The organism is Micromonospora sp. NPDC003944 (assembly GCF_053605225.1).
This window is the reverse complement of sequence record NZ_JBSGIV010000003.1, coordinates 1-55504: the sequence shown is the minus strand read 5'-3', so window position 1 is coordinate 55504 and position 55504 is coordinate 1. Positions and strand designations below refer to the sequence as shown.

The 55504-nt window shown below is 71.7% G+C and carries 55 protein-coding genes and 1 pseudogene (1 of these 56 cut by a window edge); 23 read left to right on the top strand and 33 right to left on the bottom strand.

Annotation, left to right across the window (positions count from 1 at the left end; genetic code table 11):
• From eccB to ACWER9_RS02335, 8 genes are all read left to right on the top strand, one after another.
• Positions 1-1147, top strand: partial view of a type VII secretion protein EccB gene (eccB, locus tag ACWER9_RS02370; protein ID WP_452300082.1) — the 3' portion only. The gene continues 494 nt to the left of window position 1, outside the view; 1147 of the gene's 1641 nt are visible here — the last part of the coding sequence; the start codon falls outside the window, past its left edge; the stop codon is at positions 1145-1147.
• A gap of 46 nt (positions 1148-1193) precedes the next feature.
• Positions 1194-1604 (top strand): hypothetical protein, encoded by a 411-nt coding sequence (locus ACWER9_RS02365; RefSeq protein ID WP_452300081.1) that lies wholly within the window; start codon positions 1194-1196, stop codon positions 1602-1604.
• Entirely contained in the window at positions 1597-2883 is a 1287-nt protein-coding gene (locus ACWER9_RS02360; RefSeq protein WP_452300080.1) for a WXG100 family type VII secretion target, read from the top strand. Before ACWER9_RS02365 ends, ACWER9_RS02360 begins: the two co-directional genes overlap by 8 nt.
• A gap of 153 nt (positions 2884-3036) precedes the next feature.
• On the top strand, positions 3037-3396 hold the full coding sequence (locus ACWER9_RS02355) for a hypothetical protein (protein WP_452300079.1): 360 nt from the start codon (positions 3037-3039) through the stop codon (positions 3394-3396).
• Between the two features lie 153 nt (positions 3397-3549).
• A complete protein-coding gene (locus tag ACWER9_RS02350) occupies positions 3550-4368 on the top strand; it encodes a hypothetical protein (protein ID WP_452300078.1) in 819 nt (272 codons plus the stop codon).
• A gap of 33 nt (positions 4369-4401) precedes the next feature.
• Complete coding sequence (locus ACWER9_RS02345) at positions 4402-4743, top strand: hypothetical protein (RefSeq protein ID WP_452300077.1); 342 nt, start codon at positions 4402-4404, stop codon at positions 4741-4743.
• Positions 4744-4774: 31 nt separating this feature from the next.
• Positions 4775-5182, top strand: coding sequence for a pyridoxamine 5'-phosphate oxidase family protein (locus tag ACWER9_RS02340; protein ID WP_452300076.1), 408 nt, complete (start codon positions 4775-4777; stop codon positions 5180-5182).
• A 214-nt stretch (positions 5183-5396) separates the two neighbouring features.
• Positions 5397-6041: a C39 family peptidase gene (locus ACWER9_RS02335; protein WP_452300075.1), complete on the top strand. Its 645-nt coding sequence runs from the start codon at positions 5397-5399 to the stop codon at positions 6039-6041.
• Positions 6042-6050: 9 nt separating this feature from the next.
• Here the strand turns inward: ACWER9_RS02335 and ACWER9_RS02330 are convergent, their stop codons facing one another.
• Positions 6051-7433 carry an FUSC family protein gene (locus tag ACWER9_RS02330; RefSeq protein WP_452300074.1) on the bottom strand — a complete coding sequence of 461 codons (1383 nt, stop codon included), beginning with the start codon at positions 7431-7433 and terminating at the stop codon, positions 6051-6053.
• 104 nt (positions 7434-7537) lie between these two features.
• Here ACWER9_RS02330 and ACWER9_RS02325 point away from each other — a divergent pair, with 104 nt between their 5' ends.
• On the top strand, positions 7538-8143 hold the full coding sequence (locus ACWER9_RS02325) for a hemerythrin domain-containing protein (protein ID WP_452300073.1): 606 nt from the start codon (positions 7538-7540) through the stop codon (positions 8141-8143).
• A gap of 70 nt (positions 8144-8213) precedes the next feature.
• On the opposite strand, the gene ACWER9_RS02320 is transcribed toward ACWER9_RS02325, so the two are convergent.
• Positions 8214-8384 (bottom strand): antitoxin, encoded by a 171-nt coding sequence (locus tag ACWER9_RS02320; RefSeq protein WP_452300182.1) that lies wholly within the window; start codon positions 8382-8384, stop codon positions 8214-8216.
• A 213-nt stretch (positions 8385-8597) separates the two neighbouring features.
• On the opposite strand from ACWER9_RS02320, the gene ACWER9_RS02315 reads away from it, so the two are divergent.
• Positions 8598-9698, top strand: coding sequence for an AI-2E family transporter (locus tag ACWER9_RS02315; RefSeq protein WP_452300072.1), 1101 nt, complete (start codon positions 8598-8600; stop codon positions 9696-9698).
• Here ACWER9_RS02315 and ACWER9_RS02310 read toward each other — a convergent pair whose 3' ends face one another.
• Positions 9699-10352, bottom strand: coding sequence for a dienelactone hydrolase family protein (locus ACWER9_RS02310; RefSeq protein WP_452300071.1), 654 nt, complete (start codon positions 10350-10352; stop codon positions 9699-9701).
• Positions 10353-10538: 186 nt separating this feature from the next.
• Between ACWER9_RS02310 and ACWER9_RS02305 the strand changes: the two genes are divergently transcribed.
• Entirely contained in the window at positions 10539-10733 is a 195-nt protein-coding gene (locus ACWER9_RS02305; RefSeq protein ID WP_357355872.1) for a hypothetical protein, read from the top strand.
• 44 nt (positions 10734-10777) lie between these two features.
• On the opposite strand, the gene ACWER9_RS02300 is transcribed toward ACWER9_RS02305, so the two are convergent.
• The 10 genes and pseudogenes from ACWER9_RS02300 to ACWER9_RS02255 all read right to left on the bottom strand — a co-directional run bounded on the left by ACWER9_RS02300 (position 10778) and on the right by ACWER9_RS02255 (position 24369).
• Complete coding sequence (locus tag ACWER9_RS02300) at positions 10778-13150, bottom strand: glycoside hydrolase family 65 protein (RefSeq protein WP_452300070.1); 2373 nt, start codon at positions 13148-13150, stop codon at positions 10778-10780.
• Complete coding sequence (locus ACWER9_RS02295) at positions 13147-13950, bottom strand: HAD family hydrolase (RefSeq protein WP_452300069.1); 804 nt, start codon at positions 13948-13950, stop codon at positions 13147-13149. The genes ACWER9_RS02300 and ACWER9_RS02295 overlap by 4 nt, the downstream gene beginning before the upstream one ends.
• Positions 13951-14009: 59 nt before the next feature.
• Positions 14010-14474: a DUF4442 domain-containing protein gene (locus ACWER9_RS02290; RefSeq protein ID WP_452300068.1), complete on the bottom strand. Its 465-nt coding sequence runs from the start codon at positions 14472-14474 to the stop codon at positions 14010-14012.
• Between the two features lie 62 nt (positions 14475-14536).
• Positions 14537-15553, bottom strand: a complete 1017-nt coding sequence (locus ACWER9_RS02285; protein ID WP_452300067.1) for a hypothetical protein — start codon at positions 15551-15553, stop codon at positions 14537-14539.
• Positions 15554-15647: 94 nt separating this feature from the next.
• Positions 15648-16946: an ABC transporter ATP-binding protein gene (locus ACWER9_RS02280; RefSeq protein ID WP_452300066.1), complete on the bottom strand. Its 1299-nt coding sequence runs from the start codon at positions 16944-16946 to the stop codon at positions 15648-15650.
• Positions 16947-17070: 124 nt separating this feature from the next.
• Entirely contained in the window at positions 17071-19278 is a 2208-nt protein-coding gene (locus ACWER9_RS02275) for a bifunctional glycosyltransferase family 2 protein/CDP-glycerol:glycerophosphate glycerophosphotransferase (protein ID WP_452300065.1), read from the bottom strand.
• 15 nt (positions 19279-19293) lie between these two features.
• A complete protein-coding gene (locus tag ACWER9_RS02270; protein WP_452300064.1) occupies positions 19294-21354 on the bottom strand; it encodes a DUF5941 domain-containing protein in 2061 nt (686 codons plus the stop codon).
• A pseudogene (locus ACWER9_RS02265) lies at positions 21351-21956 on the bottom strand (ABC transporter ATP-binding protein); the annotation flags it as partial. The gene ACWER9_RS02270 and the pseudogene ACWER9_RS02265, both read right to left, overlap by 4 nt.
• 142 nt (positions 21957-22098) lie before the next feature.
• Positions 22099-22926 carry an ABC transporter permease gene (locus tag ACWER9_RS02260; protein ID WP_452300063.1) on the bottom strand — a complete coding sequence of 276 codons (828 nt, stop codon included), beginning with the start codon at positions 22924-22926 and terminating at the stop codon, positions 22099-22101.
• A 72-nt stretch (positions 22927-22998) separates the two neighbouring features.
• Complete coding sequence (locus ACWER9_RS02255) at positions 22999-24369, bottom strand: L-serine ammonia-lyase (protein ID WP_452300062.1); 1371 nt, start codon at positions 24367-24369, stop codon at positions 22999-23001.
• 653 nt (positions 24370-25022) lie between these two features.
• Between ACWER9_RS02255 and ACWER9_RS02250 the strand changes: the two genes are divergently transcribed.
• A complete protein-coding gene (locus ACWER9_RS02250; protein WP_452300061.1) occupies positions 25023-25232 on the top strand; it encodes a PspC domain-containing protein in 210 nt (69 codons plus the stop codon).
• Between the two features lie 124 nt (positions 25233-25356).
• On the opposite strand, the gene ACWER9_RS02245 is transcribed toward ACWER9_RS02250, so the two are convergent.
• The 7 genes from ACWER9_RS02245 to pdxH all read right to left on the bottom strand — a co-directional run bounded on the left by ACWER9_RS02245 (position 25357) and on the right by pdxH (position 31461).
• Positions 25357-26184 carry a DUF4230 domain-containing protein gene (locus tag ACWER9_RS02245; protein ID WP_452300060.1) on the bottom strand — a complete coding sequence of 276 codons (828 nt, stop codon included), beginning with the start codon at positions 26182-26184 and terminating at the stop codon, positions 25357-25359.
• A 99-nt stretch (positions 26185-26283) separates the two neighbouring features.
• Complete coding sequence (locus ACWER9_RS02240) at positions 26284-27447, bottom strand: acyl-CoA dehydrogenase family protein (protein ID WP_452300059.1); 1164 nt, start codon at positions 27445-27447, stop codon at positions 26284-26286.
• Positions 27448-27491: 44 nt separating this feature from the next.
• On the bottom strand, positions 27492-27797 hold the full coding sequence (locus ACWER9_RS02235; RefSeq protein ID WP_030329612.1) for a type II toxin-antitoxin system VapB family antitoxin: 306 nt from the start codon (positions 27795-27797) through the stop codon (positions 27492-27494).
• A gap of 189 nt (positions 27798-27986) precedes the next feature.
• Entirely contained in the window at positions 27987-28589 is a 603-nt protein-coding gene (locus ACWER9_RS02230) for a nitroreductase family protein (RefSeq protein ID WP_452300058.1), read from the bottom strand.
• Positions 28589-29518 (bottom strand): aldose 1-epimerase family protein, encoded by a 930-nt coding sequence (locus ACWER9_RS02225; protein ID WP_452300057.1) that lies wholly within the window; start codon positions 29516-29518, stop codon positions 28589-28591. Before ACWER9_RS02225 ends, ACWER9_RS02230 begins: the two co-directional genes overlap by 1 nt.
• An 18-nt stretch (positions 29519-29536) precedes the next feature.
• Positions 29537-30835, bottom strand: coding sequence for an MFS transporter (locus tag ACWER9_RS02220; protein WP_452300056.1), 1299 nt, complete (start codon positions 30833-30835; stop codon positions 29537-29539).
• Entirely contained in the window at positions 30832-31461 is a 630-nt protein-coding gene (pdxH, locus tag ACWER9_RS02215; RefSeq protein ID WP_452300181.1) for a pyridoxamine 5'-phosphate oxidase, read from the bottom strand. Before pdxH ends, ACWER9_RS02220 begins: the two co-directional genes overlap by 4 nt.
• 279 nt (positions 31462-31740) lie before the next feature.
• On the opposite strand from pdxH, the gene ACWER9_RS02210 reads away from it, so the two are divergent.
• From ACWER9_RS02210 to sepH, 3 genes are all read left to right on the top strand, one after another.
• Positions 31741-32847 carry a citrate synthase 2 gene (locus tag ACWER9_RS02210; protein ID WP_452300055.1) on the top strand — a complete coding sequence of 369 codons (1107 nt, stop codon included), beginning with the start codon at positions 31741-31743 and terminating at the stop codon, positions 32845-32847.
• Between the two features lie 252 nt (positions 32848-33099).
• Positions 33100-34227 carry a phosphoserine transaminase gene (gene serC, locus ACWER9_RS02205; RefSeq protein WP_357355844.1) on the top strand — a complete coding sequence of 376 codons (1128 nt, stop codon included), beginning with the start codon at positions 33100-33102 and terminating at the stop codon, positions 34225-34227.
• Between the two features lie 185 nt (positions 34228-34412).
• Positions 34413-35492, top strand: coding sequence for a septation protein SepH (gene sepH / locus ACWER9_RS02200; protein ID WP_196920761.1), 1080 nt, complete (start codon positions 34413-34415; stop codon positions 35490-35492).
• Positions 35493-35521: 29 nt separating this feature from the next.
• Here sepH and ACWER9_RS02195 read toward each other — a convergent pair whose 3' ends face one another.
• Together ACWER9_RS02195 and ACWER9_RS02190 are read right to left on the bottom strand one after the other, a co-directional pair.
• Positions 35522-36337 carry an alpha/beta fold hydrolase gene (locus ACWER9_RS02195; protein WP_452300054.1) on the bottom strand — a complete coding sequence of 272 codons (816 nt, stop codon included), beginning with the start codon at positions 36335-36337 and terminating at the stop codon, positions 35522-35524.
• A gap of 15 nt (positions 36338-36352) precedes the next feature.
• On the bottom strand, positions 36353-37018 hold the full coding sequence (locus ACWER9_RS02190; RefSeq protein WP_452300053.1) for a DUF4097 family beta strand repeat-containing protein: 666 nt from the start codon (positions 37016-37018) through the stop codon (positions 36353-36355).
• 240 nt (positions 37019-37258) lie between these two features.
• On the opposite strand from ACWER9_RS02190, the gene ACWER9_RS02185 reads away from it, so the two are divergent.
• Entirely contained in the window at positions 37259-38008 is a 750-nt protein-coding gene (locus ACWER9_RS02185; protein WP_452300052.1) for a helix-turn-helix domain-containing protein, read from the top strand.
• Between the two features lie 13 nt (positions 38009-38021).
• Here the strand turns inward: ACWER9_RS02185 and ACWER9_RS02180 are convergent, their stop codons facing one another.
• From ACWER9_RS02180 to ACWER9_RS02165, 4 genes are all read right to left on the bottom strand, one after another.
• Positions 38022-38531: a hypothetical protein gene (locus ACWER9_RS02180; RefSeq protein ID WP_452300051.1), complete on the bottom strand. Its 510-nt coding sequence runs from the start codon at positions 38529-38531 to the stop codon at positions 38022-38024.
• Between the two features lie 96 nt (positions 38532-38627).
• The gene (locus tag ACWER9_RS02175) at positions 38628-39911 is read right to left on the bottom strand and encodes an MFS transporter (RefSeq protein ID WP_452300050.1); all 1284 of its coding nucleotides are present in this window, start codon (positions 39909-39911) and stop codon (positions 38628-38630) included.
• 72 nt (positions 39912-39983) lie between these two features.
• Entirely contained in the window at positions 39984-40433 is a 450-nt protein-coding gene (locus ACWER9_RS02170; protein ID WP_452300049.1) for a MarR family winged helix-turn-helix transcriptional regulator, read from the bottom strand.
• Between the two features lie 114 nt (positions 40434-40547).
• Entirely contained in the window at positions 40548-42026 is a 1479-nt protein-coding gene (locus tag ACWER9_RS02165; RefSeq protein WP_452300048.1) for an NCS2 family permease, read from the bottom strand.
• Between the two features lie 88 nt (positions 42027-42114).
• On the opposite strand from ACWER9_RS02165, the gene ACWER9_RS02160 reads away from it, so the two are divergent.
• On the top strand, positions 42115-42360 hold the full coding sequence (locus tag ACWER9_RS02160; RefSeq protein WP_452300047.1) for a DUF2530 domain-containing protein: 246 nt from the start codon (positions 42115-42117) through the stop codon (positions 42358-42360).
• A gap of 24 nt (positions 42361-42384) precedes the next feature.
• Here ACWER9_RS02160 and ACWER9_RS02155 read toward each other — a convergent pair whose 3' ends face one another.
• Positions 42385-43314: a DUF3027 domain-containing protein gene (locus ACWER9_RS02155; RefSeq protein WP_452300046.1), complete on the bottom strand. Its 930-nt coding sequence runs from the start codon at positions 43312-43314 to the stop codon at positions 42385-42387.
• Here ACWER9_RS02155 and ACWER9_RS02150 point away from each other — a divergent pair.
• Together ACWER9_RS02150 and ACWER9_RS02145 are read left to right on the top strand one after the other, a co-directional pair.
• Complete coding sequence (locus ACWER9_RS02150) at positions 43313-44914, top strand: MFS transporter (RefSeq protein ID WP_452300045.1); 1602 nt, start codon at positions 43313-43315, stop codon at positions 44912-44914. The two genes, ACWER9_RS02155 and ACWER9_RS02150, sit on opposite strands and share 2 nt — an antisense overlap.
• On the top strand, positions 44911-45561 hold the full coding sequence (locus ACWER9_RS02145) for a futalosine hydrolase (RefSeq protein WP_452300044.1): 651 nt from the start codon (positions 44911-44913) through the stop codon (positions 45559-45561). Before ACWER9_RS02150 ends, ACWER9_RS02145 begins: the two co-directional genes overlap by 4 nt.
• A 28-nt stretch (positions 45562-45589) precedes the next feature.
• Here ACWER9_RS02145 and ACWER9_RS02140 read toward each other — a convergent pair whose 3' ends face one another.
• Positions 45590-46459 carry a GNAT family N-acetyltransferase gene (locus ACWER9_RS02140; protein ID WP_452300043.1) on the bottom strand — a complete coding sequence of 290 codons (870 nt, stop codon included), beginning with the start codon at positions 46457-46459 and terminating at the stop codon, positions 45590-45592.
• A gap of 356 nt (positions 46460-46815) precedes the next feature.
• Here ACWER9_RS02140 and ACWER9_RS02135 point away from each other — a divergent pair, with 356 nt between their 5' ends.
• On the top strand, positions 46816-47664 hold the full coding sequence (locus tag ACWER9_RS02135) for a 1,4-dihydroxy-6-naphthoate synthase (RefSeq protein ID WP_112677681.1): 849 nt from the start codon (positions 46816-46818) through the stop codon (positions 47662-47664).
• Here the strand turns inward: ACWER9_RS02135 and ACWER9_RS02130 are convergent.
• A complete protein-coding gene (locus tag ACWER9_RS02130; protein WP_088986676.1) occupies positions 47625-48011 on the bottom strand; it encodes a cold-shock protein in 387 nt (128 codons plus the stop codon). The two genes, ACWER9_RS02135 and ACWER9_RS02130, sit on opposite strands and share 40 nt — an antisense overlap.
• Positions 48012-48038: 27 nt before the next feature.
• The gene (locus tag ACWER9_RS02125) at positions 48039-48662 is read right to left on the bottom strand and encodes an HAD family hydrolase (protein WP_452300042.1); all 624 of its coding nucleotides are present in this window, start codon (positions 48660-48662) and stop codon (positions 48039-48041) included.
• 83 nt (positions 48663-48745) lie between these two features.
• On the opposite strand from ACWER9_RS02125, the gene ACWER9_RS02120 reads away from it, so the two are divergent.
• A complete protein-coding gene (locus ACWER9_RS02120) occupies positions 48746-51229 on the top strand; it encodes a helicase-associated domain-containing protein (RefSeq protein ID WP_452300041.1) in 2484 nt (827 codons plus the stop codon).
• Positions 51230-51259: 30 nt separating this feature from the next.
• Here ACWER9_RS02120 and ACWER9_RS02115 read toward each other — a convergent pair whose 3' ends face one another.
• Both ACWER9_RS02115 and ACWER9_RS02110 read right to left on the bottom strand, forming a co-directional pair.
• Positions 51260-51496 (bottom strand): hypothetical protein, encoded by a 237-nt coding sequence (locus ACWER9_RS02115; RefSeq protein ID WP_357709610.1) that lies wholly within the window; start codon positions 51494-51496, stop codon positions 51260-51262.
• Between the two features lie 97 nt (positions 51497-51593).
• The gene (locus ACWER9_RS02110; protein ID WP_452300040.1) at positions 51594-52475 is read right to left on the bottom strand and encodes a L,D-transpeptidase family protein; all 882 of its coding nucleotides are present in this window, start codon (positions 52473-52475) and stop codon (positions 51594-51596) included.
• 172 nt (positions 52476-52647) lie between these two features.
• Here ACWER9_RS02110 and ACWER9_RS02105 point away from each other — a divergent pair, with 172 nt between their 5' ends.
• Positions 52648-54327 (top strand): DNA repair helicase XPB, encoded by a 1680-nt coding sequence (locus ACWER9_RS02105; RefSeq protein ID WP_452300039.1) that lies wholly within the window; start codon positions 52648-52650, stop codon positions 54325-54327.
• Between the two features lie 112 nt (positions 54328-54439).
• Here ACWER9_RS02105 and ACWER9_RS02100 read toward each other — a convergent pair whose 3' ends face one another.
• The gene (locus ACWER9_RS02100) at positions 54440-55012 is read right to left on the bottom strand and encodes a TetR/AcrR family transcriptional regulator (RefSeq protein WP_452300038.1); all 573 of its coding nucleotides are present in this window, start codon (positions 55010-55012) and stop codon (positions 54440-54442) included.
• An 88-nt stretch (positions 55013-55100) separates the two neighbouring features.
• Here ACWER9_RS02100 and ACWER9_RS02095 point away from each other — a divergent pair, with 88 nt between their 5' ends.
• Positions 55101-55472 carry a DUF4267 domain-containing protein gene (locus tag ACWER9_RS02095; RefSeq protein ID WP_452300037.1) on the top strand — a complete coding sequence of 124 codons (372 nt, stop codon included), beginning with the start codon at positions 55101-55103 and terminating at the stop codon, positions 55470-55472.
• Positions 55473-55504 lie beyond the last annotated feature (32 nt).

The window sequence follows — 55504 nt, the reverse complement described above, 5'->3', positions numbered from 1 at the left end:
GGTGATCGACCGTGCGCTGCCCGGCGGTAAGCCGCTTGGCGACCAGGGCGTGCTGGTCTCGGTGGACGACCAGCGGTACCTGATCACCAACAACGCCCGGCTCCAACTGCTCGACCCGTCCCGCACGATCACGGCGCTGCGGATGGCCGGCACCGAGCGACTCCAGATCGGCCAGCAGCTGCTCAACGCCGTGCCGGCCGGGCCACCGTTGCGCCGGCCGTCGCTTACCGGTGAGGGCGAGCCCAGCAGCCGCAGGGTGGCGGGGCAGTCGTACGACGTGGGTTCGGTGTTCAAGGCCGCCGGGCGGCACTACGTGCTGACCCGCGACGCTCTCGTGTCGATAAGTGAGATCACCGCGTTGCTGCTGATCAGCAACGGTGGTCGGATCACCGACATCACCCCGAACCAGGCCAGCGAGGCGTTCGAGGAGCGGCGGATCGAGGAGGCGGGGATGCCGCCGACGATGCCCACCCTCTACGCGGCGCGGCCCGGCCAGACCACGCTCTGCGCGACGTACCGGAAGGGCACCGCGGGCGGCCCACCGACCACCACCCTGGAGGTCTTCGACCGGGTGCCGACCGAGTTGACCGACAGCGATCCGGGTCTGGTACCGGTACGCCAGACCCGGCGCGACGCCGTACGCACCGCCGAGGCGGTGCTCCTGCCCGGTGGCAAGGGTGTCATCGCGCAGGCCTCGCCCGGTGCCGGAACCAGCGGGTCCGGCGCCGCTGGGTCGACGATCTACCTGATCAGCCCGCAGGGCATCAGGTATCCGCTCGCCTCGGCGGCCACGCTCGACGTGCTCGGCTACGGCGGGGTCACGCCGCTGGCGGTGCCCGGCTCCCTGCTCGCGCTCATTCCGACCGGGCCGACCCTGGACCGCGAGGACGCGTTCGCCGTCTTCGCCCAGGACGGGCCGGCCCCGGCCGTACCCCCGTCTGTCGCGCCGAGGTCGACCTCCCCGTCGGCGGCACCGCCCTCGGGATCGCCGTCACCGTCGGGCTCTTCGTCGCCGTCGGGCTCGTCGTCACCGTCGGGCTCGTCGTCACCGTCGGGCTCGACACCGTCGGCTCCGGCGAGTGGCGCCGCGCCGAACGGCGGGGCCGGCGGCGGGGGTTCGACGGAATCGACGGACGCCGACGGCTGAGCAGCCTCGGCGGGTCGCCCGGAGTCGCACTGGTGGACTAACCTGAATGTCGCTGACGGTTGTCAACCAGAACGACGGGGATGTTGCCATGGCCGGGCGTACGGAAGTCGACCTGTTGTCCCTTGAGGACTTCCACGAGCACCTGGCGTCGCGGTTGAGTCAGGCCGAGTCGGTGCTGCGCAAGCTCAACACCGAGATGCAGTGCCGTCCTCCGGCGCTGGGCTCGTTCCTCGACGCCACCGACAACGCGCGTCGCTACAGCGAGGTGCACCAGTCCTATGTCGACCAGGCCGAACGCATCCGGCAGGCGGTGCTCGCGGCCCAGCAGGCGACGAGCACGATCCTCGGCAACTACCGCACCGCCGAGGCACGTAACGCGGCCAACGCCGGCGATGTCACCGCCGCGCTGACCCCGGTCGACCGGGCGTTGCAGCCGAAGGAGGACGGGCGTGTCTGAATACACCCAGCGCTACCAGGGCCAGAGCCACCAGCAGCTGTATGACGGCCTGATGGCGGGCAAGCCCGAGCAGATCGAGGGCGTGGCCACCCAGTGGGCCGAGCTCAAGGGCATCCTCGACGGCCTCGGCCGCGAGCTGAGCGGCGACCTGGAGAAGCTCGGCAACACCTGGACGGGTTCGGCAGGTCGGGAGTTCCACCGGCGGCTCAGCCTGATCGTCGCCCACAGCGACGCGCTGGGCGAGGGGATGGCCGGCATCAAGCAGGGGTTGACCATGATGGCCGACCATCTGCGCGCCGCCCACAAGCAGGCCGAGAGCCCCGAGGAGACCGACGACAACGACAAGGCGATCTCCGGTGCGATCAAGGGTGGCGCCACCTTCGGTTTGACCGGTCTGATCGTCGGCGGCATCGCGGGCCACCAGCAGGACAAGGCCGAGCAGGAGAAGGCCCACCAGCGGATGGTCAACCTGGTGGCCGACCTGGCCAGCAGTTACGACCTCTCCGCCTACGACCGCGTGGTCGACCCACCCCCGCCAGATCCGGATACTCCGACCACCGCCCGCAAGGATCCGACGACGCCGCAGAGTGTCTCGGCCATCGCCAAGGTGAGCAGCGGCCCCGGGACCGGCACTGACACCGGGCAGACCGGCGACAAGACGATCTCCACACCGGACCGCGTCGCCGAGCTGCCCGGCGGCGATTCCGATCCGGGCCAGGTCGGCTCGGGCACCGGCGGCAACACGGCCGTCGTCACCGGCCCGATCGGTGCCGGAAACGGGAGCGGCACGTCTCTCGCCGGGGCGGACCCACTTCTCGGCGGCGCGCTGCTCGGCGGGGGTGCCGTCGGGCTGATCGGCCTGTCCGGGCCGGCCGGCGCACCCGCCGGGGCGAGCACCGGCCCCGGCCTGCTCTACGGAACACAGGGCGGGGCGCCGGCCGGTGGCGTGTTGCGCAGCGGCGCGCTCGCGGGTTCGGGCAGCGCGGCTCCCACCTCGCCACGCCCGACCGGCGGTGCTGCGGCCCCGACGGAGACCCGCGCCGCAAACGGGGTCGGGCGCAGCTTCGACGGCCAGCGCGGTGGGGGCGGCGGCCGGGCCGCGGTGACGGGTGGCAACGCCCGGCCGGGTTCCGGCAACGGTCGTCCCGGCGTGCTCGGTGGGCAGGGTCGAGCGCCTGACGACGACTCCGACGAGCGGCTGACCTGGTTGACCGAGGACGAGATGGTGTGGCAGGGCGACGACAAGGCCGCGCCGCCGGTGCTCGGCACCGGCAGCTGACCACGTCCGCCGCCGGCAGGTTCGCAGCACCGGCGGCGCCACCGTTTCCGGGGCCCGGCCGATGGCGTCCACAGTGCGCATGGTGGTAGCGGTCACGCCAGCGCGGCCCGTCGCCGTGCTGCGGTCCGCCAGGACTGGCGATAGGTTGGTCGGGTGTCCTCCGCAGCGTCTGCCCGCCCAGCCCGGTGGGCTGTGCTGCGGTCACTGCGCGAGCTGACCCGTCTGGCGATCACCGCCCTGGTGCTCGCGGTCGGCCTCGGTGCCGCTCTCGCCGCGACCCCACCGCCGGCCCCCACGCAGCTGCGGCCCAGTGCCGTGAGCAGCCGGGTGGCGAGTGTCCACCCCGACGCCGGCCCGGCCATCGAGCGGGCCGCCCAGCCCGCGCCCGCCCCGCCGGCCGACACGCTCGACAGCGCGACGGCGACCGGTCCGGTTGCTGCGGCCCCGGTGCACGTCCCGGCCATCGATCCCGGTCGTGACACTCCAGCGCGACGTGGCCCGCCCGCCCGCTGAGCCAGGCCCGGCCATCCCCGGCACCCCATCCCGGCTGATCCCGCTCGGCACCTGAAGTCGCCGTCGACGGGACGACCCCTGACCGGGCCGACCGGTGCCGCCGCGCCCTCCTGCCGCCCGTCGATACCCGCATTCGACCGCGAGGTGCTGATCATGGATACCGTCCTCTCCGCCGTCCTGCCCGACCTCTCCCGGGCCGCCGTCATCTGGCTGAGCCTTCTGGCGGTGGTCGCAGTCGCCGTCGCCGCCCTGCTGCTGCGGCCCGGCCGGTTCCGCTTCGACCCGGGGGCCCGGATTCGCCGCGCGGCGATGCCGAGCCACCTCGAACAGGCGCAGGAGGAGAGGGAGCAGAGCCGTTACGCGCAGGAGGTCGCGGTGGCGGCGGAGCGGGCCACCACCACCGCGCAGCGCCGCCGGGTGGAGTGGGTGGCCGCGCAGGAGGCGGTCGAGGCGGCCTGGCTGGCGTACGAAGCCGCCGAGGCCGGCGTACGGCGGCTCGACGCGGCGGCCGCGATGCCCCTGCCGCACACCGTCCGGACGCCCGCCGAGTACGCGGACCGCGAGCGCTACCTGCACCGGGCGGCGTTGGATGCGTACTGGCGGCGGGAGTTGTCGGTGGAGCAGCTCAGCGACGTCTTCGCGCACCGCGACGGGTGGGACCCGCGGCTGCACCCGGTCGAGCAGGAGTTGGTGCTCCAGCGGGCGATCCGGGACAACCTGGCGGCCAGGCACGCCGCAGCTCGCGAGCGGGAGCAAGCCACCTGGCGGGCAGCGGAGGTGGCGGTGGCCGCGGCCCGCAGTCTGCGCGAGGAGGCGCACGCGGCGACCGGCCGACGGGTCGCCGAGTCGGCATCGGTGCTGCCGCTGAGCGAGGTTGCCCGACCGTCGGTCGCGCAGACCCGGGAGAACGTCGAGCAGACCCGGGAGAACACGGTGACCGCTCGCGGTCGGGCGACCGTGCCCGCGTTCTGAGCCGCGCGGCGTCGCGTGGGTTAGCGTGACGGCATGTCCCGACAGGCGTGGGTCCTCGTGGTGATCGCCAGCATCCTGGCGCTCGCCACACTTGCCGGTGCCGTGGTGCTCGCGGTGCGCGTGGTGCGTACGCGGCGGCTGTTGAATGGGCTCGGCGCGGGCGGCAAGGTCGCCTTCTACGGGGCGCTGATCTACACGATCTTCCCGGTCGACGTGCTGCCGGACCCGATCTACCTGGATGACATGGGAGTCCTGGCCGCCGCGTTGATCTACCTGACCCGGCTGGTGCACCAACGTCGGGCGGCGGGCCGCCAGCTGCCCGGTCAGCCGGACGCCCCGCCGGACCGGGACCGGGTACGCCGCCGCGTGCCATGATCAGGATCGGTTCGGCGGACAGGGGACGGGCATGGCGGGCGATCATCGGTTGAGCGTGCACGATGAGCGTGTTGTCGCCTTCTGCGCGGAACGACACCTCGCGACGCTTACCACCCTGCGGGCGGACGGCACCCCGCACGTCGTACCGGTCGGGGTGACTCTCGACCCGACTGCCGGGCTGGCGCGGGTCATCACCTCCGGCGCCTCCCACAAGGCCCGTCAGGTGGCGGCGGCCGGCGCGGCGGGCGCCCCGGTGGCGGTGTGCCACGTGGATGGCCGCCGCTGGTTGACGATCGAGGGTCGCGCGGTGCTGCGATCGGACCAGGCAGCGGTGGCGGAGGCGGAGCGGCGGTACGCCGAGCGGTATCGGACGCCACGTCCGAATCCGGACCGCGTGGTCATCGAGATCACCGTGACCAGGCTGCTCGGGAGCCTCTGAGCCGACCGCACGTCCCCGTTGACCGGCTCGGGGTCGGGGGGTGCCGCAGTGCCCTCGGCCTGCGGAATTCTTCGCGGAGCAGAGCGGTTACGTCCTCGGTACGCCCAGGGCCGAGACCACGGATGGTCGGCCCCTCGTGTTGCGCCGAGCGCCATTCCCGGTGCTGCCGCCCTCCGCCGGTCGGAGGCGCCAACCCCCGAACGGAGACTCGACCATGAACCCGATCGTCCAGAAGAGTGGTCTGTCCGTCGTCGGCCTGCTGGTCGCCGGCGGTTGTGCCCTCGGACCGGCGGTGGCCGCGCAGGCCGCCCCGGCGCCCGCCGCCCCGGCCCCGTCGAGCCAGACCGACCGGCACGCCGAGCGGATTCTCGGCGTCGACTACCAGGCCCAGCCGAACTTCTACTACTGCGGCCCGGCCGCGACCAGGATCGCGTTGTCCGCCCAGGGCAAGGCGCTCACCCAGGACGAGGTGGCCCGGCTGCTGGGCACCACCGAGGCGGGCACCCCCTCGGCCCTGGACACCACCCGGGTCCTCAACGAGCTGACCGGGGGCAAGTACAAGACCACCGAGATCCGTGACTCGGTGGCCCGCCCCGACCAGGTCGAGCAGCTGCGCCGCGACGTGCTTGCCGCGGTCGACGCCGGCCGACCGGTGGTGGCCAACATCAAGGGCACGACTGTGGACACCGACGGCAACCCGCACTCGTACGAGGGCGGCCACTACCTGACCCTTGTCGGCTACCGCGACGGTGGCGACACGATCCGGGTCGCCGACCCGGCCGACCCGGCGTTGGGCGAGTACTGGATGAGCCTGCCCAAGGTCGCCAACTGGATCGCCGAGCGCGGTTACTCCTCCTGATCAGCACGGTCACCGGGCCGGCCTCTCCCGTGCGGGGAGGCCGGCCCGCCCGTCGTCACGGGTCCGGGCGGCGAGGTGGGCGCGTCGGCGGGCGCGGGCGGCCCGCGTCGGCCGGGCCCGGTGCAGTTGTCGCCGGATCGGCGGGTGGATCTCCGCCTCGCCGGCGCCGGCCGCCCGGCGCACGATCCGGTTGGCGTCGTCGGGTTCACTACCGGATGCCCGCAACAGGTCACTTGCCGCGGTGCGCAGTCCGGTGACGAGGGATTCGCCGAACGAGTGGACACCGCTCACGGAGGCCCGCCCGGCCAACTCGGCGCACTCCTGGACCAACCGGCGGGTGCGCCGGGGATCGTCGCCGACCTTGCACTCCGTACGCATCTCCGCCACCGCCTGACCCAGCCGGGCCATCGCGTCCGGTAGCTCCGGCGGAATCGGCTCGTCGTACTGCAGAGCGGTTGTCGACCAGCGGGCCATTGCACGGGTATCCAGCAGCAACCGCTCCAGGTGCCCCGCGCTGCGGGCGTAACGGTGGTACTGCTGGCGGCGATGCCAGCGCACCGGGGCGATCGTCACCACCTCCTCGGCGCCGCTGAGCGCGTCGTGCAGCCGGCCCAGGTCGTCCTCGGTACTGCGGAGTCGCTCCAGGACGTTCATGGTCCGGGCGCCGTCGCGCTCGCGCATCGCCTGCGCCAGTTCGGCGAGCTGCTCGCAGAGGATCGCGAAGATCGGTGCCGCGGCCCGGTCCAGCACCCGCATCGGGTTGATCGGCAACAGCAGCGCGACCACCACCAGGCCGACCACCCCACCGACGAGCGCGTCGAAGATCCGGGGCACCTCCAGGCCCCGTTGCATCGGAGCCAGCGTGGCGATCAGCACGGCGGTACCGCCGGCCTGACCGACGAGGGGACCACCCTTGCCGGCTACCAGCAACGCGGAGGCGATGGCCAGCGCGACCACCACGCCGGTCTGCCACGGGCCCGAGCCGAGCAGGAAACGCAGCGTGTCACCGATGACGATGCCCAGAGCCACACCGCCAAGCAGCTCGAACGTGCGCCGGGCCCGTTGCCCGATGGCGGTGGCGATCGTACCGACGGCGGCGGCGGGAGCGAAGACGTGCGCTCCGGGACCGAGCAGGTTCTGGGCGAGCAGGGCGGCGATCGCCGCAGCCAGCCCGGCCTGGATGGAGATCACCAGGGTGACCTCCCACTGCCGGGCCCGGATCCGACCGGCCTGCCCACCACGGTGCCGCACCCTGCGGACCGCCCGCTCGGCGGTCTCGTCGAGCCGCGACTGATCGCGGTCGGCGGATGGGCGGTCGTCGGCCATGGCGGCGGTTACCCCGGCGACGGCGGGGCATTCGTCGCGCCTCGCCACCACCGCCACCGCAGCCACCAGCGGCCCCGTCGAACACATCGTCAACCGTGTGTTTGTGCAGCCCCGTGGGGGTACCAGTGCCACACACCTCCACCGATCCGCAACCGGTAAGGGGCCGTGACATGAGCAATCCACCTACCGTCGACGACCATGATGTCGTCGACATCCTGCTGTCCGACCACCGTGAGATCGAGTCAGTCCTCGTCGAGTTGGCGACCCGCCAGGGCGACCCTGAGCATCGGCGGCGTCTCGCCGACGTGGTGATCGCCGAACTCGTCCGGCACTCGGTGGCCGAGGAGGCGTACGTGTATCCGATCGCCCGCAAGGTGCTGCCCGACGGCGACGAGATCGCCGACCGGGAGATCGCGGAGCACGCCGACGCCGAGCGGACCATGAAGGAGTTGGAGTCGGCCGACCCGGCCGACCCCCGCTTCGACGAGCTGCTCGCTCAGCTGACCAGCACCGTCCGGCACCACGTGACGGAGGAGGAGAAGGAACTCTTTCCCCGGCTACGCGCGGCGACGGCCCGGGAGGAGCTGGTCGAGATCGCTGCCAGGGTGACGGCGATCAAGAAGTTCGGGCCGACCCGGCCACATCCGGGGAACCCGGAGCACCCGCCGGCGAACCGACTGCTCGCCCCGGGGATCGGTCTGGTCGACCGGCTGCGCGACGCGTTGAGCGGGCGACCCACCTCGATCGACGAGCTGCACCACAAGCACCAGCGCTGAGCCGCGCCCCGCCCAGGCCTGGCGCTCCCGGGTCGCCGACCGCTCGGCGGCCCGGGAGAAGGCGTGGCGGTCAGCGGACCTGGTCGCCCTCACCGGTACGCGCCTGGGCCTGGTCCACGCCCTTGTCGATCTGGTCGCCGTACTTACCGCCGGTGCGCTTGTCGGCCATCTCGCCGGCCTTCTCCGCACCCTGGTCGACCTGCTTGTCATGCTTGTCCGCGAAGTCCTTGGCCCTGTCCATGAAGTCACCCACGGCGTTCCTCCTCAGTCCGGTCCGCCCCCTTCGCGTTCCCTCGGCCCGACAGCGCAAACGCCGTCGTTCCGGCTGCGGCTCGCAAACGTCCACCCGCGCCACGTCGGCGGGCGTACGATCCGCGCGGGCGTCGGCCGCCGATTCGGGTGTCGGGGCACGACCGACCGGGTACCGACCTCGTCGAGATCGAGGAGGACCGACATGGCCGCAGAGGCACCCGGACCGACAGGCGGCCCCGGGCCGCGCCAGACCTGGGCGGCGCTGCCGTGGCTGGTCCGAACCGCGGTGTTGTGGAGCGCCTGTCTGGTGGTGATCGCCGCAGGGCTCTACCTGCTGGGCAGGATCGCCGTCCTGTTGGCGCCGCTGGCCATCGCGCTGGCCGCCACCATCTTCCTCGCCGCCCTGCTCGACCCGGTCCTGCTCCTGCTGCGCCGGTTGCGCCTCCCGGCGGCGCTTGCCGCGCTCTGCACCGTACTGCTGCTGCTCGGCATCCTGGTCGGCGTCGGCGCCCTGGTGTGGAACCTGACCGCCAGCCAGTTCGACCAGCTCAGCCAGGAGCTGACGCAGGGGGTCGAACGCAGCCGGGACTTCGTGACGTCCACGCTGCCGGTCACCGAGGCACAGCTGGAGCGGCTCGTCGACCAGGCCCGGGAGGGGCTCAGCGGCAGCTCTCCGGACCCGGTGGCCGGCGCCCGGACCGCCACCGAGGTGTTCGGCTCCGCGCTGCTGGCTCTGGTGCTGCTCTTCTTCCTGCTCAAGGATGGCCGGTCGATGTGGCACTGGGTGCTGTCCCGGGTGTCCGGCCCGAACCAGCAGGTGATGGCCGAGGCCGGCCGAAACGGTTGGCAGACGTTGGGGGCGTACAGCCGGGGCACCATGTTCATCGCCGCCATCGACGCGCTGGGCATCGGGTTGGCCCTCGTGGTGCTGCGGGTGCCACTCGCCCTGCCGCTGGCGTTGATCACTTTCCTCGGCGGGTTCGTGCCGATCATCGGGGCAACCGTCGCCGGCGCGGTGGCGGTGCTTGTGGCGCTGGCCGCGAACGGTCCCACCACCGCGCTGCTCACCCTCGCGGCGGTGATCGCCGTCCAGCAGATCGAGGGCAACCTGTTGGAGCCCCTGGTGATGAAGCGTCAGGTCCGGCTGCATCCGGCGGTGATCCTGGTGGCGGTCACCGCGGGCACGCTGATCGCGGGCATCGCCGGCGCCTTCGTGAGCGTCCCGATCACCGCCGTCCTCTGGCGCGTCATCGACACCGTCCAGCAGCGCCGTTCCACCTCGGCCCTGCTGCCTGCGGACTGATCATCGGCTGAGGTGCGTGGTGAACCAGCCGCCGGCCTGGTCGGCGACCTGCTCAAGGGTGCCGGGCTCCTCGAAGAGATGGGTGGCACCGGGGATCACCCGCAGCTCGCCGACCTCCCCCAACTCGGCAAGCGCCCGCTCGTTCAGCGTGATCACCTCTTCGTCCAGCCCGCCCACCAACAGCAACGTCGGGGTGCGCACCCGGGCCAGCGCACCCTCGGCCAGGTCCGGCCGACCACCGCGGCTGACCACCGCACCCACCCGATCGGCCCGCGTCGACGCCGCGACCAGGGCGGCGGCAGCACCAGTGCTGGCCCCGAACAGGCCGATCGGCACGTCACCGGCGGGACGTTCGGCGGCCAGCCAGTCGACGATCCCGGCCAGCCGGCTGGCCAGCAGACCGATGTCGAAGCGCAGTTCGGCGGTTCGCGCGTCCACCTCGTCCTCGGCCGGGGTGAGCAGGTCGGCAAGCACCGTGCCGAGCCCCCGGTCGTTGAGCGTCCGGGCCACCGCCACGTTGCGCGGGCTGTGCCGGGAACTGCCGCTGCCGTGCGCGAACAGCACCACGCCGACCGGCTGGGCGGGCAGCGTCAGGTCGGCGGGGAGTTGGGCGTCCCCGACCGGAATCGTCACCGTGCCACGCTGCTCGTCCATGCCGCACCTCCGCGTGCTCGCCGGTGGTCGGGGTACCCCGCCCGCCGCGCGGCACGCCACCGACGGCCGCGTCACCCGGGTCGGAGCGCCGCCGGGCCGCGTTTGCCCGATGGGGGGTCGGGTACGCGACGAGCGACCGCAGACCGTGTCGGCGCAACCGCGCCCCGACGGATCGCGAGGATCGTCATGGCCAAGCAACAGATTTCGCGGCAGCAGCAGCTGACCGAGCGGACCCAGCGCGAACAGGACGCCGAGCGCAACCAGGACTTCGGGGACCAGGACTTCGGCGACCAGGCCGCCTCGGCGCGGCTGCCCGACGATCCGAAGGCGGCGGCGCCCCGGGACGCGATCGGACGTCCGTCGACAGGTGAGCCGGTCTGACGTGTCGGACTGGGCGGGCGGGGCGGGCAGTTCCGCCCCGCCCGTCACTGTTCGCGTTCGGGCAAACGCAGCAGCGGGGACCGGCCCGGTGGTTGCTCGGGTGGGGGGCCGGACGGCTCGGCCTGCGGAACCGGCACGGTGACCGGCTCGTCGCAGGTCACCCGCAGCTTCTGGTCGTGGTGGCGCAGCTCCACCACGTCGTCGGGCCCGCCGTGGCGCAGCGAGTACGTCGTCTGGTGCGGCCGGACGTCCACCCGCAGCGCCAGCCCTCGCCACTGCAACGAGAACTCCAGGCGGCTGAGTCGGCTGGAGAGCCGGGGCGCGAAGGACAGCTCGCCGTCGTGGTCCCGTAGACCGCCGAACCCGCTGACCAGGGCGAGCCACGCGCCGGCCAACGACGCCATGTGTACGCCGTCGCGGGTGTTCTCGTTGAGGTCGTGCAGGTCCATGAGCGCGGCCTCACGCAGGTAGGTGTGCGCGAGTTCCGGATGGCCCACCTCGGCGGCGAGCACCGACTGGGTGCAGGCCGACAACGACGAGTCGCGCACGGTGCGGCGCTCGTAGTAGAGGAAGTTGCGCAGCTTCTCCTCGGGGGTGAAGGCGTCCCCCCGCCAGTGCATGGCGAGGACCAGGTCGGCCTGCTTCACCACCTGCTTGCGGTACAGCTCGAAGTAGGGGTAGTGCAGCAGCAACGGGTACTTCTCCGCAGGTGTGTGCGTGAAGTCCCACTCCTGGAGCCGGGTGAAGCCTTCCACCTGCTGGTGGACGTCGAGTTCCTCGTCGTACGGGATGTGCATGGCGGTGGCGGCGTCCCGCCAGCTCGCGGCCTCCTCGTCGGTGACCCCCAGGTGGAACGCCTCGTCCCGGTGGCGCATGACCACGTCGGCGGCGGCGAGCAGGTTCCGCTGCGCCATCAGGTTGGTGTAGATGTTGTCGTTCTTCACGGCGGTGTACTCGTCCGGGCCGGTGACACCATCGATGTGGAACTGCCCGTGCCGGTCGTGGTGGCCGATCGAGCGCCACAGCCGGGCGGTCTCCACCATCAGCTCCAGCCCGATCTCCCGTTCCAACTGGGTGTCCCCGGTGACCATCACGTAGCGGCGCATGGCGTCGGCGATGTCGGCGGCGATGTGGAAGGCGGCCGTGCCGGCCGGCCAGTATCCGGAGGACTCCGGACCCTCGATGGTGCGCCAGGGGAAGGCCGCCCCCTTGAGGTTGAGCGTCTCGGCGCGTTCTTTCGCCGAGTCCAGCGTGCTGTGCCGCCACTGCAACGCGCTGCGCACCGCGCTGGGCTGGGTGTACGTGAGCACCGGCAGGACGAACATCTCGGTGTCCCAGAAAGCGTGACCGTCGTAGCCGGGGCCGGTCAGCCCCTTCGCCGAGATCGGCCGCTGCTCGGCCCGCGCGCCGGCCTGCAGGACGTGGAAGAGACCGAACCGGACCGCCTGCTGCACCTCCGGGTCGCCCTCGACAAGCACGTCGGAGGCGTCCCAGAACTCGTCGAGGTAGTTGCGCTGCTCCCGGTGGAGCCCGTCCCAGCCGTCGAGGCGGGCGCCGGCAAGCGCCGCGCCGACCTGGTCGCGCAGCGCCGGCAGGGACCGACGGCTCGACCAGCTGTACGTCAGGTACTTGATCACCCGCAGCTTCTCGCCGGGCTTGAGCACGCAGGCGATCGTGGTACGCACCCAGTCCTGGTAGCCCTCGGACTCGATGGTGGTGTGGTCCGGGCCGTGCACCTCGTGCTCCATGGCGGCGGCGACGCGCAGGCCGGAGACCTTGGTGCGGTGGATGAGCTGCCCGCCGTCGGGCGTGGTCAGCTCCTCCTCGGCCTGTAGCGGCGACTCCAGCACCGCGGCGACCCGGGGGTCCTTGCTCTGCGCGGGCAGTGACTCGTTGGCCACCAGCTCGGACTGCACGATGAGCCGCAGCGGGCGGTCGACGGCCTCCACCTCGTAGCTGATGGCGGCCACGGACCGCTGGGTGAACGACACGAGCCGGGTGCTGCGGACCTTGACCTCGCGGCCGGCGGGCGAGCGCCAGTGCAGCTCCCGGTGCAGCGTGCCGGCCCGCAGGTCGAGGACCCGCTCGTGGGCGAGCAGCTCCCCGTACCGCACGTCGAGCGGTTCGTCGTCGACGAGCAGCCGGATCAGTTTGCCGTTGGTGACGTTGACGATGGTCTGCCCGGACTCGGGGAAACCGTAGCCCGCCTCCGCGTACGGCAGTGGGCGCAGTTCGTAGAACGAGTTGAGGTAGGTGCCGGGGAGCCCGTGCGGCTCACCCTCGTCGAGGTTGCCCCGCAGGCCGACGTGCCCGTTGGAGAGCGCGAAGACCGACTCCGACTGGGCCAGCACGTCCATGTCCAGCCGGGTCTCCCGGACGTGCCAGGGCTCGACCGGATAGGCGCGCTCGCGAATCATGTGGAGCCTCTTTCGGCGGCGAGCGGGTCGGTCGAGGTGCGGGGCGGGGATGCCGGTTCGGCGGCGTCGAGGAGGTCGGCGAGGTCTGTCACCACGACGTCGGCGCCGTGGGCGCGCAGCTCGTCGGCCTGCCCGACCCGGTCGACGCCGACCACGTAGCCGAAGCCGCCGGCGCGGCCGGCGGCCACCCCGGAGAGCGCGTCCTCGAAGACGGCCGCCTGTGTCGGGTCGACGCCGAGCAGCGTGGCTCCGGCGAGGAAGGTGTCGGGGTGTGGTTTGCCCCGCAGCCCCTGGGCACGGGCGACCAGCCCGTCCACCCGGGCCTGTAACAGCGGCTCCAGCCCGGCGGCGGCGACCACCTCGCCCCCGTTCGCGCTCGCGGTGACCACGGCGCGATGGAGCCCACCGGCGGCCGCCGCCTTCAGGTACCGCACCGAGCCCGGGTAGACCTCGACGCCTGCGGTGCGCAGCCGGTGCAGCAGCAGGACGTTCTTGCGGTTGCCCAGGCCGTTGACGGTCTCGGCCTCGGGCGGGTCGTCCGGGCTGCCCTCGGGCAGCACGATCCCCCGGGAGGCGAGGAACGTTCGGACGCCGTCGGCACGGGGTCGGCCGTCGACGTAGCGGTTGTAGTCCGGACCCGGGTCGAACGGTTGGAACGGCTCACCAGAGGCCGTGGCGCGTTGACGGAGAAACTCGTCGAACGTCTGCGTCCAGGCGGTGTTGTGGACCCGGGCGGTCTGCGTCAGCACACCGTCCAGATCGAAGAGACAGGCGGTCACGTGAGCAGGTAGGCCCAGCACGCTACGAATCTATCCACCCCACTGCGCCCGCAAACCCGTTTCCGCCGCTCCGAAGCGGTTCAGTTCGGTCGCAACGTCCAGATCACGGTCATCGCCGAGGTCGGCTTGCCGTCCTCGGTGGCGATCTCCACCGTGACCGGGAACTCCGGGCGCCGACCAGCCTCCAGCTCCTCGATCACCTCGGCCGCCGGCCGGCCGAGTCGCGCGGTGGCAAGCACCGGACCCATTGCGAGTTTCCGGTAGGCGATCTCGGCCCGCACCGCCAACGGCACCGCCCGGTCGAGTAGCTGCCCGAAGGCGGCAAGCACGACCGCGCCGGTGGCCGTCTCCCCGAGGGTGAACATGGCGCCGGCGTGCGGCCCGCCGATGTGGTTGTGGGTGGCCGGCGAGTCGGGCAGCCGGACGACCGCCCGCACGCCACCCTCCGCCTCGGGTGCCACCTCGACGAACTCGATGCCGAGCGTACGAGCGAACGGCACCGCTTCGAGCATGCCGGCCGCCACCTGGCGGGAGTCGATAGTCATGGCCCGACGTTACTTGTCAGTAACCAGGCCGGCAACAGGCAACTTTCCCCGACCGGGCCCGCTCAGAGGTTGGCGATGGTCCGCAGGATCTCCGCGTAGAAGTTGCCGTCGATGCTGCGGAAGAAGGCGAAGTCCTGACCCGGGTCGCCGAAGAACGGCCGCAGCGTCCAGGCCAGCTGGGTGCCGACGAAACCGAAGAGCAGGATCCAGATGTAGAGCAGGGTCATGCTTGCCGGCCGCTGCGTCGGCTCGCCGCGTCGCACGGGCGGGCTGTTCCACGGGCGTTGCGCTCCGTAGCCGGGCGGCAGCACGCCGGGCGGGAACGACGCACCGGCCGGCTGCCCGGGCCACTGCGCCGGCACCGGGGCCGGAGCCGGGGCCGGAGCGGTGGCCACGGCACCGTTCGACGTCGACTCGGCCACCGCGGCGCCGGCCGGCACGGCGACAGGTTCGGCGCTCTGACCGGCGGCCGGCGCGGTGGCCGGCGTCGCCTCGGAGGCCACCGCGACCGGCATGGTCTGCCCGGCGGCCGGGGTGCCGGCCCGCTCCCCGACCGCGGCTCTGGCCGCCTCCGGCGCGAGCAGACCGTGGTCGTTGAGCACCTGCATCCCACCGGTCAGGAAGCGCAGCCCGACCAGCGCCGACAGGGTCAGGATCGCCACGTTGAGCAGCTTGAAGAACCCGTAGTCGTTGGCGGTGATCAGGAAGAACAGACTGATCGGCGCGAACGCCACCGCGAGCATCGAGGTGACAGTGATCGCCACCATCACCAGCGCCAACGACTGCCGTACCGAGAGCCTGGCCCCGAAGACCAGATTGAACAGGTAGAGCGTGGGCAGGCAGATGGCGAGCGTGACCAGGAACAGCAGTGGCAGCTTCAACGCCGAGGTCAGCGCCATCAGCGGGCTGTGGAAGAAACCCAGCACCGCCCCGTAACAGGCCAACGCGATGGCGGAGCTGGCCAACATCCGCCCGGTCAGGGCGTTGAGGTCCCGCTCGGCCACGATCTGCTGCCAGATGCCCTGGCGATCCCGCAGGATGCGCTCGATGACGAGCGGGCTGGGACGGTCACCCGACACGGGTGCACCCCTCTCGGTGGTCTTTCACAGTGGACTGGGTGGGCAGACGGTAGGGCACCGGATGGCGAGCCCGCCACCCCGCTCCGGCACGTCGTCAGCGCCAACCCACGTCGATCCGGTCGCCACGCTCGTCGAAGAAGTGCAGCGCGTCCATCCGCACCGAGACGGCGAGCGGGTGGCCGGCGCTGACCGCCGGGTACGGCGCCAGCCGTACCGCCAGCTCCGCCGGGCGTCGGTGGTGCCGGCCCGGATCGGGGAGCACGCTGGTCTGGACGCCACTGACCGGCGCGTCCTGCTTCTCCACCGGCTTGCCGGTGAGCCGCTGCATCACGGAACCGAACCGGCGCAGGCCGCGCTGGCCGACCGGGGGCTGATCGAGCGGCGCACCCATCTCGTCGACCATGATCGCGGTCGCGCCGATGTCGAGGAACGCCAACGACTCGTGCCCGTGGTGCTCCAGGTAGCGGATCCGCCCGCGCAGCACGTCACCGGGGCTGTCCGGGGCGACCGGGGTGAGCGCCTCGGCCCGCATGCCGACGACGATCCGCTCGCCGTGGTAGTGCGCCACCGCCCGACTGCGGATGTCGTTCCAGGGCAGGTAGAGCGACTGGTCACCGAGGTTGAGGGTGACGTACCGGTCGAGGTGGACGTAGACCGACGCCTCCAGCAGGTTCATCCGCGGGCTGCCCAGGAACGCGGCCACGTAGAGCGTCGCCGGCCGGCCGTACACCTGGGTCGGTGTGCCCACGTCCTGGAGCACACCGCGGCGCATGATCGCCACCCGGTCGGCCATGGTCAGCGCTTCGGCCTGGTCGTGCGTGACGTAGACGGTGGTGACGCCGAGTTCCCGGGTCAGGCCGGAGATCTCCGCGCGCAGCTCGGCACGCAGACCGCTGTCCAGGTTGGACAGCGGCTCGTCCATGAGGAACAGGCCGGGCCGGCGGACGATCGCACGCCCCATCGCCACCCGCTGCCGCTGCCCGCCGGAGAGCTGACCCGGCTTGCGGGCCAGCACGTCGCCGATGCCCAGCGCGCTGGCCACGTCACTGACCCGCTCACCCCTCGGCTCGGGCTCGATCCCGGCCAGCCGCAGCGGAAACGCGATGTTGTCGCCGACGGTCATGTGCGGGTAGAGGGCGAAGTCCTGGAAGACCATGGCGATCTTGCGGTCCCGTGGGGGCAGGTCGTTTGCCAACTCGCCGTCGAGCATGACCGCGCCGGTGGTCGGATCCTCCAGCCCGGCGATCATGCGCAGCACAGTGGACTTGCCGCACCCGGAGGGCCCGAGCAGCACCATGAACTCGCCGTCGTTCACATCGAGGTTGATGCTGTCGACGGCGAGCGTGCCGTCTCGGAAAACCTTGGTCACATCCTTGAGCGTGACGGTGCTCACCGTCTTCCCCCTCAGCGCGTCGGCCGAACCCCACAAGACTGTGACCAGGATCATGGGTTTGTGACATCGGGTAAACGTCTCATGTTCTACCGATGACGCTGCTATTACACGACAGAAGCACCGATCAGCAGCGGGTCGACCGATCTGGCTCGCCGAGGAAGACGCGACGCACCACCCGCTCCGCCGCCCGCCCGTCGTCGAGGGTGCAGAACCGGGCCCGGAAGTGTTCGCGGGCCTTGACCGCCGGCTCCGAGCGCACAGCGTCGGTACGGAACAGGTCGAGCAGATCGGCGAAGGTGGCGGCCACCGCGCCCGGCGGTTCGGCCGTGACGTCGAAGTAGACGCCCCGGGCCAGCCGGTACGCCTCCCAGTCCGGGGTGTAGAGCACGATCGGCCGGTCCAGCACCGCATAGTCGAACATGGCCGACGAGTAGTCGGTGACCAGCACGTCCGCCACCAGATAGAGGTCCTCCACCCGTTGGTGGCCGCTGACGTCGCGCACCCGCTCCCAGGCCTTCGGCTGGCCGGGACGGCGATCCCGGTCGTGGAAGTAGTGGCTGCGCATCAACAACCGGCCCGAGTCACCGAGCGCCTGGACGAACCGGTCCGGGTCGAACGGCGGCCGGTAGCCGGGCAGGTGCTCACGGTGCGTCGGGGCGTACAGGACGACCTGCTCGTCGGGGTCGAGGCCGAACTCCGCGCGGAGTCGGCGTACCTCGTCCGGGCCAGCCGTGACCAGGCGGTCGTTGCGCGGGTACCCCACCTCCAACGTGGTGTACGTGGCCGGGTACGCCCGGTCCCACATCTGGGTGGAGAAGCTGTTGGAGCTGACGCTGTAGTCCCAGCGGTCCACCCGGCGCAGCAGCCCACCGAAGTCCATCCGCCCCGCACCGATCGGGTAGCGCTGCTGATCCAGCCCCATCACCTTGACCGGCGTGCCGTGGTGGGTCTGCACGTGCACCTGTTCCGGTCGCTTGCGGACGAAGTCCGGGAAGTTGACGTTGTTGACCAGCCACCGGGCGCGGGCGAGCACCCGGTAGTACGCGGGCGTGCCAGCCACCACGTACTCCACCCCGGCCGGCACGCTGTCCACCCGGTCCCGGCGCACCACCCACACCCCGCGTACCCCCGGCGCCAACCGGCGGGCAACCTCGTAGATCGCCGCCGGGTTGCAGGAGTAGCCCCGGTACCAGTACGCGGCGTACACCGCGAGCGTCGGGTCGACCGGCCGCCGCAACTCGGCCCGGTAGTACTCGCGCAGCAGCCCGTCGCGGGTCAGCCGGGCACCGCGCCTGGCGACCGGGCCGACCCTGCGCCGGGCGGTGCGGGCCTGCCGGCGGGCGGCATCGCGGGCCCGGCTGGCGGTTCGCAGCGCGCTGAAGGTGCGCCACCGGCCGGAGGCGACGAGCTTGTGCTTGAGCCCCTCGACCCCGTCCGGCACCGGATAGCCGCCGGGCGGTAGCCAACGCTCGTAGTCGGCGGTGATCTGCGCGAAGAACGCCTCCCGCAACTCCGGCGCGATCCGCCGACCGTTGCCGAGCACGGTCAGGTAGTGCCAGATCATCCGTTCGAAGACCACCGGCCGCAGCGCCTCGGTCGCCGACCCCCACTCGTCCATCAGGTGGAAGACCCGGTGCCACTGCGGGAAGACCTCGAAGTGCCGGTCCCCCAGGGTCCGGGTGATCGCCCCGGCCCGGCGTTGGCGGTAGTTGACGCAGACCCGATCCAGTACGCCGATCCGCCGCGCGGCCATCAGCACCGGGTAGCTGAACGAGACATCCTCGTACCAGCCGGGCGCGAAGCGCAGCCCCAGGTCGACGAGGAACCCCCGGCGGACCAGCCGGTTCCACGCCGTGTGCAGCAGGTGCATCGCCTGCGGCCGCTCCCGCAACCGGAAGGTGCCCGGACCCGGCGACTCCGGGAACACCTCGGCCATCGCGCTGCGGGTGGCGGTGTCGTTCCAGTGGGTGCGGACGTGGTCGACGAGCAGGACGTCCGGACGGGTGACCCGCAACCGCTCGGCGACCTCGGTCAGGCACTCCGGAGCCAGCCAGTCGTCGCCGTCGAGGAACCACACGTACTCGCCGACGGCCCGGTCCAGCCCGATGTTCCGGGCCGGACCGAGGCCGACGTTCTCCGGCAGCCGGACAGGGTGGACCCGCTGGTCGCGGGCCGCGTACTCGTCGATGATCTCGCCGCTGGCGTCGGGCGAGCAGTCGTCGACGGCGATCACCTCGATGTCCGTCTCCGGCTGACCGAGGATGGAGTCCAGGCACTCCCGCAGGTATCCCTGCACCCGGAAGGCCGGCACCACGAAACTGATCAGGGTCATCCGGCCGTCCCTCCGTCAGCGCGGCGCGGCACCTCCAGCGCCCGCCGGCGCCACCGACGCCCGCGCGTTACGGGCCGGTCGCACGAACCAGGCCAGGACGACGCTCACCACGAAAAACACGAGAAGGTACGCACCGAGTGTAGCCAGTCCGATACCCGCAATACCGGCGATCGCGGCGAGGGCCAACAGCACTGAGCGCCCCTCCCAACCCAGCGTCGCCGCGTGCAGAGGCGGTGCCGCCTGCCGCTTCTCCAGCCGGGCGGTCAGGTCGTAGTGGTGCACGGTGAGCACGAAGACGTACCCGAAGATCAGCCAGCCGGGCGCCGCACCGACCACCCCCACCGCGATGGCGAAGAGGTACTCGGCGGCCCGCAACGCGGCCGGCACCAGCCAGTCCAGTGGGCCGTTGTGCGCCGCCCCGGCGCCCAGCCCGCCGACAAGCAGCACCAGCAGCGCCACCGGCACCGCCCAGCGCAGCCCCTCGGGCGCGTCGCTCAGCAACGCCCCGACCAGCAGCACCGCCGGACCGAGCGCGGCGATGACCGCCAGGGTGAGCGGCCCCATCGGGCGGACCACCGGCAACCAGCGGGCCAACGGCCCGTCGTCGCGGTGCAGGGTGGCGTCGACCGTGTCCAGCACCGGCACCCACATCCAGCGGGCCCGCAGTGTCCGCAGCGCCCCGGTGTACGCGAACGCCAGCACCCCCCAGACCAGTACGGCGATCAGGCTGACCAGCGGGTTGAACAGCGCCACGGTCAGCGCGATGAGCGCCCACCGCTCCCCGATCGGGAAGACCACCGTCCGCTTCAGCCAGTACGACACCGACCCGGTGTCCGCCTGCACCCGGGTCGACGCCGCGTTGAGCCGGTCACCGATCCCACCGCTGGCGTTCGTCGCCGTACGCGGCCGGCGGGCCGCCTCGTCGTGCAGCACCCCGTACCAGGTGTCGGTCATGTGCCGGACGGTCTGCAACGTCATCGCGGCGATCGCGAGCGCCCACCCGTTGCCCAACCCGGCGTGGCTCACCCCGAAGCCCAACCCGGCGTAGACCAGGTACTCCTTGGCCCGGTCCGCCATCGTGTCCAGCCAGCCACCCCAGGCGCTGAAGTGCCGGGTGTAGCGGGCCAACTGGCCGTCCACGCAGTCGAGCACGAAGCCGAGGTAGAGCAGCACCGCGCCAGCGACGAGCGCGGGTCGCCCACCGACCCCGAACAGCACCGCCGCGCCGAGCGCGAAGAGCACCGAGATCACCGTCACCCCGGTGGGGGTGAGCCGGAGCCGGGCCGAGAGCCGGACCACGTACGGCGACCAGGTGCTGACGAAGTAGGTGGAGAAGAAGTCGTCCCTCTCCTTCACCGACAGCCGCAGTTCCGCCCGGTCCTCGTCGACGGCGCTCACCGCCGCCTCGGCAGCGGTCAGCCCGGCCTGGTCCTCGATCCGGCGGGCGACGAGCAGGCGTACCCGCTGGGCGAAGACCAGGGTGCCGAGCGCCGCGAGGCCCGCGAAGAGCCGGTCCACGGCGGACCCGGGGCCGCCTGCGGCGACGGACCCCCCGGACCCGGCCCCACCGGCGGCCGGCAGCGGTGCCACGTCGCCGGCCGGGCCGATCGGGGCGGCGACGGGCAGCATCCCGGACGCGGCGGCCCGGGCGGCGGCGGCCAGGGTCGGCAGGTCGTCCACGCCGACCCGCAGCGCGCCGCCGAACACGCCGGTGGCGGACCCGTCGAGGGCGTCCAGCGGGCCGGCGTCGACGACCTGGCCGCGCTCCTCCCGCACCGCGGTCCGGCCGGGCACCGGCGGGTCGCCGAGCACCAACGCCACCGTGGGCCCCACCGGGCTGGTGGCCAGGTGCCGCAGTACGGCGGTGTGCGCGACCAGATCCGTGCCGGTGACCAGCACGGGAGTGGTCGCGGTGGCGACCAGCTCGGTCAGCTCGTCGAGGTTGGCGGCGTGCCGCACCTCGTCCGCCCCGGCCAGCCGCAACTGGGCGGCCAGGCGGTCGGCCAGCGGCTCACCTGTCGACGTGGTCAGGCCCGCCGCGGGCGTCCCGGCGGCGAGCACGATCGCGAGCGTCACCGCGGGACCGCCGCGTGGTACGCGTCGAGCGCCTCGGCGATGGTGCCGTCGAGCGTCAACCGGCCCGCGTCGAGGTACAACCCCCGACGGCAGAACCGGGTCAGGTCCTTTTCGTTGTGTGACACCAGCACCAGCGTGCGCCCCTCCCCGAGCAGACGATCAATCGTCGCGTAACACTTCTTGCGGAACTCCGCGTCCCCGACCGCTGTCACCTCGTCCATCAGCAGGATCGGGTGCGGCAGGTGCGAGATGATGGCGAAGCCCAGCCGCACCTTCATCCCGGACGAGTAGTGCCGCACCGACGTGTCGATGGCCCGTTCCACCTGCTCGCCGGCGAACTCGACGATCTCGTCGAAGTGCCGCTTCAGGTAGCTCGTCGACAGCCCGTGCAGCCCACCGACCAGGTGCAGGTTCTCCCGGCCGGTCAGGTCGTTCGAGAAACCGGCGGACAACTCCAGCAGCGGGGCCACCGCGCCGTGCACCCGGATGCCGCCCTCGTCCGGGATGAGCACCCCGGCGATCAGCCGCAGCAGGGTGCTCTTGCCGGTGCCGTTACGGCCGATTACCCCGACGGTCTCGCCCGGCTCGACGCTGAACGACACGTCCCGCAGCGGCCAGAACTGGCCGGGCAGCGCGCCACGGGCGCCCCGGTGGATGAACAGCTCGCGCAGCCGCAGCTGGCGGCGACGGTTACGGACGAAGCGGATGCCCAGACCCTCCGCCTCGATGATCGGCGCGGCCACCTCAGAGCTCCTTGAGCACGGCGGGCTCCAACCGGCGGAACGACCACCAGCCGGCGGCGAGCACCAGCAGACTGCCCACGATCGTGGTGACGAGCAGCCGCGCGTCCGGGAACTCGTCGGGGTACCAGATCGCGTGGTGCAGCTGGAAGATGCCGACCAGCGGGTTCAGCTCGTAGACCACCTTCAACCAGCCGGGCAGCCCGGACTCCCGCACCAGGCTCAGCGGGTAGATGATCGGCGTGGCGTAGAAGAGCACCCGGATGATCAGCCGCATCAACCGTTCCACGTCGCGCATGAGCACGTTCCACGCGGACAGCAGCAGGGCGAGGCCGGTCAACAGGACGGCCTGGACGGCGACCGCGAGCGGCAGGGAGAGCAGCGACCAGCCGGGGTGGATCCGACCGTGCGCCGCGTAGATCACCGCGATGGCGATCAGGATCGGCAGGCCTGCCGCGTACTCGGCGAAGCGGCCGGTGACCCGGCCGATCGGGAAGACCTGGCGCGGCACGTTCATCGTGGTGATCAGCCGGGACTGGCCGGTCAGCGCGTTCGTCGCCTCGCTCAGCGCCGAGCTGGTCCACATCCAGGCGAAGATGCCGGTGATCAGGAACAACGGGTACGACCCGGCCGCCTCACCGAGGTGCCGGCCGGTGTCCCGGGAGTAGAGCACCCCGAAGACGAACCAGTAGATGGCCCCCATGCCGAGCGGCTCGATCAACGACCAGAAGTAGCCGAGCACCGACTGCTGGTACTTCACCGCCAGGTCCCGCCGGACCAGGATGCGCAGCGAGTTGCGGTGCGACCACAACGCCGCGACGCCAGAGGTCACCGCGAGCCTCCCGCCTCCTGAAACGGACGACAGGTTAGCAGTCGGTGAACGATTGCCCCGAATCGACCGGACTCAGCACTCGATCACGTTGACGGCCAGACCGCCACGCGCCGTCTCCTTGTACTTGACCTTCATGTCGGCGCCCGTCTCCCGCATGGTCTTGATGACCTTGTCCAGCGACACCTTGTGCACACCGTCGCCGCGCAGCGCCAGCCGGGCAGCCGTGATCGCCTTGATGCTAGCCACCGCGTTCCGCTCGATGCAGGGGATCTGCACCAGGCCACCCACCGGGTCGCAGGTCAACCCGAGGTTGTGCTCCATCCCGATCTCGGCCGCGTTCTCCACTTGCTCCGGGGTGCCGCCGAGCGCCTCGGCCAGCCCCGCCGCCGCCATCGAACACGCCGAACCGACCTCACCCTGGCAGCCCACCTCGGCGCCCGAGATCGAGGCGTTCTCCTTGAACAGCACGCCGATCGCGCCCGCCGTCAGCAGGAACCGCAGCACGCCCTCGTCGTCGGCGCCCGGCACGAACCGGGTGTAGTAGTGCAGCACCGCCGGAATGATCCCGGCCGCGCCGTTGGTCGGGGCGGTGACCACCCGGCCGCCCGCGGCGTTCTCCTCGTTGACGGCGAGCGCGAACAACGTCACCCAGTCCATCGCGTGCAACGGGTCGGCCGACCCGGCCTCCGCCTCCAGACCACGCCGCAGCTCCGCCGCGCGCCGCCGGACCTTCAACCCTCCAGGAAGTACGCCGTCCCGCTCGCAGCCGTTGCGCACGCACTCCTGCATCACCCGCCAGATCTCCAGCAGACCGGCCCGGATGTCCGCCTCACTGCGCCACGAACGCTCGTTGGCGAGCATCACCTCGCTGATCGACAGCCTGGTGCGGGTCGTGACGTCGAGCAGCTGCGCCCCGGTCAGGAAGGGGTACCGCACCACGGTGCTGTCCGGCTTGATCCGGTCCGCCCCGGCCGCCGCCTCGTCCACCACGAAACCGCCACCGACCGAGTAGTAGGTGCGGCTGCGCAGCTCGGCACCGGCGTCGTCGTACGCCACGAAGGTCATCCCGTTCGGGTGGTACGGCAACGACCGGCGGCGGTGCAGCGTCAGGTCCCGATCCGGGTCGAAGTCGATCTCGTGCGCGTCCAGGATGTTGATCCGCCGCTCGGCCCGGATCCGCTCGACCCGAGGACCGACCATGTCCGTGTCGACGGTCTCCGGCGACTCACCGGCCAACCCCAGCAGCACCGCCGGACCGCTGCCGTGGCCATGCCCGGTGGCACCCAACGAACCGAACAACTCGGCCTGCACCCGCGCCGTCTCCGTGAGCAACCCGTCGGCCTTCAGACCGCCGACGAACGTCCGCGCGGCCCGCATCGGCCCCACCGTGTGCGAGCTGGACGGCCCGATACCAACGCTGAAGAGGTCGAAAACACTGATCATGGCCGCGCTTCCTCGCCGTCGTCCCGGCGTACGGGACCCGGCCGGGTCGTGACCACCGGTCTGGCGGCCCCGCTGGTGACCGTCCGGGGTATGGGGTGCCGGCCCTCCGGGGTGTGGAAGACCGATCAGCCAGCCTACCCGCCCAGCTCACCGCCCACCCGGTCCGGGACGTGAACACCCGACCGCCATCTCCCGCCCCGCCCGCTCGCCCCGCTCGCCCCGCGCGCCCGCGCGCCCGCGCGCCCGCAAGATCGTGCCCCATCCAGGATCCAGTGGTGTCGACGCGCGCTCGATGCCACTACAACCAGGATCGAGCACGATCTTGCGGGCGAGACGCTGAATCGTTTGCGACATCAGCTCCAAAGGACACCTCGCAGACTCGGCGCCGGCACGTGGCGCGGCGACAGGCGGGCAGGTCAGGGAGGCCGGTGCGGACGAGCGCTCGGCGCGCGCCGAACGGACTGCGACGGGCAGCGGGCAGCCCGCGGCCGGCGACGGGCAGGCTCGGGGGAGGCGTCAGCAAGGGGCTGCCCGGGTAAAGCACCTACGGGTCCACGGGTTGCCGCTCCTCCTCGGGACCGAGGGCGAGGTGGCCATCCTTTTCTACCGTGGATCGCAGACGCGGCGCACCGCCGCAGAGTGGGAGTACGACGATGAGTCGCAAACTGGTTCGGCCCCGCGAGGGGCGCATGATCGCCGGTGTCTGCGCCGGTCTCGGTCGGCGGTTCGGCATGTCGGCCGGAATGGTGCGGCTGCTGTTCCTGCTGTCGCTGCTGCTGCCCGGCACGCAGGTGATCGTCTACCTGATCCTGTGGGTGCTGATGCCGAACGAGGACCGCTACCTCGCCTCCACCCAACACTGACCCACCCGCCACGGTCACGCCGCACCCCCGGCGGGGCAACGGATCTTGGGCTAGGGCGGGCGGCCGAGACGGGAGCGCCCGCTCCGACGAGAGTCGGGGCGGGCGCTTCGGCGTACGGCGGGGGTCAGGCGGCGATGTAGGTGACAGTGATCTGCTGGTAGCCGAGGGAGCGGAGCAGCCCTTCGAGCATCTTGCGGGTGTTCTCCTCGGCGCGGGCGGAGAGCCCGCTGTCCCGGGCGGCGGCGGTGATCCGGTCCTCGGCGAGCTGGTAGACCTGCTGCTGCCGGTTGGGATCGTTGCCGACCAGGTCACCGAGTCGGTTGAGCAGACCGCGCTGCTCGGCGAAGACGTAGCTCTTCTCCATGTCGAGGTTGGTTTCGCCGAGCTGCGGCGCGGGCAGCTTGATCTCGACGGACTTGCCGTCGGCGGACTGGACGACGGCACCTTCGCCGATCTTGGCGAAGTCGACGTACGCCTCGACGCTGCCGGCCCCGACGAAGAGGGTGCGCTCGTTGAGCAGGAAGTCTGGAACGTTGCGCCTGTCGTTCTGCGTGTCGACGACGACCTGGAAGTTGCCTTCGGCGGCGACGTAGCGGCTGAGGTCCTGGATCGACTTCAGCAGCGGTGGCTGGCTGCGGTCGGTCTGCTCCTTGGCGAACGGGTTGCGGAACTCCGGCAGGATGCCGGTCGCCTGGATGCCGAGCAGCACGACCACGGCAAGCGCGGCGGCGCCGAGCAGTAGGAGCAGACCTCGGGCCGCACCACCCCCGCCCCCACCGACCGGGCCACCGTCACCGCTCGTCGGGCCACCGGGACCGGCCGGCCCGCCGGGGCCCTCCGGCGTATCGGTCGTCCACTCGGGTGTCGCGGCCGACCGCGCCTTGAGATCGTCACCGGTCGCGTAACCGGGGAACTCCCTCGTGGGCTCGTTGTTGCCAGCGTCGCGGGCCATCACGCTCACCGTCCTCGTCAGACACGTCGTCTGTCAATGACGGTACGGCCCCGATACGACAGTCGCGCGGCGAGCGCCAGGAAGCGACAAAAGGGCAGGTCAGGCGAATGCGGAGAGCCCGGTCAGCCGCTGCCCGACGACCAGTTGGTGGATTTCGGAGGTGCCCTCGTAGGTCAGCACGCTCTCCAGGTTGTTGGCGTGCCGCATCACCGGGTACTCACCGGAGACGCCGTTGGCGCCGAGGATGGTGCGGCACTGCCGGGCGATGGCCAGGGCCTCCCGCACGTTGTTCAGTTTGCCCACGCTCACCTGCTCGGGCCGCAGTCGGTGGGCGTCGGCGAGCCGGCCCAGGTGCAGCGCGAGCAGTTGCCCCTTCACCAACTCGACGGCCATGTCGGCGAGCTTCGCCTGGGTGAGCTGGAAGCCGGCGAGGGGGCGACCGAACTGGGTGCGGCTGGTCGCGTACGCAAGTGTGGTTTCCAGGCAGTCGCGGGCCGCGCCCACCGCGCCCCAGACGATGCCGTACCGGGCCTCGGTGAGGCAGCTCAGCGGCGCCTTGAGCCCGACCGCCTCGGGCAGTTGGGCGTCGGCCGGGAGTCGGACGTCGTCGAGCACGATCTCGCCGGTCACCGACGCGCGCAGCGACATCTTGCGGCGGATCTCCCGGGCCGTGACGCCGGGCGTGTCCATCGGTACGGCGAAACCCCGTACCCCCTCGTCGGTGCGGGCCCAGATCACCGCGACGTCCGCGATCGGCGCGTTGGTGATCCACATCTTTCCGCCGGTGAGCACCCAGTCGTCGCCGTCGCGGCGGGCCCGGGTGGTCATCGAGGCGGGGTCGGAGCCGTGGTCCGGCTCGGTCAGCCCGAAGCAGCCGATCGCCTCACCGGTGGCCATCGACGGCAACCAGCGTTGCTTCTGCTCCTCGCTGCCGTAGCGCCAGATGGCGTACATGGCGAGCGACCCCTGCACGGAGACCAGGGAGCGCAGGCCGGAGTCGCCGGCTTCCAGCTCCTGGCAGGCTAGCCCGTAGGCGACCGCCGAGGCACCGGCGCAGCCATAGCCGGTGAGGTGCATGCCGAGCAGGCCGAGCTTGCCGAACTCACGGGCCAGCTCGCGCGCGGGCACCCGGCCGTCCTCGTACCAGTCGGCGACGTGCGGACGCACCCGGTCGTCGACGAGCTGGCGCACGACGTCGCGGATCTGCCGCTCCTCCTCGCTGAGCGACGGGTCCAGGTCGAGCAGGTCCAGCGGAGCGGTCATGGACGCCACCCTAACGAAGGTTCAGCGGGTCGATGAAGTGCTCGTCACTCGATGGGCTCGGAGAGCACCAGCACCCGGGCGTGGATCTGGTTGCGCTGCTGGAGGGCGGCGCGCAGTGCCCGGTGCAGCCCGTCCTCCAGGTAGAGCCCGCCGTTCCACTGCACGACGTGCGGGAAGAGGTCACCGTAGAAGGTGGAGTCCTCGGCGAGGAGCTTGTCCAGCGCCAACTCGCGCTTGGTGGTGATCATCTGATCCAGGCGCAGTGGTCGCGGCGGGATCTCCGCCCACTGCTTGAGCGTCAGATTGTGCTCCGGATAGGGACGCCCGTCCCGGACCGCTCTGAAGATCACGACGGCACGCTCCCCTCCCCGTGGCCGGGCCGACCTACGGCGCCGAGCCGGGCCGCGGCGGGCACCGCGCGGCGCGGCACCCCGATGACCGTGCCAGCCTAGCCGCCCAGCGCACGCTGCGTTCTGCTCCCTGATGTCAGTTTCGCTATCGCTCGTCCGATCCTCAACCGGACGAACGGGACGTCGGCCTCAGTTCCACCGGCCGCGCCGCACGACCTCGTCCATCGGACGACGCCCGCGGCGCAATGATGGTGACCGATGGTCGGCCGCTCGGTAACCGATTGTGACGGCACCGATGGGTTGGTACTCCGGCGGCACGCCGAACGCGTCCCGGTAGGCGGCGAGCCGCTGCGGCGGGATGCCGAAGAAGCACGCCCCCAGCCCCTCGTCCACTGCGGTGAGCAGCATCAGCAACGCGGCGAAGCCGGTGTCCACGTGCCAGTACGGCACCGGCCACCGGTCCGTGGACCGATCCGTCCAGCCCTTGTCCGGCTCCGCGTACCGCTGCAGGTAGGCCGACTCATTGGCGTGCGGCACCACGATCAGGGGTGCCCGACGCATGCCCGCGAGCCAGCGTTCCCGCCCACCCCCGTCGGGGGTGGTGGCGGCCCAGAACCGTTCCCGATCGGCAGGCTCCTCCAACACCAGGAAACCCCAGCCCTGGGCGAAGCCTGCCGATGGCGCGCGGACCGCGTGGTCCAGCAGCCGGTCCACCACGTCGGGCGGGACCGGGCGGTCCGGGTCGTAGTTGCGCACCATCCGCCGACGGCGGACGACGTCGGCGAACTCCATCAGACTCCGGGGCGGATGCCCCAGGCACCGCGCCAGGTCGTGCCGGGCTTGAGCGTGAGCAGATCCTTGCCGGACCGGAACGCGTCCGGTGGGCAGGTCATCGGCTCGATCGCCACCGAGCGGCGGTGCCGCTCACCGGTGAGGGTGTCCCCGGTGAACACCTGCCACCAGCCGAACTCGGCGTCCGCCCAGATGCTCACCCCGGTCGAACCGTCCGGCGCGGCGAGGCTCACCGACGAGCCACCGTCGGCGTCGGAGATCACGTCGCCGAAGCAGGAGTCGAGTACTGCCGCACCGATCCGACGGGGGCTGGTCCAGTCGAACTCGGTACCGGCCACCGGTGTCGCGCCCACCGGCAGCAGCCGTCCGTCGACGAGCACCCGGCTCCGGGCCGGCAGCCGCAGCAGCAAGTCGTCCACCGCGACGCCCGCCAGTTGCAGGTACGGGTGCACGGAGAAGCCGAACGGAGCCAACTCCACGCCGATGTTCGTCACCTCGTGCTCGGCGCGCAGCCCGTCCGCGTCGACGCTCCACCGGCTCCGCAGCCGCAGCGGCCACGGGTAGCCCGGCTGCGGCGGCAGGTCGTAGCCGACCGTCACGGCGTCCGCCGACTGTTCCAACAACTGCCACGGCACCCAGTTGACCAGCCCGTGGATGGCCACGTGCCGCTCCGGCTCGGTCAGTGCGAGCTGGTGCGTCCGCTCGCCGAACGAGTAGCGACCATCGCGGATCCGGTTCGGCCAGGGTGCCAGCACCTGCCCTGTGCAACCGGGGCAGACCTCGTCGGTCTGGTAACCGTCGACGAGGTCGACACCGTCGTGCCGGTACGTCCGGAGCCCACCGCCCACCTCCACGATGACGGCCTCGTGACCGGCTGCGGAGATGGTCCACTGGGCGCCGGAGAAGGGGCGCGGCTCGGGGCTTTCCATGCCGGCGACCCTAACTTGTCACGTCCGTTCCCCGCTCGACGCCGTGGCCGCCCGGTAGCGCAGCAGCGCCGGGAACGCGACCGCGAGCGCCACCACGAGCACCGCGGAGGCGAGCCCACCGGCCACCCAGGCCACGCCACCTCCGAAGCCGGCGGCCATGGTGCCGGCGCGCAGGTCACCCAGTCGTGGGCCACCCGCCACCACCACCGTGTTGACGCCCTGGAGCCGGCCGCGCATCCGGTCCGGTGCGTAGACCAGCAGCATCGACTGGCGCAGCACCGCGCTGATCAGGTCGGCGGCGCCGGCCACGGCGAGCAGCGCGACCATCAGCCAGAGTTGGTGGGCCAGACCCGCCGCGGCGATCGCCAGACCCCAACCGACCACCGCGAGCACCAGGCCGAGCCCCTGCCGGCGGAGCCGGCCGATCCAGCCGGAGGTCAGCCCACCGATCATCGAGCCGATCGCGATGGCGCTGTAGAGCAGACCGACCGAGCCACCGCCACCGAACCGCTCCTGGGCGATCTCCGGGAAGAGGGCCCGGGGCATCGCCAGGATCATCGCGATCAGGTCCACCCCGAAGGACAGCAGCAGTACGGGGGTGGTGGCCAGGTAGCGGAACCCGTCGACGACGCTGGCCAGGCCGGCACGCCGGGCCTGGCCGTCGGCGGTTGGCTCGGGCGGGAGCTTGGGCAGCCGCAGCGCGGCCCAGAGCATCGCGGTGAAGAGGACGGCGTCCAGCCCGTACGCGATCGGCAGCACCACTGAGGTGTCCGGCGAGGCGGAGAGGATCAGACCGGCGGCGAGCGGGCCGGCGACCGAGGCGGCCGTGAAGGTCGTGTAGTTCAGGGTGGTGGCGGACGCCACCAGGTCCTCCGGCACCAGCCGGGGCAGCATGGCGCTGCGGGCCGGCGAGCTGATCGCGAAGGCCACCGACTGCACCGCCATCAACGCCAGCAGCAGCACCGGGCTGCGCACGTCAAGCACCGCCTGGAGCAGCAGCCCGAGAGTGGATGCCCAGAGCAACAATGAGCCACCGAGCAGCACCGCACGCCGGTCACGGGCGTCGGCGACCGCGCCGCCCCAGAGCCCGAAGACCAGCAACGGTACGAAGGCGGCCACCCCGAGCAGGCCCACCCAGAACGAGTCCCGGGTCAGGGCGTACATCTCCACGGGCACCGCGACGGCGGTGAACTGGAAGCCGAACATCGCCACGGTGTTGCCGAGCCAGAGCCGCCGGTACGCCGGAACCCGCAGCGGGCGTACGTCGATCGCCCAGCGGCGCGCGGTGCGCGGCCGGGACTCCTGCACACCCGTCACGGCGCCAACCGCTCGACGGTCCAGCCGCCCTCGTCGAGGCGACGGAAGCGGAGCCGGTCGTGCAACCGTCCGGCCCGACCCTGCCAGAACTCCACCGACTCGGGCTGGACCCGCAGCCCACCCCAGTGCGGCGGCGTCGGGATCTCGGCCTGGTCGGCGAACCGCTCGACCGACTCCTGGTATCGCTGCTCCAGCACCTCCCGGCCCGACACGACCTGGGACTGCGGGCTGGCCCAGGCACCCAGTTGGGAGCCGCGCGGCCGGCTGGCGAAGTACGCCTCGCTCGTCGCGCGGTCGACAGGCGTGACCCGACCGGCGACGACCACCTGCCGCTGCATGGGAAACCACGGAAAGACCAGACTGGCGTACGGGTTCGCGCTCGCCTCGACGCCCTTGCGCGACAGGTGGTTGGTGAAGAAGACGAAGCCCTCCGCGTCGTACCCCTTCAGCAGCACCGTCCGCCCGCTCGGCCGACCGGCCGGGTCGGCGGTGCCCACCACCATGGCGTTCGGTTCGGGTAGCCCGAAGGCCACCGCGTCGGCGAACCACCCGTCGAACTGGGTGTGCCAGTCGGTGGCCAGGTCAGCCTCGGTCAGGCCCAGGTCCGCGGCGTACTCGTTACGCATCGCGGCCGGGGCGGGTGTGTCACCCGTCACGTCGCCACTCCTTCTCGCGGACCTCGCCGGCACCCTCCCGCGCTGGCCAGCCCGCCCTGCCCAGTCTCACCGAGTGGGGCGGAGAATGCGCGTCCGGGGATGTCGCGTGCAGCACAGTCGCAGCGGGTCGCGTATCCCTTACTCAGCAGGCAGTATGTTGCGAACACATCCCTGAGGGTCGCCTAAGGCGCTCGGCCGATCGGGCCGGATGAGCTGTTCGGGCGCACCGACCAGATCCAGGAGAGCGACATGGCCGATTTCAAACCCGGGCTGGAGGGCGTCGTCGCCTTCGAGACCGAGATCGCCGAACCTGACCGTGAGGGCGGCGCGCTGCGCTATCGCGGAGTCGACATCGAGGATCTGATCGGCCAGGTGTCGTTCGGCAACGTGTGGGCCCTGCTCGTCGACGGCCGTTTCGGGCCGGGCCTGCCGCCGGCGGAGCCGTTCCCGGTGCCGGTGCACTCCGGTGACATCCGCGTCGACGTGCAGTCCGCGGTCGCCATGCTGGCCCCGTACTGGGGTCTCAACCAACTGCTCGACATCTCCGACGAGCAGGCCCGTGAGGACCTCGCCCGGGTCTCGGTGACCGCGCTCTCGTTCGTGGCCCAGTCCGCCCGCGGCCTCGGCCTGCCGGCGGTGCCGCAGAAGGAGATCGACAAGGCGCAGACGATCGTCGAGCGGTTCATGAAGCGCTGGCGTGGCGAGCCCGACCCCCGGCACGTCAAGGCCGTCGACGCGTACTTCATCTCGGCCGCCGAGCACGGCCTGAACGCGTCCACCTTCACCGCGCGCATCGTCGCCTCCACCGGGGCGGACGCGGCTGCCTGCATCTCGTCGGGCATCGGGGCCCTCTCCGGCCCGCTGCACGGCGGTGCCCCGTCCCGGGTGCTGAGCATGCTGGAGGCGGTGGAGCGCAGCGGCGACGCGGAGGGTTACGTCAAGGGTGTCCTCGACCGCGGCGAGCGGCTGATGGGCTTCGGCCATCGCGTCTACCGCGCCGAGGACCCGCGCGCCCGCGTGCTCCGGCGTACGGCCAAGGAGTTGGGCGCGCCGCGCTTCGAGATCGCCGAGGCGCTCGAGAAGGCCGCCCTCGCCGAGCTTCAGTCCCGCCGTCCGGACCGGGTGCTTGCCACAAACGTCGAGTTCTGGTCGGCCGTGGTGCTCGACTTCGCCGAGGTGCCGGCGCACATGTTCACCTCGATGTTCACCTGCGCGCGGATGGGCGGCTGGAGCGCGCACATCCTGGAGCAGAAGCGCCTGCAGCGGCTGGTCCGCCCGTCCGCCCGCTACATGGGCCCGGAGGCTCGCAAGCCGTCCGACGTCGAGGGCTGGGCGGCCATCCCGCACGGCGTCTGAGCTGGTAAGAACGGGCCCCTCCCCCACGCCGCGCGTCGGAGAGGGGCCCTTCGCCGCTCGGCGTCGAGCAGAGGTCATCGCGCCGCTCGGCGTCGAGCAGAGGTCATCGCGACGCCCGTCGGGGCGAACTGTGGCGAAGGACTCAGACCGACGGCCGGGACCCCGCCCGTCGGTCTGCGGCCCGGGTGCGAGGATGAGGGCCGGCAGTGTCGCCGGGCCCGCCCTCGCCCTTGCGGAAGGATCTTCAAGACCGTGGCTGACGCACCGATCATCCGGATTCCCGATGAGATCAAGCCCGCCGACGGACGTTTCGGCTGCGGCCCGTCCAAGGTCCGCCCGGCGGCGGTGTCCGCTCTCGCCGAGGTCGCGACCACCTACCTCGGCACCTCGCACCGGCAGAAGACGGTCCGTGACCAGGTGGCCCGGCTGCGTTCCGGCATCGCCGAGTTCTTCTCGCTGCCCGAGGGCTACGAGGTGGTGATCGGCAACGGCGGCACCACCGCGTTCTGGGAGGTCGCCACCTTCGGCCTGATCCGCGACCGGGCCCAGTTCGCAAGCTTCGGCGAGTTCGGCGCGAAGTTCGCGAAGTCGGTCAAGGACGCCCCGTTCCTGGGTGAGCCGACGGTCCGCAAGGCCGACGCGGGCAGCGCGCCGGCCCTGGTCGCCGAGTCCGGCGTGGACGCGTACGCGACGCCGCAGAACGAGACCTCGACAGGTGTGGCCGTCCCGATCAGCCGGGTGGCCGGTGCCGACGAGGGCGCGCTGCTGCTTGTCGACGCGACGTCCGGGGCGGGTGGCCTGGAGGTCAACGTCGGCGAGACCGACGTCTACTACTTCGCCCCGCAGAAGTGCTTCGGCTCCGACGGCGGTCTGTGGCTGGCCCTGATGTCGCCGGCCGCCCTGGACCGGGCCGCCGAGATCAAGGCGTCCGGGCGCTACATCCCCGCCTTCCTCGACCTGGTCACCGCGATCGACAACTCGCGGCTGGAGCAGACCTACAACACCCCGGCCCTGGCCACCATCTTCCTGGCCGCCGAGCAGACCGACTGGATGAACGCGCAGGGCGGGCTGTCCTGGGCGGCGAAGCGCACCGCCGAGAGCGCCGCTGCGGTCTACGGCTGGGCCGAGCGGTCCAGCGTGGCCACCCCGTTCGTCACCGACCCGGCGCTGCGCTCCAACGTGGTCGCCACCATCGACTTCGCCGACGGGGTGGACGCCACGGCGATCGCCAAGGCGCTGCGCGCCAACGGCATCGTGGACACCGAGCCCTACCGCAAGCTCGGTCGCAACCAGCTGCGGGTGGCGCTCTTCCCGGCCGTCGAGCCGGCCGATGTCGAGGCGCTGACCGCGTCCATCGACTACGTGGTCGAGCGACTCTGACCATCGTCACGGTCGGTGTCCGTTGACGCCTCTACGGACACCGACCGTGATCATCGCCGCAGCTCAGTCACGACATGCGGGGTGTCGCTTCCCCCACCCCGAGGCAGATGCGCGTACGGTGGTCCGAGACGCCTGGGTGGCCGACTCGTGGCGTGCGGCCAGCGAAGCGGGACGGAGGCAACGCTATGCGCCCAGTACGCTTCGTCGCCCTCTCCGAGGACGGCCATGCCCTGGTTCTCGCCGACGAGGTCGGGCGGCTGCTCGCCCTGCCGATCGACGAGCGGATCTCCGGTGCGCTGCACGCCGAGCCCGGTGCGCCACCGCTCGCGGTGGCGCCGACCGCTGCCGACCCGGTTCCGTCGCTGTCTCCTCGGGACATTCAGGCCCGCATCCGCTCCGGTGAGTCCGCGGAGGATGTCGCCCGGATCGCCGGGGTGCCGGTCGACCGGGTGCTGCGCTATGCCGGCCCGGTGTTGCAGGAGCGGGCGATGCTCGCCCAGCACGCCCGTCGCACCCGCCTCAAGGGCGCGGAGAAGCCCACCCCGCTCGCCGAGGTGGTCAACGGTCGGCTGAGCCAGCACGGCATCGACACCGAGAAGATCTCCTGGGATGCGTACCGGCGCGACGACGGCACCTGGCGGATCATCGCCACCTGGCCGTCGGGCAAGGCTACCGCGCAGGCCATCTGGGATCTCGACAAGACCCGGCAGTCGGTCGCCCCGCACGACGACATGGCGCAGTATCTGTGCGCCGAGCGGCCGACGCCGATCCTCGGCCAGGAGCCGGCTCCGGAGCGGGGCGGGCACGCCCTGCCTGGTCCGTCGCGTGGCGAGCCGAGTCGGGGCGGGCACGGCCTGCCTGCGGCGTCCGAGCACCCGCGCCCCGGCCGGGACCCGATCCGGGCCGGCCGGGACGCCCTGCTCGCCTCACTGGACCGCCCGCTCGGCGCCTCGTCGGGTCGCGGGCTGGAGCCGCGTACCCCGGCTGCCCTCGCCGGGTCGGACGCACCCCGGCAGCGGCCGGTCGGTGGGGGTGCCGCCGCGCTGCTCGGCGGTGGCCAGGGCTCGGCCTTCGACGACGACTCGGACGCACCCAAGGAGGTCCCGGCCGTGCCGTCGCTGGCGGTGCTTCGGCCCCGCCGGACGGGCGCCGCGGCGGCCGCCGGTGGCGAGTCCACCGACGCCAACGGCAAGCCTCGCAAGCGGCTGCCGAGCTGGGACGACGTGCTCTTCGGCAGCGGCCCGGCCGCCCGCGAGTCTTCCTGACGCTTCGCCCGGCGCGCCGGGGTGTTCGATCACGCCGCCCGGTTGGGGGCCGCGACCTCGCGCACGGCTTCGGCTACGGCTGTGAAGTCCTTCTTGAGGATGGCGCCGTGGTTGCTGGTGACCTTCGCGCCGATCGTGATGTTCGGGTTGCGGGCAATCACCGCGTCGAGGCTGGCCCGGATCTGCTCCTGCTCGTCCCCACGGCTGCCGAGCGACGTCCCGGAGGCGACCACGTACCGCACCGGGACGGTGATCGCGTCCAGCACCGGGCCGAGTTCGCGCTCGCGGGAGAGTTCGCCGAGTTCGATGTTGCTCTCCGCCATCTGGTCGGCGTTCATCCGTGGGGTCAGGCCGGTCGGGCGCAGCAGCGGCATGAACAGGTTCATCCGTCGGAACATCGTGCGGATCCGTTGCGCCATTGCCTCGTCGAGCCAGTCGTGCGGGAAGGCGCCGTCGACGAGGACCGCGCCGATGGCACGCTCCGGGTTGCGGTTGGCCCAGTGTGCCCCGACCACCGCTCCGTAGGACCAGCCCACAAGCACCGCCTGGTCCACCCCGCGGGCGGCGAGCACGGCGTCGACGTCCCGGACGGCCGCCTCGAACGAGTAGTCGGCTGAGCGCTTCGACTTCCTGCCGCGAGCCCGCTCGTCGTAGGTGATGTGCCGGAACCCGGTGCCCAGGTCGGCGATGACCCGCCGCCAGTAGCCCTGGGTGGCGAACTGGCCGTTGAGGTAGACCACGGGGGTGCCGGGCCCGCCGGTGTCGGTGACGGCCAGGGCGGTGTCGTCGACCGGCACCATGCCGGCCCACGTCGAACTGGTCGAGGGCATGCTGTTGTTCGTCATCTCGGTCGGTCCCTTTCAGAGGCTGCGGGCGGTGATGTCGCCGTGGGAGGTGGTGGCGCGGATGTGGAGGGTGGCGCTGCCGTCGTTCGTGAGGGCGTTGCTGATCCGGCCGTGGCCGGTGCCGGCGTCGAGTGCGGCGGAGACGCCGGGGGCGGCACCGACCGAGATGTCGCCGGACTGGGTGGTGAGCACGACCGTGCCGTGCGCGGCCTCGGTGATCCGGATGTCGCCCCTCGCGGTGCTGATCTCGGCGGGGCCGTTGAGCCGGCCGACCTCGACGTCGCCGTCGACAGCGGTGAGGCGGAGGCTCGCGGCCTCGTCGATCTTGATCTGGTGGTACGCACCCTCGAAGGCGATGTCGCCGAGACGCCCGACGCCGCGAAGCTCGGCGCTTGCGGCCCTGGCCTCGATACGCGAGTCGGCGGGGAGCTGAACTGTCACCTGCAGCGACCCGGACGGGCCGACGAGCCGGTTGTCGGGGGTCGAGGCCGCGATCCGCAGGACACCGTCGGTGTAGGTGACTGTGGTCTGCTCGACCGCCCTGGTGTCGCGGCTCTTCGAGGGGTCGGTGGGCAGAACATCGACGACGGTGTCGGCGCGGTTGGCGGCGATGAACTGGATCCGTCCGGCGGGGATGTCCAGGACGGCCGAGATGGGGGCGGGGGTATCGAAGGTCTGCATCGTTGCTCTCCCGGGCTGGCTCAGTGTTTCTGACACCGGAAACGCTACGTTGCTTTCCAACATCCGGCAACGACGTTGTTGCGTTGATATCTGCTCTTCCCAGCTCAGGCCCGGTAAACTGTTGCAACGAGCCAGAAGATAATGCAACAAGGCGAACCGGCGTCGTTGCAACAGCTAGACGATGAAAGCTATGGTGACACCGTCAGCGAACGGGGACGAGGAAGCACCGAGGAGATCGCGATGCCGGGCGGCAGGCTCAATCAGCAGGAGCGCCAGCAGATCGCGCTGGGGCTTGTCGACGGCCTCCCCTACGCCGAGATCGCGCGGCGTCTCGACCGGCCCACCTCGACGATCACGCGCGAGGTGATGCGCAACGGCGGCCCCACCGCCTACCGCGCCGACCTGGCCCACCGCGCCACCGAACGCCGCGCCCAGCGGCGCAGACCCGTCACGGCAGCCGGGGCCACCACACTGCCCCAGGAGCACGGACGTGACCCCGAAGCCATGGCGGAGTACGCGGAGGCGCTCACCACCGTGCTCATGGCTTCGGGCGTCTCCAAGATGCCGGCTCGGGTCCTGACCCACCTGTTCATCACCGACTCGGGCAGCCTCACCGCTTCGCAGCTCGCCCAGCGCCTCCAGGTCAGCCCGGCGTCGGTCTCCAAGGCGATCACCTTCCTGGAGAGCCAGAGCCTCGTCCGCCGCGAACGCGACGAACGCCGCCGCGACCGCTACGTGGTCGACAACGAGATGTTCTACCAGGCGACGATCGCCAGCGCCCGGGCCAACGACCAACTCGTCGCCACCGCGCGTGAGGGCGTCGCCATCCTCGGCCCGCAGACCCCCGCCGCCGCCCGACTGGAGAACATCGCCCGTTTCCTCGACTTCATCAGCGAGAGCATCATCCGCGCTGCCGAGCAGGCCCGTGCCGTGCTGCACACCGGGCCCCCACCCGGCGAACCTGCCATCGGGCAGCCGGACCGGCCCTGACCGGCGGGCGGGCTCAGCGGTGCCGCTGCCACTGCCCGGGTCGGGCCGCCGGAAGGGCCAGCCCGGCGGCGTGCAGCACGCCTTCCACCCGGACCCGCTCGATGTCCTGGTCGACCCCGTTCAGCTCGGCTAGGTGCTCGGTGACACCGAGCGCGCGGCAGGCAAGGCGAAGCCGGTCGTCGTACGCCTGGACCAGTGCGCTGTGCCAGACCATCGAGCGACCGACGCCGCCGACCCGCTGACCGCCGAGACGGCGCAGGTCGGCGGCGAGCTGCTCCAGCGGCCGGCGGTCAGCGCTGTCCAGCTCGCTGAGGTCGATGTCGCGGGTCAGCGCGTCGGCCTCGACGGCCCGGTCGAGACGGGCGATGGTGCGCTTCTCCCGTCGGCGCTCACGCCACTCGGACCAGCCGCAGACCACCCGGTCGAGGATCTCGTCGTAGCAGAAGAGCAGGGCGAACGCCGCCGGCAGAGTGGCCACGGCGAGGAACGCCAGGGCCAGCATCAGCGCGCGTCCGACTCCCACGCATCGACGCTAAGCCCCACCGTGCCACCCCGCCACCGATTTGGCCGCATCCGCGCGATCCGCGCGATCGGACGCGGCCCGGCCCGGTGGTAAACCTCAGCAGTCCGTGGAGGTGACATAGAAGCGGGGCATCGGCAGCACCCGGAAACGCAGCCGGGCACCGGAGTGGCGGAGCTGCCAGGTGAGGCCGATCAGGGCGGCGGTAAGCGAGATGAGGCCACCCATCCAGATGCTGGCACCGGCACCGTAGTGCTCCGCGACCCAGCCGATCAGCGGTGCGCCGACCGGGTTGGTGCCCAGGAACACCAGCACCCACAGGGCCATCACGCGCCCCCGGAAGGCCGCGTCGACGCCCAACTGGATCCGCTGGTTGGCGGCCTGGGCGAAGAAGACCATGCAGAAGCCGGTCGGCACCAGCAGCGCCACGACCAGCCAGTACGTCGAGGCGAGGCCGACCAGGGTGCCGAAGCTGGCGCAGGCGATGGCCGCACCGAGCACCAGCCACACCGACGGGCGGCTCCGCCGACCGGTGCCGCTCAGCGCGCCGCCGAGCGCGCCGACCGCCAGCGCCGTGCTGAACAGGCCGAACGAGGCCGCACCGGTGTTGAAGACCGTCTTGGCCAGGGCGGCCAGGGTGAGCTGGAAGTTGAACAGGGACATGCCGATCACCGACATGATCGCCATCGGCAACAGCAGGTCAGGGCGGCGCCACACGTACCGCAGCCCGTCGACGACCCGGGCGGACGCCCGCTCGTCGCGCGGCAGCAGGGCGTCGCGCTGTAGTTCGGCCGTACGCATCCGGACGACGTTGACCAGGGGCGCGATCGAGCTGACGGCGGTGAAGAGGAAGACCGGCCCCACGTCGAACGCGGCGATGGCCAGGCCGGCGACGGCCGGGCCGACGATCCGGGCGGAGTTGAACACGGCGGCGTTCAACGACAGCGCGTTTGGCAGCAGCGGCGTTCCGACGAGTTCGGAGACGAACGCCTGCCGGACCGGGGTCTCCACGGCGTTGGCCGTGCCGAGCAGCGCGGCGAAGGCGAAGACGTGCCAGAGCTGCACCAGGTCGGTGAGGACCAGCACCGCCATGCCGAGCGCCAGGAGACTCCAGAAGGAGTTGGCGACGAAGAGCAGCACCCGCTTGTCGTAGCGGTCGGCGAGCCGGCCGGAGAGCAGGGTGAGCAGGAGCACCGGGGTGAACTGACAGGCGGTGACCACGCCGAGCGCGGTCGCCGAGTTGTCGGAGAGCTCGAGGACGAGCCAGTCCTGGGCGATGAACATCATCCAGACGCCGATCAACTTGATCAGCTGCCCGGATGCGAAGAGGCGGTAGTTGCGGACCTGTAGGGACTGGAACATCGTGCTCAGCTTCGCCTGCACTCTTGGTGCGCCTCCTCCGGACGTACGCGTCATCGACAGGTGACGGCACGGACCCGGTGGCGCGGGTGCGGCTCAGGCGCGAGCGAGCTGCTGGAGAATCTCGGCGGCCCTCTGCAGGGTCTCCCGTTCGTCCTCGTCGAGTGCGGCCAGCCGGTGGGCCAGCCACTCGTCGCGGGCCCGCTCGAACTGGTCGAGCACGGCCTGCGCTCCTTCGGTCGCCGCGAGGATGACCTGCCGGCCGTCGGTCGGGTGGGGTGTCCGCCGCACGAGGCCGCGTTCCTCCAACTTCCCGACGATCTTGGTCATCGTCGGCGGCTGCACCCGCTCCACGTCGGCCAGCTCACGGGGTGTCATCGCGCCCGCCAACCGAAGGCTGGTGAGCGCGGAGACCTGGGTGACCGTGAGGTCGCCGACCGGCCGGGCCTGTCGGACCCGCCGGTTGAGTCGGGTGATCGCATCACGCAGCTGGGGAGCCAGCTGCGCCGGTGGCACGCGTTCCGCCGTCACCGTCCGCTCCGTCACAGTAGTTAGCTTAACTAATGAGCATGGCTAACGACATCCGTTATGACCAGGCTCACGGGGGGATACAGATGGTACGGGCGGGGAATCCCGATCGACTCCCCGCCCGCACGCGCCTCAGAGCACCAGGGACTCGATCGGCCCCCGCAGGAAGTAGAGCACGAACAGCGCGGCCACCCCGTACAGCAACGGGTGGATCTCCCGGGCCTTGCCCCGCGCCAGCTTGACCACCACGAAGGTGATCAGACCAGCGCCGATCCCGTTCGAGATCGAGTAGGTGAACGGCATCAGCACGATGGTGAGGAACGCCGGAATGGCGATCTCGTAGTCGGACCAGTCGATCGTCCGCACCGCGGTCATCATCAGGAACCCGACCACCACCAGGGCCGTCGACGCCGCCTCGAACGGCACGATCACGACCAGCGGCGCCAGGAACATCGCGAGCAGGAAGAGCGCGCCGGTGACCAGGTTGGCCACCCCGGTCCGCGCACCCTCCGCGACACCTGCGGCGCTCTCGATGTACGACGTGTTGCTCGAGGTGCTCGCCGCACCGCCGGCCGCCGCCGCGATCGAGTCGACGAGCAGGATCTCCTTGGCCTTCGGCGGGGTGCCCTTGTCGTCCAGCAGGCCACCCTCCTGGCCCACCGCGACCATCGTGCCCATGGTGTCGAAGAAGTCCGTGATCAACAGCGTGAAGATGAACATCAGCACGACGACCCAGCCGGCCCGGCCCCACGAGTCGAGCACGTTGAACTTGCCGAGCAACGACAGGTCCGGCAGGTCGACGACCGTCTTCGGCAACTCCGGCACGTTCAGCGCCCAGCCCTTCGGGTTGGGCTTGCCGTCGACGAAGGACGGACCGATGTTGCCGATCGCCTCCACGATCACCGCGAGTACGGTCGAGGCGAGGATGCCGATCAGGATCGCGCCCTTCACCCGACGCACCACGAGCACCAGCGTGATCAGCAGGCCCACCACGAAGACCAGCAGCGGCCAGCTCACCAGCTTGCCGCCGATGCCCAGGCCGACCGGAACCGTGGTGTTGGCATCGTCCGGGATGCGCCTGACGAAGCCGGCGTCCACCAGACCGATGATGGTCAGGAACAGACCGATGCCGACCCCGATGGCGGTCTTCAGCTGGGTCGGCACCGAGCGGAACACCGCCGTACGCAGGCCGGTCAGCACCAGCACCGCGATGATCACACCCTCGATCACCACCAGGCCCATCGCGTCGGCCCAGGTCATCTCGGGGGCGATCTCGTAGGCCACCAGGGCGTTGACGCCCAGACCGGCGGCGAGCGCCAGCGGGAACCGGCCGACCACACCCATCAGGATGGTCATCAGACCGGCGACGAGCGCGGTCGCGGCAGCCAGCGCGGGAATCGGGAGGCTCTTGTTGTCACCGTCGACCGCACCGCCGAGGATCAGCGGGTTGAGCACCACGATGTACGCCATCGTGAAGAAGGTCGCCAGGCCACCGCGTACCTCACGGCTCAACGTCGAGCCGCGGGCGGAGATCTCGAAGAACCTGTCGAAACCGTTACGCGGGTGAGCGGGGTTGGGAGGTGTGCCGTTCTCGGGCGGCGCTACTGCCATCGGGTCCTCGCAGGTGATCTTCCGGTTGTCGCGCGCATCGTCCCAGATCGTCGGTGGGCAGGGGAAGGTGATCCCGTACGCTTGCCGAATGCCGAACGAGCAGCCACCGCGGCCCGCACCACTGGATCCGCCGATGGTGCCGTTCGCCCTCGCCGGGCTGGTCGCCTGGGCGGTCGCCGGGCTGGTCCTGCTGATCTTCTTCCGGGGTTGGTTGACCGACCACGGTCACCAGAACTGGCTCTGGACCTGCCTCGCCGGTTTCCTCTGGGGTTTCCCGGGCCTCGCGGTGATGATGCGGCACGACGCCCACCGACGCCGCCGCCGCGCGAGCTGATCCCGACGGGGTCGGGGCGAACGCTCAGGGGTGCCCGTACGGCTCCGCCGGCTCGGTGGACTCCACCGAGCCCGGGGCCCGGCTGACCGACATGGCCTCCACCGCGCTGTCGTCGTACACCGTGGGCAGCTCGTCGACAGCGGTCTCGGCCGCCTCGATCAACGTCTCGGAGTGGGCGCCGCAACCGTGGTCGGCGCTCACCACCCGGCCGTCGTCCGGGGCGTAGAAGTTGCCGCACGCCCCGAAGGCCTGCCGCATCGCACCGGCCAGCGGCAGGTAGAAGCCGCAGGTGCCGCAGCGGGCGGCGGACGGTGCGGCGGTCGAGATGGCCGCGGCGGGGCCGTGGTCACCGTCATACCAGCGCTGCGCGGTGTCGATGCGGCCCTCGCGGGACAGCACGCGGGCGCGGCCCAGGCCCAGCTCCCACGCCGTCTCCTCGACCGCCGGGTCGTCGGACAGCAGGTAACCGGGGACCAGTCGATCGTCGTCGGGCGAGGTCGGGAGCAGGTCACCCGGACCCAGGTCGCCCGGCTTGAGCCGCTCCTGCCAGGGCAGCCAACCGGGCGCGAGTAGCGCGTCCGGCCCGGGCAGCAGCACCGTCTCGCAGATGGTCACCGTCTTGCTGCGCGGCACCCGGGTGACGGTGACCGCCCAGCGCCAGCCGCGGTAGCCGGCGAGGCGACATTCGAAGTAGTGGGTGACCAGCCGATCACCCTCGGCCACGACCTGCAGGTGGTCCCCGACATCGTCGGCGCCCACCTCGGTGATGCCGGCGCGGGCCACCTCGACGGCGGCGGCGCAGACCTGGTCGAGACGGGCGGCGCGGGTGGAGGCGGGCCTGGTCACCTCACCATTGTTCCCCATGCGCCTCGCAGGGGTGACAGGGACTCCCGGGGAACCTTTCCCAGCGGTGGTGCGGCGCACCCGGACCAGATGGGCGAGGATGGTGCACATGCCGTCGTACTCCCGCTCCGGGCGATCCGTCCTCGGGCGGACCGTCGGCACCGGCATTCGCGCCATCCGTCTGCTGCTACGTGGTTCGCTTGGCAGTGGCCGCTGGGTGACCCGCCGGGCCGGTCGGGTACGCGCCCGGGGCGCCGGCGGCGAGGTCGGCATGGTCCGCCTGTTCGACCTGCACGCCCTCTCCTGTGCCGGTGACACGCTCATCGCCATCGGCCTGGCCGGCACGATCTTCTTCAACGTGCCGCTCGGCGAGGCCCGCAGCAAGGTCGCTCTCTACCTGCTGGTGACCATGGTGCCGTTCGCGATGCTCGCCCCGGTGGTGGGCCCGCTGCTGGACCACTTCCGGCACGGCCGGCGCTACGCCCTGGCCGCGACGATGCTCGGTCGCGCCTTCCTGGCCTGGTTGATCTCCGACTACATCCACGGCTTCGGGCTCTACCCGGCCGCGTTCGGGGTGCTCGCGCTCTCCCGGGCGTACGGCGTGGCCCGCTCCGCGGCGGTGCCCCGGTTGTTGCCGGAGGGCCTCGGCCTGTCCCAGGTGGGTGCCCGGGCCAGCGTCTACGGCACGGTCGCGGGCGCGCTGGTGGCGCCGATCGGGTTGGCCGCGTTCTGGTTCGGGCCGCAGTGGCCGCTCCGGGTCGCGTCGGTGATCTTCCTGGTCGGCATGGTGATCTCCCTGCGGCTGCCACCGAAGGCCGACTCGGAACCACCGGAGCGGGTCCCCCGGCCGCTGCGCGCGCTGGGTCGCCGCCGGGGAGATCGACCCCTGGGCCGGGGCCGACCGTCCGGCCGGCTGGTGATCGCCGCCCTGATCAGCGCGGCCATGTCCCGTGCGCTCTACGGCTTCCTGCTGCTCTTCCTCGCCTTCGCGATCAAGAAGGGCGACCTGACCACGGTGGTGTTCGGCCGGGACCTGGGCGCCGAGTGGGCGTTGGGGTTGGTCGGCGGCGCGCTCGCGGTCGGCACCTTCCTGGCCACCGCCATCGGCACCCGACTGCGCATCCACCGGCCGACCGCCATCCAGTCCAGCAGCATGATCATCGTGGCGGGGGTGGCGGTGCTCGCCGTCATCCAGTTCTCGCTGGCGATGGTCGCCCTGCTGTGCCTGGTCGCCGCCATGGTCAGCGGGATCGCGAAGCTGGCCGTGGACGCCTCGATCCAGGAACGCATCCCGGAACGGCTGCGGGCCAGCTCCTTCGCCCACTCCGAGACGGTGCTGATGCTGGCCTTCGTCGCCGGCGGCGGGCTCGGCCTGGTGCCGTTCGACGGTCGGATGGGCATCGCCGTCGCCGCCGGGGTCGGCGTGCTGGCCGCGACCCGGGGTGTGCTTGTCGCCGCCCGGCTACGCGGCGAGAAGCTGGCCGGCCGACCGCTCGGCGACGACGAGCTGACCGACGACGAACCGGCCGACGAACCCGCGGAGGTGGCGCCCACCTCGCCGGCTCCGGCCCCGGCCAGCTCCCCGCAGTACGACGACCCGAGCCTCGCCCCGCCGGGCTACCACATCTACCGCCCGTCGTCGGCTGTCGGTGGCCCGGGCAGCGGGGCTGACGACGACACCCGCCGCGAATCCCCCGGCTCGCTCTCGTGACCGGTCTGCTGGTGGTGACGGCGGTCCCCGCCGAGGCGGACGCGGTCCGCGCCGGCCTGACCGACCCCACGGTGACCGTCACGCCGGTCGGCGTGGGCCCCGCCGTCGCCGGTGCCGCCACCGCCCGGTTGCTGGCACTGGCCGAGGCTGCCGGTCGCCCGTACCGTGCGGTGGTCTGCGCCGGCGTGGCCGGCGGCTTCACCGGGCGCGCCGAGGTCGGCGACACGGTGGTCGGCACCGTCAGTGTCGCCGCCGACCTGGGTGCCGAGTCGCCCGACGGGTTCATCCCTGTCGACGAGTTGGGCATGCCGCCCGCGCTGCTCGGTGCCGGCAGTCGGGTGCCGACGGACCCGGGTCTGCTGGCGGCGCTGCGGGCCGCCCTCCCGACGGCCACGGCCGGCCCGGTGCTCACGGTCAGCACCGTCACCGGCACCACCGTAAGCACCGACGAGCTGCGCCGGAGGCATCCGGAAGCGGTCGCCGAGGCCATGGAGGGGTACGGCGTGGCGGTCGCCGCGGCCCAGGCCGGCGTGCCCTTCGCCGAGCTGCGCACCATCTCCAACCCGATCGGCCCCCGCGACCAGGACGCCTGGCGACTGCGCGAAGCCCTCGCCGCCCTGACCGCAGCAGCCCCAGCACTGCGCTGACCGACCCGACCTCCGCCTCCGCCTTCGCTCAGGAGAAGCAGCGCTTGCCCGGATGGCCCAGACGCAGCGCGAAAGGGCGGCGTGCCTCGACCTCGAAGCCGCACGCCAGCAACAGGTCGATGCCGAACCCCTCGGCGACGGCGACCGCGTCGACGACGCCCGCCTCGCGCATGCCGGTCACCAGTGCGGTGACCAGACGACGTGCGAGCCCCAACCGCCGATAGCGGGCATCGACGAGCACGCCGTCGAGCACCATCTCCCGCTCTGGCAGGCCCGGATGCCACTCCCCGAACTCCAGGAACGGGCTGCGCTCGTGGGCCCGCAGCTCACCGACGAGCTTCCCTTCGGGAAGCTCGGCGACGTACCGCCAGGAGGTGGCCGGCAGGTCACTGCCGATCACCCGGCGCACCTGCGCTGTCCGCTGGACCTCGGCACCCCACCGCCGGTTGTCGCGATAGCGCCGGTTCAGCTCGTAGGCGGCCGGTGGCAGCGGAAGTGGGTAGCGCTCGGGCGGCAACCGGTACCACTCCGCCCACCAGGCACCGGGCCAGTCCCGAGGCTCGTGGACCGGCCACACGTCCAGGTGCGCCGGGTATCGACGTCCCCCCTGGTCCCGCATGTCGTCGTGCGGGACCGGCGTCAGATCGGCAGTGCCGGAAGTCGGTGCCGGGATGCCGATGGTCAACTGCCCGCCCGCCGCCCGGACGAGGCGTTCCACCGTCCGGAGACGAGGATCGACCGCCCGTCCCGACTCGATTCGAGCCAGCGTCGGCTGCGGCACCCCGGATCTCTCGGCCAACTGCCGCTGACTCAGATCGGCCCGACGACGCAGAGCGCGGAGCGCCAGACCGAGATCGACTCCGCTGCACTCGTCGGTGTCGTCACTCGCCTCGGTCACAGCCCGATGCTCCCCGCTGGTCAGCGCACTATCAACACCCTCGTCGAAGCTGTGGATAAAGCTGTGGACAACCTCCCGGGCCGGTGGACGACCTACTTCACAAACTCTCTTTGGAGCTGAATCGTCTGTGACATCACCACGACCCGCGCGCAGCGCGATTCGTTTGCGACATCAGCTCCAAAGGGAGCCTGAGATAGGTGCCCGACCCCCGCGCCCAAGGCGAGTCGCATCCACGCTGCCGCTGCAGGCCGGCTGCAGTCCGCCGCAGGCAGCGAACTGTGGCGGATCTCCGGCGCGGATCACACTGGGCGGGGTGGGCGCGGGCGGCGCGGTGGGGGCGGGGCTAGCGTGAGGGTGTGGCGCTCTCTCTGGCGATCTCGCCCTGCCCCAACGACACGTTCGTCTTCCATGCGCTGGTGCACGGGCGGGTCCCCGGCGCGCCGCCGGTCGAGGTGACGTACGCCGACGTGGACGTCACCAACACGGCGGCCGAGCGGGGCGCGTTCGATCTGGTGAAGGTCAGTTTTGCGGCGCTGCCCTGGCTGCTCGACGACTACCACCTGTTGCCCTGCGGCGGCGCGCTCGGACGCGGTTGCGGCCCGCTGGTGCTCACCCGGGGCGACCGTGACGGCGGCCCGGACCGCACCGATCTGACCGGCGCCACGGTGGCGGTGCCGGGTGACCGGACCACCGCGTACCTGCTGTTCCGGCTCTGGTCGGCCGGGCGACCGCCGGCCCGGATCGAGGTGGTCCCGTTCCACGAGATCATGCCGGGCGTGGCGGCGGGGCGCTACGACGCCGGGCTGGTCATCCACGAGGCCCGGTTCACCTACCACCGGCACGGCCTGAGTGCCCTTGTCGACCTCGGCGAATGGTGGGAGGCCGACACCGGCCTGCCCATTCCCCTCGGCGCGATCCTGGCCCGACGCGGAGCGGTGGACCCGGAGGCCGCAGCCGGCTGGGTCCGCGAGTCGGTCCGGCAGGCGTGGGCGGACCCGGCGGCCAGCCGCGAGTACGTGCTGGCGCACGCCCAGGAGATGGAACTCGACGTGGTCGACCGGCACATCGGTCTCTACGTCAACGAGTTCACCGCTGACCTGGGCGAGGCCGGTTTCGCCGCGGTGGCGGCACTGCTCGACCGGGCCGCCACCGCTGGCCTCGTGCCTCAGACCTCCAGCTCGCGTGCCACCGCGTGGACCAGCTGAGCGATCTTCTGCGCGGTCTTCTTGTCCGGGTACCGGCCCCGGCGCAGGTCCGGCTGGACCTTCGCCTCCAGCACCTTGATCATGTCTTCGACCAGGCCGTGCAGCTCCTCGGCCGGCCGACGGCGCAGCTCCGCCATCGACGGCGGCGCGTCCAGCAGCTTGACTCCCATGGCCTGCGCACCCCGGCGGCTGTCCACCACGCTGAAGTCGACCCGCTGGCCACCCTTGAGGTCGGTGACGCCCGCCGGCAGCGCGCCCTTGGGCAGGAACACGTCGCCGCCCTCGTCACTCGTGACGAAGCCGTATCCCTTGGCCGTGTCGTACCACTTCACTCGACCCGTAGGCACCTGAAAACCCCTGCTTCACTTGAGCCGCTACTGCTTCAAGGCTAGCTGGATGATCCCGTCGAGCGCCGCTGGGAATTCGGTGAGCGCGTCCAGCACCACTGCCGCCCCGGCGGCGCGCAGCTCAGCCGAGGAGCACGGGCCGGTCGCGACACCGATACCGGGCACCCCGGCCGTTGCCGCCGCCACCATGTCCGCCACATGGTCACCGACGTAGTGGGTCGCGCCGTGCTCCCGCAGGGCTGTCGCCTTCTGCTCGGCGAACAGGTCGCCGGCCAACTCGTCGACCTCAAGACCGAGGTGGTCCAGGTGCAACCGGGCCAGCCGGCCGATCTTGGACGTGACGACGAGCACACGCCCACCCCGCGCACGGATCGCGTCGATGGACTCCCGCGCGCCGGGCAGCAGGAGCGTCGGGGTGATCGCGTACGCCGGGTACAGCTCGCGGTACACAAGCACCGCCGACTCGACCTGCTCCGGTGGGAACCAGTGCGCGATCTCGGTGCGCAGCGGCGGCCCGAGTCGGGACACCGCCAGCTCGGCGTCGACCGGCACGCCGGTCTTCGCGGTCAGCGCGCGGTACGCCGCGGCGATGCCGGGGCGGGAGTCCACCAGGGTCATGTCGAGGTCGAATCCGACAGTCAGTGCGGGCATGTCGAGAAACGTACCGGCCACGCCCAGTCGGCCGGACGTCCGAGGGGCGCGGAAGCCCGGTGCCGGGCTAGCGTGGAAAGACGATGACCACCTCACTCGCCGACCACCTGCGGTCGCTGCCCGACGAGTCGCTTGCCGCGCTCCTCCAGCTGCGGCCGGACCTCGTCGTGCCCGTGCCGGCCGACGTCTCCGCCCTGGCCATCCGTGCCCAGTCCCGGGTGTCCGTGGCCCGCGCCCTGGACGGTCTGGACCAGTTCACCCTCCAGATCCTCGACGCCGCCCGCCTCACCAGGAACCCGGACGACGCCACCACTGCCACCGACACCGTGCTCGCGATGGCGACCGCGGGGCCGCAACCGCCGGCTCCGACGGCCGTCCGGGCCGCCGTGGGCCGACTCCGTGCGCTCTTCCTGCTGTACGGCCCGGAGCACGCGCTCCAGGTGGTGCCCGCCGTCGACGAGGTGGCCCCGTACCCCGCTGGGCTCGGCCGGCCGGCCGTGGAGCTGGACCCGCGCACGGCCGCGCTCTGCGCGGACCCGGCGAAGCTCCGGCGGACGGTGCTCGCCGCCCCACCCTCGGCTCGGGCGATCCTGGACCGGCTGGCGGCCGGCCCGCCGGTGGGCAGCGTGCCCCCGGGGGCGTTGCAGGCGCCGCCGCTCGGCGCGGCGGACCCGGTCCTCTCCGACCCGACGAACGGTGGCGCGCCGACCGGCTCCCCGGTGCGGTGGCTCGTCGACAACCGGTTGCTGGTGCCCGTGACGACCGGCTCGGCCGCCGCAGGCGGAACTGTGGAGCTGCCGCGCGAGGTCGGCCTGCTGCTGCGCCGCGACAGCGGCCCGCTCGGGCCCCTGCGCACCAGCCCACCGCCGGTGGCCGCCGCGCCGCGCGAGCCGAAGGCTGTCGACTCGGCCGGGGCCGGGCAGACCATGGAGGTGGTCCGCAACACCGAGGGGCTGCTGGAACAGCTCGCCGACGAGCCCGCGCCGGTGCTGCGGTCGGGCGGCATCGGGGTGCGGGACCTGCGCCGGTTGGCGCGTACCGCCGGGCTCGACGAACCGACCACCGCGCTGCTGCTGGAGGTGGCGTACGCGGCCGGGCTGCTCGGCGAGCTGGAGATCCCCGGTGCGGCCACCGGCCGGTACGGGGTGGATCAGCAGGTGCTGCCGACCGGCGGGTACGAGGTGTGGCGGGCCGTCTCGCTGGCTCAACGGTGGGAGCAGCTCGCCCGCGCGTGGCTGGGCATGACCCGGCAGGTGGGGCTGGTCGGCCGCCGTGACGACCGGGACCGGCCGATCACCGCGCTCTCCGCCGAGGCCGAGCGAGCCAGCGCGCCGGCAACCCGGCGGTCGGTGCTCGGCGTACTCGCCGATCTGGAGCCGGCGACCGCGCCCACCCCGGAGGAGGTGCAGGACCTGCTCGACTGGCGGGCCCCGCGTCGCAGCCGGGGCCGGGACGCCGCCCACCGGGAGGTGTTGGCCGAGGCCGCTCAGCTGGGCGTGACGGGGCTGGGGGCGCTGACCTCGTACGGTCGGCTGCTGCTCGGTGACGTGACGGGGGGCGACGAGCGGGGCGACGACCCGCTTGGGGTGCACGCGGACGTCGAGAGCGGTGACCCGTCCGGTGCCGCGCGGGCACTGGACGCCCTGCTGCCCGCACCCGTCGACCACTTCCTGGTGCAGGCCGACCTGACAGTTGTGGTGCCCGGCCCGCCCGAGCCGGCACTCGCCGCCGAGTTGGAGGCGATGACCGAACTCGAGTCGGCCGGTGGGGCCAGCGTGCACCGGGTCACCACAGCGAGCGTGCGGCGCGCTCTGGATTCCGGCTACGTGGCCGACGACCTGCACGACGTGTTCCGGCGACGGTCGCGTACGCCGGTGCCGCAGGGGCTCACGTACCTGATCGACGACGTGGCCCGCAAGCACGGCGGGCTGCGGGTCGGCCTGGCCGGGGCGTACCTGCGCAGTGACGACGAGACCCTGGTCAGCGAGGTGCTGGCCGACCGCCGGTTGGAGTCGTTGGCACTGCGGCGGCTCGCTCCGACGGTGCTCTGCACCCAGTACCAGGTGGGCCGGCTGCTGGGCGCGCTGCGCGACGCGGGGTACGCGCCGGTGCAGGAGGACGGCACCGGCAGCACCGTGCTGGCCCGGCCGCGAATCCGTCGGGCCCCGGCCCGGGTGTCGGTGACCACCCGGACGATCGATCCGCTGGCCGCCCCGAAGCTGCCGATGCCCCGGCTGCTCGGCGTGGTGGAGCACATCCGGCGCGGTGACGCGGCGGCGCGGGCCGCCCGGCGCGCACCTGCGGTGGTGCGCGGCGGCGCGCCGGGGCTGGGCGGCGGCCCGGTGCCCGCGCACACCCACAGCGAGGCCCTGGCGGTGCTCCAGCAGGCCGTCCGGGACAGGGCGCTGGTCTGGGTCGGTTACGTCGACGCGCACGGGGCGACCGCGTCTCGTCTGCTCAAACCGGTCTCGATCGGTGCCGGCTATCTGCGAGCCGAGGACGAACGGACCGAGATGCTGCACACGTTCGCCCTGCACCGGATCACCGCGGCGGTGGTGGCGGACTGACCGGCGGCGTCACCGCGCGGGCGCTGTCGGTCAGCGGCGGCTGCGGCGTACGGTGCCGACCACCGAGATGATCAGTAGCAGCGCGAAGCCAGCCCCGGCGGACTCCCCGACCGAGTCGACGAAGCCCTGCTGGAGGACCAGCCAACCGAAGAGGAACCACCCGAGGAGGAGCGTCGCCGCGACGGCGTACGCGATGACTGTCGCTCGGGACACCTCGTCGGGTGGTGCTTGCTCATGCTCCGCGATCACGTCACGGTCGACCGTCATACCCAGCCTCCCCGCCCGGTCCGGCCCTGGACTCCCAGGGTGACACTCGTTGCTCCGGTCGGACAGGGGGTTATCCCCGCGATTCGCTCCGTGTCGCTCAGGTGCCAGGACGCCGGCCGATCAGCACCACCCGGGTGCCGACCTTGCCCAGCTCCCACATCCGGACGGCATCGGCGTGCAGGAGGTTGACGCAGCCGTGCGAGCCGATCGACTTGTCGTGCAGGTAGGTGGTGGTCTCGTGGAAGCCCATCCCCTGGGTGAAGTGCTGCCAGTACGGCAGCCACACCTCGTACGGGTCGGACCACTCCTTGGGGTTGCGGTAGTTGACGGTGTACGTGCCGGCCGGGGTGCGGTAGCCGGACATGCCGGTGCGGGTCACCGTCGGCCCCATGATCACCTTGCCGCCGCGGAGCGCCCAGACGGTCTGCCGGGTCAGGTCCACGCAGAACGTGGTGCCGGTGCCGGCCTCGCAGCGGGCCGTGTCGGTGGTGGCGAGGCGCTGGGCCACGTCGAGGGTGGTGGGCCCGGCGCGACCCTCGACGGGGCGAATGCCGTACCTCTTCTGGAACTTCTTGATCGCGGCGCAGTCGGCGGCGGACTGCCGCCCGTCCACGGTCACCGCCCCGAACCCGCCCAACCGGGCCAGGTACGTCTCTACCGCGCGCTGGTGCTGGCCCTGGGGGCAGCCGGCGACTGTCGGCGCACCGGATCTGGGGGTCGTGGTGGGTGCCGCCGTGCGGGTCGGCTTCGGCGTGGGTTTCCGGGAGGGTTTCGGGGTGGGCGCGGCCGGTGTGGACCGGCCGTGCTGGTCGGGCCCGAGCGTGTCGCTCGCCCCCGTTGCCTGTTCCGCCGCACCGGCTGGGGCGGCTCCCCCGCCACCGCTCCCGCCGGACTGCGGATCGAACGCACACGCACTCGCGCCGACCAGCACGACCACCACGAGGGCGACCAGCCGGGAGGTGATCCGGACACGCTTCATGGAACCTCCCCTGAGAATCGTCCCCTTCTTAGACGTTCGTGAGTGCCGTCACGGTTGCGCCGGGTGCGCATCTTTCTTTGGCAGTCCCGCACCGTGCAACACTTGATGGTCGGCCAGCGGCGGGTATGCGACCCGTCCCGGCCGGTCGGCCAACCGAGGAGAGGACGCTGGCGTGAGCGGTGGACCACTGATCGTGCAGTCGGACAAGACCCTGCTGCTGGAGATCGACCACCCCGACGCCCAGGCTTGCCGGATGGCGATCGCGCCGTTCGCGGAGCTGGAGCGCTCGCCGGAGCACGTGCACACCTACCGCCTCACCCCGCTGGGTCTGTGGAACGCCCGCGCGGCGGGGCACGACGCCGAGGGCGTCGTCGACTCGCTGATCAAGTACTCGCGCTATCCGGTGCCGCACGCCCTGCTCGTGGACGTGGCCGAGACGATGGACCGGTACGGCCGGCTCCAGCTCGCCAACGACCCGGCGCACGGGCTGGTGCTGCGAGCGTTGGACCGGCTGGTGCTGATCGAGGTGGCCAAGAGCAAGAAGCTCGCCGGGATGCTCGGCGACAAGATCGACGACGACACCATCCGGGTGCACCCGTCCGAGCGCGGCCGGCTCAAGCAGGCGCTGCTCAAGCTGGGCTGGCCGGCGGAGGACCTGGCCGGTTACGTCGACGGTGAGGCGCACCCGATCGAGCTGGCCGAGGCCGGCAAGGACGGGCGCAAGCCGTGGACGCTGCGGTCGTACCAGCGGGAGGCAGTCGAGGCGTTCTGGGCCGGCGGGTCGGGGGTGGTGGTGCTGCCCTGTGGCGCCGGCAAGACCCTGGTCGGCGCGGCGGCGATGGCCGAGGCGAAGGCGACGACCCTGATCCTGGTCACCAACACGGTCGCCGGTCGGCAGTGGAAGCGGGAGCTGATCGCCCGCACCTCGCTGACCGAGGAGGAGATCGGCGAGTACTCCGGGGAGCGCAAGGAGATCCGGCCGGTCACCATCGCCACGTACCAGGTGCTCACCTCGCGGCGCGGCGGCGCGTTCACCCACCTGGACCTGTTCGGGGCCCGCGACTGGGGCCTGGTCGTCTACGACGAGGTGCATCTGCTGCCCGCGCCGATCTTCCGGTTCACCGCGGACCTCCAGGCCCGCCGCCGGCTGGGCCTCACCGCGACTCTGGTACGCGAGGACGGCCGCGAGGGTGACGTGTTCAGCCTGATCGGGCCGAAGCGGTACGACGCGCCCTGGAAGGACATCGAGTCGCAGGGCTGGATCGCCCCGGCCGAGTGCATCGAGGTCCGGGTGACCCTGACCGACGCGGAGCGGATGTCGTACGCGACCGCGGAGGCCGAGGAGCGTTACCGGATGGCGGCGACCGCCCGCACGAAACTGCCGGTGGTCAAGGCGCTCGTCGACCGGCACCCCGAGGACCAGGTGCTGGTGATCGGCGCGTACATCGATCAGCTGCACCAGCTCGGCGAATACCTGGACGCGCCGATCATCCAGGGCTCGACCACGAACAAGGAGCGGGAACGGCTCTTCGACGCGTTCCGCACGGGTGAACTGCGGACGCTGGTGATCTCGAAGGTCGGCAACTTCTCCATCGACCTGCCCGAGGCGGCGGTGGCGATCCAGGTGTCCGGCACGTTCGGCTCGCGCCAGGAGGAGGCGCAGCGGCTCGGTCGGGTGTTGCGGCCGAAGGCCGACGGGCGACAGGCGCACTTCTACACGGTGGTCTCCCGGGACACGATCGACACCGAGTACGCGGCCCACCGGCAGCGTTTCCTGGCCGAGCAGGGCTACGCGTACACGATCGTCGACGCCGACGACGTCCTCGGCCCGAAGCTGCCGACGGTCGACTGACCCCCGGCGGCCTTGATCGACTCGGTCTTCAGGAAGTCGCGGTGTCCAGCGCGCTGTGATGCCCCGGTTTCTTAGGAGCCAAGTCGATCGAGTCAGCCCTGACCGACAGCGCTCACCGGGCGAAGCGGTCCACGAGCACCGCCAGCCGGCGGTCGTGGCCGGGGCGGCGGAGTCGGCCGCTGCGCATCAGCGTGACCAGCCCGTGCAGGCCGCTCCAGAACGTCTCGGTGAACGTCTCCAGGTCGTCGTCGCCGACGACCGGGCGCACCGTCTCGGCCAGTTCGGCGAAGCCTCGGGCCAGGTCCGTCGGGACGTCCTGGGTGGCGAACGGCAGGTCCACGGCGAGGGTGAACATCGCGTCGTAGAGCGCCGGCCGCTGCTCGGCGAACGCGACGTATGCCGCCGCGACGTCGGCGACCGCCTGCCGGGGGCTTGCGGCTGAGGCCCGGGCCGTGGCCAGGGCGTTTGCCAGTTCGGCGAAGCCCTCGACGGCGACGGCCGCCATGATGGCGTCCTTGCCTCTGAAGTGGCTGTAGAGGACGGGCTGGCTGTACTCGATCTCGGCGGCGAGCCGGCGGGTGGTCACCGCGTCCCAGCCCTCCGCCAGGGCCAGGTCGCGGGCCGCGGTGATGATGGCCTGCTCCCGTTCCGCCCGCTCCCGTTCCCGGCGTCCCTGCATCGACATGACAGCAACCCTAGCACTGCTAGAAGTTCTGCCGACGCTCTGCTAGCGTCGCTCTCATATCTAGCAGCGCTAGTAAATGGAGCAGACCATGCTGGCACCCCTCGCCTACGGGCTCGCTGTCGTACTCAGCCTCTTCGTTGTCTTCATCGGTGCGCGGTTCCTGCTGGTGCCGCAAGCCGCGGCCGCCGGCTACGGCGTTCCGGCCCGGCCGGACGGCGATCCCGCCTACCTGACGGTCAAGGGCCTGAAAGACCTCACCTTCGGGCTGCTCGGCCTCGCCCTCATCGCCTTCACGACCGCCGACGCGGTCGCGTGGTTCATGCTGATCGTCGCGCTCGTCCCGCTGGGCGACACCGTCATCGTGCTGCGCAACGGCGGAACGAAAGCGGTCGCCTTCGGCATCCACTTCGCCACCGCCGCAGTAGTCCTCCTCAACGCAGCCCTCCTGTTCACCCTCTAACCCCCACCCCCACCCCCACCCCCACCCCCACC

Coding starts and splice junctions, on each gene's coding strand:
- ACWER9_RS02245 (WP_452300060.1), bottom strand. CDS start 26,184: ATGGCCCGCGACGCTGGCAACAACGAGCCCACGAGGGAGTTCCCCGGT.
- ACWER9_RS02165 (WP_452300048.1), bottom strand. CDS start 42,026: ATGGCAGTAGCGCCGCCCGAGAACGGCACACCTCCCAACCCCGCTCAC.
- ACWER9_RS02345 (WP_452300077.1), top strand. CDS start 4,402: ATGTCCCGACAGGCGTGGGTCCTCGTGGTGATCGCCAGCATCCTGGCG.
- pdxH (WP_452300181.1), bottom strand. CDS start 31,461: ATGCGTAACGAGTACGCCGCGGACCTGGGCCTGACCGAGGCTGACCTG.
- ACWER9_RS02120 (WP_452300041.1), top strand. CDS start 48,746: ATGACCACCTCACTCGCCGACCACCTGCGGTCGCTGCCCGACGAGTCG.
- ACWER9_RS02315 (WP_452300072.1), top strand. CDS start 8,598: ATGGCCGCAGAGGCACCCGGACCGACAGGCGGCCCCGGGCCGCGCCAG.
- ACWER9_RS02325 (WP_452300073.1), top strand. CDS start 7,538: ATGAGCAATCCACCTACCGTCGACGACCATGATGTCGTCGACATCCTG.
- ACWER9_RS02250 (WP_452300061.1), top strand. CDS start 25,023: ATGAGTCGCAAACTGGTTCGGCCCCGCGAGGGGCGCATGATCGCCGGT.
- ACWER9_RS02150 (WP_452300045.1), top strand. CDS start 43,313: ATGCCGTCGTACTCCCGCTCCGGGCGATCCGTCCTCGGGCGGACCGTC.
- ACWER9_RS02340 (WP_452300076.1), top strand. CDS start 4,775: ATGGCGGGCGATCATCGGTTGAGCGTGCACGATGAGCGTGTTGTCGCC.
- ACWER9_RS02320 (WP_452300182.1), bottom strand. CDS start 8,384: ATGGACAGGGCCAAGGACTTCGCGGACAAGCATGACAAGCAGGTCGAC.
- ACWER9_RS02225 (WP_452300057.1), bottom strand. CDS start 29,518: ATGGAAAGCCCCGAGCCGCGCCCCTTCTCCGGCGCCCAGTGGACCATC.
- ACWER9_RS02095 (WP_452300037.1), top strand. CDS start 55,101: ATGCTGGCACCCCTCGCCTACGGGCTCGCTGTCGTACTCAGCCTCTTC.
- ACWER9_RS02240 (WP_452300059.1), bottom strand. CDS start 27,447: ATGACCGCTCCGCTGGACCTGCTCGACCTGGACCCGTCGCTCAGCGAG.
- ACWER9_RS02115 (WP_357709610.1), bottom strand. CDS start 51,496: ATGACGGTCGACCGTGACGTGATCGCGGAGCATGAGCAAGCACCACCC.
- ACWER9_RS02210 (WP_452300055.1), top strand. CDS start 31,741: ATGGCCGATTTCAAACCCGGGCTGGAGGGCGTCGTCGCCTTCGAGACC.
- ACWER9_RS02350 (WP_452300078.1), top strand. CDS start 3,550: ATGGATACCGTCCTCTCCGCCGTCCTGCCCGACCTCTCCCGGGCCGCC.
- ACWER9_RS02110 (WP_452300040.1), bottom strand. CDS start 52,475: ATGAAGCGTGTCCGGATCACCTCCCGGCTGGTCGCCCTCGTGGTGGTC.
- ACWER9_RS02185 (WP_452300052.1), top strand. CDS start 37,259: ATGCCGGGCGGCAGGCTCAATCAGCAGGAGCGCCAGCAGATCGCGCTG.
- ACWER9_RS02230 (WP_452300058.1), bottom strand. CDS start 28,589: ATGGAGTTCGCCGACGTCGTCCGCCGTCGGCGGATGGTGCGCAACTAC.
- ACWER9_RS02155 (WP_452300046.1), bottom strand. CDS start 43,314: ATGTGCACCATCCTCGCCCATCTGGTCCGGGTGCGCCGCACCACCGCT.
- ACWER9_RS02125 (WP_452300042.1), bottom strand. CDS start 48,662: ATGCCCGCACTGACTGTCGGATTCGACCTCGACATGACCCTGGTGGAC.
- ACWER9_RS02160 (WP_452300047.1), top strand. CDS start 42,115: ATGCCGAACGAGCAGCCACCGCGGCCCGCACCACTGGATCCGCCGATG.
- ACWER9_RS02290 (WP_452300068.1), bottom strand. CDS start 14,474: ATGACTATCGACTCCCGCCAGGTGGCGGCCGGCATGCTCGAAGCGGTG.
- ACWER9_RS02300 (WP_452300070.1), bottom strand. CDS start 13,150: ATGATTCGCGAGCGCGCCTATCCGGTCGAGCCCTGGCACGTCCGGGAG.
- ACWER9_RS02335 (WP_452300075.1), top strand. CDS start 5,397: ATGAACCCGATCGTCCAGAAGAGTGGTCTGTCCGTCGTCGGCCTGCTG.
- ACWER9_RS02255 (WP_452300062.1), bottom strand. CDS start 24,369: ATGATCAGTGTTTTCGACCTCTTCAGCGTTGGTATCGGGCCGTCCAGC.
- ACWER9_RS02305 (WP_357355872.1), top strand. CDS start 10,539: ATGGCCAAGCAACAGATTTCGCGGCAGCAGCAGCTGACCGAGCGGACC.
- ACWER9_RS02365 (WP_452300081.1), top strand. CDS start 1,194: ATGTCGCTGACGGTTGTCAACCAGAACGACGGGGATGTTGCCATGGCC.
- ACWER9_RS02100 (WP_452300038.1), bottom strand. CDS start 55,012: ATGTCGATGCAGGGACGCCGGGAACGGGAGCGGGCGGAACGGGAGCAG.
- ACWER9_RS02310 (WP_452300071.1), bottom strand. CDS start 10,352: ATGGACGAGCAGCGTGGCACGGTGACGATTCCGGTCGGGGACGCCCAA.
- sepH (WP_196920761.1), top strand. CDS start 34,413: ATGCGCCCAGTACGCTTCGTCGCCCTCTCCGAGGACGGCCATGCCCTG.
- ACWER9_RS02190 (WP_452300053.1), bottom strand. CDS start 37,018: ATGCAGACCTTCGATACCCCCGCCCCCATCTCGGCCGTCCTGGACATC.
- ACWER9_RS02195 (WP_452300054.1), bottom strand. CDS start 36,337: ATGACGAACAACAGCATGCCCTCGACCAGTTCGACGTGGGCCGGCATG.
- ACWER9_RS02275 (WP_452300065.1), bottom strand. CDS start 19,278: ATGACCCTGATCAGTTTCGTGGTGCCGGCCTTCCGGGTGCAGGGATAC.